The organism is Sphingobium cloacae, from assembly GCF_002355855.1.
GTDB lineage: Bacteria > Pseudomonadota > Alphaproteobacteria > Sphingomonadales > Sphingomonadaceae > Sphingobium > Sphingobium cloacae.
The window spans coordinates 3,229,399-3,285,647 of record NZ_AP017655.1; the positions used below are offsets into that span (position 1 = coordinate 3,229,399).

At 62.9% G+C, this 56,249-nt stretch carries 54 protein-coding genes and 2 pseudogenes (2 of these 56 only partly in view); 24 read left to right on the forward strand and 32 right to left on the reverse strand.

Annotated elements, in window-relative coordinates; all coding sequences use genetic code 11:
* From SCLO_RS15830 to SCLO_RS15845, 4 genes and pseudogenes are all read left to right on the forward strand, one after another.
* A protein-coding gene (locus tag SCLO_RS15830) for a glycosyltransferase family 4 protein (protein WP_066520528.1) crosses the window boundary here: on the forward strand, window positions 1–303 show its 3' portion. It extends 993 nt beyond the left edge of the window; only the last 303 of its 1,296 coding nucleotides appear in the window; its start codon lies beyond the left edge, outside the window; the stop codon is at window positions 301–303.
* 81 nt (window positions 304–384) lie between these two features.
* Window positions 385–2,030 (forward strand): annotated as a pseudogene (locus SCLO_RS15835) (capsular polysaccharide export protein, LipB/KpsS family).
* Complete coding sequence (locus tag SCLO_RS15840; protein WP_066520526.1) at window positions 2,014–3,288, forward strand: capsule biosynthesis protein; 1,275 nt, start codon at window positions 2,014–2,016, stop codon at window positions 3,286–3,288. Before SCLO_RS15835 ends, SCLO_RS15840 begins: the two are co-directional and overlap by 17 nt.
* Window positions 3,289–3,301: 13 nt before the next feature.
* Entirely contained in the window at window positions 3,302–4,408 is a 1,107-nt protein-coding gene (locus SCLO_RS15845; protein ID WP_231923262.1) for a mannose-1-phosphate guanylyltransferase/mannose-6-phosphate isomerase, read from the forward strand.
* 10 nt (window positions 4,409–4,418) lie between these two features.
* Here SCLO_RS15845 and SCLO_RS15850 read toward each other — a convergent pair whose 3' ends face one another.
* The gene (locus SCLO_RS15850; RefSeq protein ID WP_174521985.1) at window positions 4,419–5,231 is read right to left on the reverse strand and encodes a class I mannose-6-phosphate isomerase; all 813 of its coding nucleotides are present in this window, start codon (window positions 5,229–5,231) and stop codon (window positions 4,419–4,421) included.
* 261 nt (window positions 5,232–5,492) lie between these two features.
* Here SCLO_RS15850 and SCLO_RS15855 point away from each other — a divergent pair, with 261 nt between their 5' ends.
* Window positions 5,493–6,329: a phosphotransferase family protein gene (locus SCLO_RS15855; protein ID WP_066520522.1), complete on the forward strand. Its 837-nt coding sequence runs from the start codon at window positions 5,493–5,495 to the stop codon at window positions 6,327–6,329.
* Here SCLO_RS15855 and SCLO_RS15860 read toward each other — a convergent pair.
* Both SCLO_RS15860 and SCLO_RS15865 read right to left on the reverse strand, forming a co-directional pair.
* Window positions 6,308–7,480 carry a 6-hydroxymethylpterin diphosphokinase MptE-like protein gene (locus SCLO_RS15860; RefSeq protein WP_083949175.1) on the reverse strand — a complete coding sequence of 391 codons (1,173 nt, stop codon included), beginning with the start codon at window positions 7,478–7,480 and terminating at the stop codon, window positions 6,308–6,310. The two genes, SCLO_RS15855 and SCLO_RS15860, sit on opposite strands and share 22 nt — an antisense overlap.
* Before the next feature lie 15 nt (window positions 7,481–7,495).
* Entirely contained in the window at window positions 7,496–9,511 is a 2,016-nt protein-coding gene (locus tag SCLO_RS15865; protein WP_123905530.1) for a glycosyltransferase family protein, read from the reverse strand.
* A gap of 26 nt (window positions 9,512–9,537) precedes the next feature.
* On the opposite strand from SCLO_RS15865, the gene SCLO_RS15870 reads away from it, so the two are divergent.
* The 3 genes from SCLO_RS15870 to SCLO_RS15880 all read left to right on the forward strand — a co-directional run bounded on the left by SCLO_RS15870 (window position 9,538) and on the right by SCLO_RS15880 (window position 12,617).
* The gene (locus tag SCLO_RS15870) at window positions 9,538–10,248 is read left to right on the forward strand and encodes an acylneuraminate cytidylyltransferase family protein (RefSeq protein ID WP_083949174.1); all 711 of its coding nucleotides are present in this window, start codon (window positions 9,538–9,540) and stop codon (window positions 10,246–10,248) included.
* A 226-nt stretch (window positions 10,249–10,474) separates the two neighbouring features.
* On the forward strand, window positions 10,475–11,179 hold the full coding sequence (locus SCLO_RS15875) for an inositol monophosphatase family protein (protein WP_083949173.1): 705 nt from the start codon (window positions 10,475–10,477) through the stop codon (window positions 11,177–11,179).
* Window positions 11,118–12,617, forward strand: a complete 1,500-nt coding sequence (locus tag SCLO_RS15880; protein WP_066520515.1) for an N-acetylneuraminate synthase family protein — start codon at window positions 11,118–11,120, stop codon at window positions 12,615–12,617. The genes SCLO_RS15875 and SCLO_RS15880 overlap by 62 nt, the downstream gene beginning before the upstream one ends.
* Before the next feature lie 263 nt (window positions 12,618–12,880).
* Here the strand turns inward: SCLO_RS15880 and SCLO_RS15885 are convergent.
* Window positions 12,881–13,838 (reverse strand): IS630 family transposase gene (locus SCLO_RS15885; protein WP_096362173.1). Its coding sequence is split into 2 segments (ribosomal slippage): window positions 12,881–13,486 and window positions 13,488–13,838, totalling 957 coding nucleotides; the frame shifts between segments, so codons are not numbered across the junction.
* 140 nt (window positions 13,839–13,978) lie between these two features.
* Here SCLO_RS15885 and SCLO_RS15890 point away from each other — a divergent pair.
* Entirely contained in the window at window positions 13,979–15,049 is a 1,071-nt protein-coding gene (locus SCLO_RS15890) for an IS630 family transposase (RefSeq protein WP_066522499.1), read from the forward strand.
* A gap of 17 nt (window positions 15,050–15,066) precedes the next feature.
* On the opposite strand, the pseudogene SCLO_RS23015 reads toward SCLO_RS15890, so the two are convergent.
* The 9 genes and pseudogenes from SCLO_RS23015 to modB form a co-directional block, all read right to left on the reverse strand.
* Window positions 15,067–15,649, reverse strand: a pseudogene (locus tag SCLO_RS23015) (transposase); the annotation flags it as partial.
* 48 nt (window positions 15,650–15,697) lie between these two features.
* A complete protein-coding gene (locus SCLO_RS15900; RefSeq protein ID WP_066519462.1) occupies window positions 15,698–16,864 on the reverse strand; it encodes a polysaccharide biosynthesis/export family protein in 1,167 nt (388 codons plus the stop codon).
* Entirely contained in the window at window positions 16,837–18,714 is a 1,878-nt protein-coding gene (locus SCLO_RS15905) for a glycosyltransferase (protein WP_066519461.1), read from the reverse strand. Before SCLO_RS15905 ends, SCLO_RS15900 begins: the two co-directional genes overlap by 28 nt.
* 18 nt (window positions 18,715–18,732) lie before the next feature.
* Complete coding sequence (gene glf, locus SCLO_RS15910; protein ID WP_066519459.1) at window positions 18,733–19,848, reverse strand: UDP-galactopyranose mutase; 1,116 nt, start codon at window positions 19,846–19,848, stop codon at window positions 18,733–18,735.
* A 13-nt stretch (window positions 19,849–19,861) separates the two neighbouring features.
* Entirely contained in the window at window positions 19,862–20,518 is a 657-nt protein-coding gene (locus SCLO_RS15915; RefSeq protein WP_066519457.1) for an ABC transporter ATP-binding protein, read from the reverse strand.
* The gene (locus SCLO_RS15920) at window positions 20,518–21,327 is read right to left on the reverse strand and encodes an ABC transporter permease (protein ID WP_066519449.1); all 810 of its coding nucleotides are present in this window, start codon (window positions 21,325–21,327) and stop codon (window positions 20,518–20,520) included. The genes SCLO_RS15915 and SCLO_RS15920 overlap by 1 nt, the downstream gene beginning before the upstream one ends.
* Window positions 21,327–22,427, reverse strand: coding sequence for a hypothetical protein (locus tag SCLO_RS15925; RefSeq protein ID WP_066519446.1), 1,101 nt, complete (start codon window positions 22,425–22,427; stop codon window positions 21,327–21,329). The genes SCLO_RS15920 and SCLO_RS15925 overlap by 1 nt, the downstream gene beginning before the upstream one ends.
* A 108-nt stretch (window positions 22,428–22,535) precedes the next feature.
* On the reverse strand, window positions 22,536–23,147 hold the full coding sequence (locus SCLO_RS15930) for an ATP-binding cassette domain-containing protein (protein WP_066519444.1): 612 nt from the start codon (window positions 23,145–23,147) through the stop codon (window positions 22,536–22,538).
* Complete coding sequence (gene modB, locus SCLO_RS15935) at window positions 23,137–23,781, reverse strand: molybdate ABC transporter permease subunit (RefSeq protein WP_066519481.1); 645 nt, start codon at window positions 23,779–23,781, stop codon at window positions 23,137–23,139. The genes SCLO_RS15930 and modB overlap by 11 nt, the downstream gene beginning before the upstream one ends.
* Before the next feature lie 192 nt (window positions 23,782–23,973).
* On the opposite strand from modB, the gene SCLO_RS15940 reads away from it, so the two are divergent.
* Window positions 23,974–24,720, forward strand: coding sequence for an HAD-IIB family hydrolase (locus SCLO_RS15940; protein WP_066519437.1), 747 nt, complete (start codon window positions 23,974–23,976; stop codon window positions 24,718–24,720).
* Between the two features lie 6 nt (window positions 24,721–24,726).
* Here the strand turns inward: SCLO_RS15940 and modA are convergent, their stop codons facing one another.
* From modA to SCLO_RS15955, 3 genes are all read right to left on the reverse strand, one after another.
* A complete protein-coding gene (gene modA, locus SCLO_RS15945; RefSeq protein WP_066519435.1) occupies window positions 24,727–25,503 on the reverse strand; it encodes a molybdate ABC transporter substrate-binding protein in 777 nt (258 codons plus the stop codon).
* 45 nt (window positions 25,504–25,548) lie between these two features.
* A complete protein-coding gene (locus SCLO_RS15950; RefSeq protein WP_066519434.1) occupies window positions 25,549–26,727 on the reverse strand; it encodes a glycosyltransferase in 1,179 nt (392 codons plus the stop codon).
* Between the two features lie 146 nt (window positions 26,728–26,873).
* Window positions 26,874–27,437 (reverse strand): helix-turn-helix domain-containing protein, encoded by a 564-nt coding sequence (locus SCLO_RS15955; protein WP_066519432.1) that lies wholly within the window; start codon window positions 27,435–27,437, stop codon window positions 26,874–26,876.
* Window positions 27,438–27,526: 89 nt separating this feature from the next.
* Between SCLO_RS15955 and SCLO_RS15960 the strand changes: the two genes are divergently transcribed.
* A complete protein-coding gene (locus SCLO_RS15960; protein ID WP_066519425.1) occupies window positions 27,527–27,982 on the forward strand; it encodes a DUF6456 domain-containing protein in 456 nt (151 codons plus the stop codon).
* Window positions 27,983–28,181: 199 nt separating this feature from the next.
* Here SCLO_RS15960 and trpE read toward each other — a convergent pair whose 3' ends face one another.
* Window positions 28,182–29,684 (reverse strand): anthranilate synthase component I, encoded by a 1,503-nt coding sequence (trpE, locus tag SCLO_RS15965; protein ID WP_066519422.1) that lies wholly within the window; start codon window positions 29,682–29,684, stop codon window positions 28,182–28,184.
* A gap of 28 nt (window positions 29,685–29,712) precedes the next feature.
* Entirely contained in the window at window positions 29,713–31,668 is a 1,956-nt protein-coding gene (locus tag SCLO_RS15970) for a peptidylprolyl isomerase (protein WP_066519420.1), read from the reverse strand.
* Between the two features lie 158 nt (window positions 31,669–31,826).
* Between SCLO_RS15970 and tpiA the strand changes: the two genes are divergently transcribed.
* From tpiA to SCLO_RS15985, 3 genes are all read left to right on the forward strand, one after another.
* Window positions 31,827–32,579: a triose-phosphate isomerase gene (tpiA, locus tag SCLO_RS15975; protein WP_066519418.1), complete on the forward strand. Its 753-nt coding sequence runs from the start codon at window positions 31,827–31,829 to the stop codon at window positions 32,577–32,579.
* A 91-nt stretch (window positions 32,580–32,670) separates the two neighbouring features.
* Complete coding sequence (gene secG, locus SCLO_RS15980; RefSeq protein WP_066519478.1) at window positions 32,671–33,051, forward strand: preprotein translocase subunit SecG; 381 nt, start codon at window positions 32,671–32,673, stop codon at window positions 33,049–33,051.
* A gap of 90 nt (window positions 33,052–33,141) precedes the next feature.
* The gene (locus SCLO_RS15985; protein ID WP_066519416.1) at window positions 33,142–34,776 is read left to right on the forward strand and encodes a CTP synthase; all 1,635 of its coding nucleotides are present in this window, start codon (window positions 33,142–33,144) and stop codon (window positions 34,774–34,776) included.
* Between the two features lie 22 nt (window positions 34,777–34,798).
* Here SCLO_RS15985 and SCLO_RS15990 read toward each other — a convergent pair whose 3' ends face one another.
* Both SCLO_RS15990 and SCLO_RS15995 read right to left on the reverse strand, forming a co-directional pair.
* The gene (locus SCLO_RS15990) at window positions 34,799–35,524 is read right to left on the reverse strand and encodes an acyltransferase (protein WP_083949135.1); all 726 of its coding nucleotides are present in this window, start codon (window positions 35,522–35,524) and stop codon (window positions 34,799–34,801) included.
* A gap of 105 nt (window positions 35,525–35,629) precedes the next feature.
* On the reverse strand, window positions 35,630–36,811 hold the full coding sequence (locus tag SCLO_RS15995) for a PQQ-dependent sugar dehydrogenase (RefSeq protein ID WP_066519476.1): 1,182 nt from the start codon (window positions 36,809–36,811) through the stop codon (window positions 35,630–35,632).
* Between the two features lie 118 nt (window positions 36,812–36,929).
* On the opposite strand from SCLO_RS15995, the gene SCLO_RS16000 reads away from it, so the two are divergent.
* On the forward strand, window positions 36,930–38,114 hold the full coding sequence (locus SCLO_RS16000) for a thiolase family protein (protein WP_096362174.1): 1,185 nt from the start codon (window positions 36,930–36,932) through the stop codon (window positions 38,112–38,114).
* Window positions 38,115–38,156: 42 nt separating this feature from the next.
* Here SCLO_RS16000 and SCLO_RS16005 read toward each other — a convergent pair whose 3' ends face one another.
* The 8 genes from SCLO_RS16005 to SCLO_RS16040 all read right to left on the reverse strand — a co-directional run bounded on the left by SCLO_RS16005 (window position 38,157) and on the right by SCLO_RS16040 (window position 44,741).
* A complete protein-coding gene (locus SCLO_RS16005) occupies window positions 38,157–39,434 on the reverse strand; it encodes an MFS transporter (RefSeq protein WP_066519414.1) in 1,278 nt (425 codons plus the stop codon).
* A 19-nt stretch (window positions 39,435–39,453) separates the two neighbouring features.
* The gene (locus SCLO_RS16010; protein WP_066519412.1) at window positions 39,454–40,251 is read right to left on the reverse strand and encodes a TrmH family RNA methyltransferase; all 798 of its coding nucleotides are present in this window, start codon (window positions 40,249–40,251) and stop codon (window positions 39,454–39,456) included.
* Between the two features lie 69 nt (window positions 40,252–40,320).
* Complete coding sequence (locus SCLO_RS16015; protein WP_066519407.1) at window positions 40,321–40,593, reverse strand: HPr family phosphocarrier protein; 273 nt, start codon at window positions 40,591–40,593, stop codon at window positions 40,321–40,323.
* Window positions 40,590–40,994 carry a PTS sugar transporter subunit IIA gene (locus SCLO_RS16020; protein ID WP_066519405.1) on the reverse strand — a complete coding sequence of 135 codons (405 nt, stop codon included), beginning with the start codon at window positions 40,992–40,994 and terminating at the stop codon, window positions 40,590–40,592. The genes SCLO_RS16015 and SCLO_RS16020 overlap by 4 nt, the downstream gene beginning before the upstream one ends.
* Before the next feature lie 22 nt (window positions 40,995–41,016).
* A complete protein-coding gene (gene rapZ / locus SCLO_RS16025) occupies window positions 41,017–41,958 on the reverse strand; it encodes an RNase adapter RapZ (protein ID WP_066519404.1) in 942 nt (313 codons plus the stop codon).
* Complete coding sequence (locus SCLO_RS16030; RefSeq protein WP_066519401.1) at window positions 41,955–42,389, reverse strand: HPr kinase/phosphorylase; 435 nt, start codon at window positions 42,387–42,389, stop codon at window positions 41,955–41,957. Before SCLO_RS16030 ends, rapZ begins: the two co-directional genes overlap by 4 nt.
* Window positions 42,390–42,475: 86 nt before the next feature.
* Window positions 42,476–44,068, reverse strand: coding sequence for a sensor histidine kinase (locus SCLO_RS16035; RefSeq protein ID WP_066519398.1), 1,593 nt, complete (start codon window positions 44,066–44,068; stop codon window positions 42,476–42,478).
* Window positions 44,037–44,741 (reverse strand): response regulator transcription factor, encoded by a 705-nt coding sequence (locus SCLO_RS16040; protein ID WP_066519396.1) that lies wholly within the window; start codon window positions 44,739–44,741, stop codon window positions 44,037–44,039. The genes SCLO_RS16035 and SCLO_RS16040 overlap by 32 nt, the downstream gene beginning before the upstream one ends.
* Before the next feature lie 281 nt (window positions 44,742–45,022).
* On the opposite strand from SCLO_RS16040, the gene SCLO_RS16045 reads away from it, so the two are divergent.
* From SCLO_RS16045 to SCLO_RS16055, 3 genes are all read left to right on the forward strand, one after another.
* Window positions 45,023–46,621, forward strand: a complete 1,599-nt coding sequence (locus tag SCLO_RS16045; protein ID WP_066519394.1) for a phosphoenolpyruvate carboxykinase — start codon at window positions 45,023–45,025, stop codon at window positions 46,619–46,621.
* Between the two features lie 114 nt (window positions 46,622–46,735).
* The gene (locus SCLO_RS16050; protein WP_066519390.1) at window positions 46,736–47,053 is read left to right on the forward strand and encodes a hypothetical protein; all 318 of its coding nucleotides are present in this window, start codon (window positions 46,736–46,738) and stop codon (window positions 47,051–47,053) included.
* A 183-nt stretch (window positions 47,054–47,236) separates the two neighbouring features.
* The gene (locus SCLO_RS16055) at window positions 47,237–48,052 is read left to right on the forward strand and encodes a ferredoxin--NADP reductase (protein WP_066519388.1); all 816 of its coding nucleotides are present in this window, start codon (window positions 47,237–47,239) and stop codon (window positions 48,050–48,052) included.
* A gap of 132 nt (window positions 48,053–48,184) precedes the next feature.
* On the opposite strand, the gene SCLO_RS16060 is transcribed toward SCLO_RS16055, so the two are convergent.
* The 4 genes from SCLO_RS16060 to SCLO_RS16075 are packed head-to-tail and all read right to left on the reverse strand — an operon-like array spanning window position 48,185 to window position 50,826.
* Window positions 48,185–48,727 carry an NUDIX hydrolase gene (locus SCLO_RS16060; protein ID WP_066519386.1) on the reverse strand — a complete coding sequence of 181 codons (543 nt, stop codon included), beginning with the start codon at window positions 48,725–48,727 and terminating at the stop codon, window positions 48,185–48,187.
* Window positions 48,724–49,401, reverse strand: a complete 678-nt coding sequence (locus tag SCLO_RS16065; protein WP_066519383.1) for a TPM domain-containing protein — start codon at window positions 49,399–49,401, stop codon at window positions 48,724–48,726. Before SCLO_RS16065 ends, SCLO_RS16060 begins: the two co-directional genes overlap by 4 nt.
* Window positions 49,401–50,216, reverse strand: a complete 816-nt coding sequence (locus SCLO_RS16070; protein WP_066519382.1) for a TPM domain-containing protein — start codon at window positions 50,214–50,216, stop codon at window positions 49,401–49,403. The genes SCLO_RS16065 and SCLO_RS16070 overlap by 1 nt, the downstream gene beginning before the upstream one ends.
* A gap of 7 nt (window positions 50,217–50,223) precedes the next feature.
* Window positions 50,224–50,826, reverse strand: coding sequence for a LemA family protein (locus SCLO_RS16075; protein WP_066519467.1), 603 nt, complete (start codon window positions 50,824–50,826; stop codon window positions 50,224–50,226).
* A 103-nt stretch (window positions 50,827–50,929) separates the two neighbouring features.
* On the opposite strand from SCLO_RS16075, the gene mscL reads away from it, so the two are divergent.
* The 6 genes from mscL to SCLO_RS16105 all read left to right on the forward strand — a co-directional run.
* Window positions 50,930–51,358: a large conductance mechanosensitive channel protein MscL gene (gene mscL, locus SCLO_RS16080; protein ID WP_066519381.1), complete on the forward strand. Its 429-nt coding sequence runs from the start codon at window positions 50,930–50,932 to the stop codon at window positions 51,356–51,358.
* 146 nt (window positions 51,359–51,504) lie between these two features.
* Complete coding sequence (locus SCLO_RS16085; protein WP_066519465.1) at window positions 51,505–51,780, forward strand: hypothetical protein; 276 nt, start codon at window positions 51,505–51,507, stop codon at window positions 51,778–51,780.
* A gap of 123 nt (window positions 51,781–51,903) precedes the next feature.
* Window positions 51,904–54,270, forward strand: coding sequence for a chemotaxis protein CheA (locus SCLO_RS16090; RefSeq protein WP_066519379.1), 2,367 nt, complete (start codon window positions 51,904–51,906; stop codon window positions 54,268–54,270).
* Window positions 54,267–54,704 (forward strand): chemotaxis protein CheW, encoded by a 438-nt coding sequence (locus SCLO_RS16095; RefSeq protein WP_066519377.1) that lies wholly within the window; start codon window positions 54,267–54,269, stop codon window positions 54,702–54,704. Before SCLO_RS16090 ends, SCLO_RS16095 begins: the two co-directional genes overlap by 4 nt.
* Window positions 54,705–54,786: 82 nt before the next feature.
* Window positions 54,787–55,152 carry a response regulator gene (locus SCLO_RS16100; RefSeq protein WP_066519376.1) on the forward strand — a complete coding sequence of 122 codons (366 nt, stop codon included), beginning with the start codon at window positions 54,787–54,789 and terminating at the stop codon, window positions 55,150–55,152.
* Between the two features lie 55 nt (window positions 55,153–55,207).
* On the forward strand, window positions 55,208–56,249 hold the 5' portion of the coding sequence (locus SCLO_RS16105; protein WP_066519374.1) for a chemotaxis protein CheB. 44 nt of this gene lie beyond the right edge of the window; the window shows 1,042 of its 1,086 coding nt (coding positions 1–1,042); its start codon is at window positions 55,208–55,210; the stop codon falls past the right edge of the window.

Below are 56,249 nucleotides of genomic sequence, written 5' to 3' on the forward strand. Positions count from 1 at the left end.
ATGCTGATGCCGTCCTTCGTCGAGGGGTTCGGGATGCCGGTGGTGGAGGCGCTGACCGCCGGCGTTCCGGTCATATGCAGCGACATAGTGGCGCATCGGGAAGTGGGCGGAGACGCGCCGGACTATCTCGATCCGCTGGATGGCATGGGCTGGATGCGGGCGATCCGCGCCTATGGCCGGGAGGGATCGCCCGAGCGCGCCGTGCAGATGGAACGCATCGCCACCTGGTCGCCGCCGACATGGCGTGACTATTTCGACATAGTGGAGGACATTCTCGAAGAGGTGACGGCCTCGGTTCCTTGACCTTGACGACGCGCGCGCCCAAGGATGCGGCCAGGCCCGGAAGAGCGGCCGTTCAGGGGATGATGAGAACCGGGGAATGCTGTGATCTTGCCGCCTTTCCTGAGATCCCCGCCTTTTCCTTCCATCGCGCCCTGCGTCGCGGCGGTCAGCGCGCCCTTGCCCGAGGGCGGACCGGAAGAAGCCGTTTCCGACGCCCTTCTCGACAGCATCGCCGCCGCCCGGGTCGGAGGCGATTTCTGGGGCCACCATGTCCGGGGCGTGAAGCTGGTCGTGCAGGCGGGCATTGCGATCCCGCCCGAAAGATTGAGCGGCCTGGAGGCGGGGCAAGCGGTGGTCATGGGCGGCGCGCCGTCGGTGGAACTGGCCCCTTATGCCCGGGAATTGCCCGGACCTTGCGATCCCTGGGCGCTGGTGGAGGAAGCCGAGGCGGTTCAAGCCCGCGCGGATGATGATGTGGCGATTGTCGCGGTCCTGCTGGGCGTGCCCGTGCTCGGCCCTGATTTCCAGCCTATCGATCCGCGGCATCTGAAGGAAGTCGCCCGCAACCGGCTATCGCAAGCCTGCTATCGCGACTGCTTTACCGGCGAGGAGGCGGATATCGGCCAGGCCGTGCGCCAGCTGGCGGAGTGGCGCGCGCTTTTCAGCGCGAACCGGGGCATCAGCGCCGCGAGCGGCATGGCATGGTGGAAGCGCGATGTCATGCGGATATTCCTGTGGGACGGTTTGCGATCTCCTCCCTTTGTGAAGGCGCGGCAGGGGCTGGATCGGGCGTTGCGGGAAAAAGGGGCGCTCGCCGTCTGGCCGTCCCGCGTGCCGGCTTCGACAGCCGATGCGGCGGCGGAGCAGGGGACGCCGCTGATACGGGTCGAGGATGGCTTCCTCCGCTCGCGGGGACTGGGGGCGGCGCTGCATCCGCCCGGTTCGATCGTGGCGGATCATAGTGGCATCTATTATGATGCCCGTGTCGGCAGCGATCTTGAGACGATCCTTGCGACCCATGATTTTCCAGCGGAGCTGGTGGAACGGGCGGGACGGCTCCGGTCGCGGATTTGCGCCGCCGGGTCACGAAATATGGCGCGGGCCAGGGCGCGATGATAGCCTTGCCCAAGGGCAGGCGGACGGTGCTCGCGGTCGGCCAGGTGGACGACGACCTGTCGGTCCATCTGGGCGGGGCGGGCGTCGCCGGCAATCTCGATTTCCTGAAGCGCGTCCGTCAGGCCGAGCCCGACGCGTGGATCGTCTATCGTCCCCATCCCGATGTCCGGGCGGGGCACAGGGCCGGTCATCTGAGCGACGCCACCGTGCTCGAGCATGCCGACAGCATCGACAGCGGCTCGCCGCTCATGCAACTGGTGCAATGCGTCGATGAAGTGCATGTGCTCTCGTCCCTGACGGGGTTCGAGGCGTTGATGCGGGGCAGGCCGGTGACCGTGCATGGCATGCCCTTCTATGCAGGATGGGGGCTGACGCGTGATCTGGCCGCGCCCAATGGCCGTCGCGGGCGGCGGTTGGGCATAGATCAGCTTGTCGCGGGCGCCCTCATTCTCTATCCACATTATGTCGATCCAGTTACACGCCTGCCTTGCGGTCCCGAAATCATGGTGGACCGGCTGGCGGATGGATCGACGCCGTCTGTGAGCTGGCTCATCAGATTGCGGGTGTTGCAGGGGAAGCTACGTCGATTGATGACTTTATCCGCAGAGTTGCTTCATGGCCGCCCAGCCTAGGACCTTCCTGTTCCTCCAGGGGCCGCATGGACCTTATTTCTCCATGCTCGCCGATGCCTTGCGCGCGCGCGGGCATGCGGCGCTGCGCATCAACATCAACGGCGGCGACAAGATCGACTGGCCGGGGCCGGGCGCAACCGACTATCGCGGGACGTTCCGGGGCTGGCCGCTCTTCTTCGACGACTTCATCGTCAATCATGGCGTCACCGACCTGATCCTGTTCGGCGATTGCCGTCCCTATCATGCGTCCGCGCACAAGATGGCGCGGCTGCGCGGCATCAGGGTGCATGTGGTGGAGGAAGGCTATATCCGGCCCGACTTCCTGACATTGCAGAAGGATGGCGTGAACGGCAATTCCACCCTGCCGCTCGACCCGCGATGGTATCGGGAGCGGGCGCGCGACCTTCCTCCCGAAGAAGAGCAGGATCGGGCCATTCCCTCCACCTTCCGCCGCCGCGCGCAGCATACGATGCGCAACGGGCTGTCGGGTGCGCTGATGCGACCCCTTTTCCCCTTCTACCGCACGCACCGCCCCCACAGTTTCGCGCTGGAATCGGTAGGCTGGTTCAACAAGCTGCTGTGGCGGCAGGCGGACAGGCGCAAGGCTGCCGGAAATTGGGAGGAATTGCGCGACCGTCCCTATTTCACCCTGCCGCTTCAGCTCAATTCCGACTATCAGATCCGCATCCACTCTCCCTTTGGCGACATGCGCGCGGCCTTGCGCTTCGTGCTCAAGAGCTTTGCCCGCTATGCGCCGGAAAAGGTCGCGCTGGTGGTCAAGCGGCACCCGCTCGACCCTGGCCTGGTCGGTTGGGAAAGGCTGACTCGCAAGCTGGCGAAGCAATATGGCGTCGCCGACCGGGTGATCTATCTGGCCGACTGGGACATCGCCAAAGTCGTGCAGCGGTCTCTGGGCGTGGTGACGGTGAACAGCACGGTCGGCACGCTCGCGCTCAATACGGGCAAGCCCGTCATGGTGCTGGGCCACGCCGTCTACAAGGTGCCCGGTGTCGTGCATGAAGGGACGCTCGACGAATTCTGGAAGCGGCCGCAAGCGCCGGACAGGGAGCTTTATTCCGCCTTCCGCCGTGTCCTGATCGATCGCTGCCTGATCCGGGGCGGCTTGCTGAGCGACGAGGGCCTGCGGATGCTGGTCGATCATGCGGTCGAGCGGCTGGTCGGAGAGGATGCCGCCGACTCCCGACTGCTCTACCTGCCCGCTGCGCAGGATCGCCGCATCGGCGGCGGCGGCGGCTGACGCGGAAGGACGGATGAGCCAGAACGACGCCATGCAGGGTGCGGAGGCCCTGATCTATCCCGTCATCCTGTCGGGCGGAGCCGGAACGCGCCTCTGGCCCTTGTCGCGGCCCGACACGCCCAAGCAGTTTCTGACGCTGCTGGGCACCCGCACGATGATGCAGGAAACCGTGGCGCGCACGGCGGACCGCGCCGGCTTCGCCGCGCCGCTGGTGGTGTCGGGCGAGCGCCATGTCGCGCTGGTGGCCCGCCAGATCCGGGAAGCGGGAAGCGAAGCCGCCGCAATCTTCCTGGAACCGGAAGGGCGCAATACCGCCGGGGCAATCGCGCTGGCCGCTTATTGGCTGGCGGAGCGGGATGCCGAAGCCTTGATGCTCGTCATGCCATCCGATCATGCCATCGCCGATGTGGAGAGTTTCCATCGCGCCATCGCGGCGGCGCGTCCGGCAGCGGAGGCCGGGCGCCTGGTGACCTTCGGCATCCGCCCGACCCATGCGGAAACGGGCTATGGCTATATCGAGGTGGGCGGGGCGCTGCCCGATATGCGGGACGTGCATCATGTCGTGGCCTTCGTGGAAAAGCCGCCGCTGGAAAAGGCGCGTGCCCTGATCGGGACGGGACGGCATTGCTGGAATGGCGGCATCTTCCTCTTTTCCGCCCGCGCCTATGTGGCTGAACTGGAGCGTCTGGCGCCGGATGTGGCCGATGCCTGCCGGGCGGCGACGCGCGCCGCGCAGGACGATGGCGACTATATCCGGCCGGATGCCGCGGCCTTTGCCGCCTGCCCCAGCATCTCCATCGATTATGCGATCATGGAAAAGACGGATCGCGCGGCAGTGGTGCCGGTCGACATGGGATGGTCGGACGTCGGTTCCTGGCAGGCGCTCTGGGCGCTCAAGGAGCGCGACGGGCAGGACAGCATCTGCGAAGGCGCGGCCATCGACATGGACGGCCATGGCAATCTGGTGATCGTCGATGGAGGTCCGCCGGTGGGCACCATGGGGATGCGCGATTGCGTGATCGTATCGACGGCAAGCGGCGTGCTGGTCATGCCGCGCGAACGCTCCGGCGATATTCGCGCGCTGGCCGAAGCGATGCTGAAGCGCCTGGGCGAAAGCTGAACCCCTGAGTTCAGCCGCGTCCCGGCGTCGCAATCAGCGCCCGGCCCGCGCTCGAGGCATGAAGCGTCTCGCCTGCTTCGAGTATCCAGCACTCGCCGCTTTTCCATGGCGTGCCGGACAGGTCGCCGGTGCCCTCCAGCGGCAGGAACCAGAAAGCGCCCGTGCCGTTCAGGGTGATCCGCTCCCCGGCCCGGAAGGCCATATGACGCAGGCCGAACGGCGCGTCCTGCGCCTCCAGCAATTCTCGGTTCTCTTCGGCGGCAACACGTGGCACCGGCAGGCCATAGCGTTCCAGCCGGGCGCAGGCGAGCGCCTCTTCGACATGAAGCGGACGATCCCGGCCATAATCGTAAAGGCGATAGGTGATGTCGGCGTTGCGCTGAATCTCGACCAGCAGAATATCCGCGCCGATGGCATGGACGGTGCCCGCCGGGACCATGTAGAAATCCCCCGGCGAAACCGGTCGCCAGTCGATCAGCTCTTCCAGGGCTTCGCCGGCAACGGCGGCGCGGACATCGGCTTGCGTCACGGTTTCGGGAAAACCCAGGCCGATCGTCGCGCCGGGCTTGCAATCGAGAATGAACCACGCCTCGTCCTTGCCATGGGCATGGCCTGCGCGCCGCGCGGCGGCGTCATCGGGATGGACCTGAATGGACAGCCGCTCGCTCGTCAGGATATATTTGATGAGCAGGGCCTGATGATCGGCGGGTGCGCCCTCGAAGATCACTTCACCCACGCGGCCATCGCGCAAATTCCCCAGCCAGCCGGGAATGCAGTCCCTGCCCCATGGCTTCGTGACGGGACGGGGAAGAAGTTGATGCATCAATTCTGCCGGGTGCATGGCGCCAGTATAGCGCGCAATGATGAGCAAGCGGTTAAGTGATAAGCCCACGGCGCGCAATGGGCGTGAAGAGGGATGCTGCACGGAGTGCGGCTGGCAGGCCTGTGCGTTTTTGAAGGAATGATGCGGTTCCTATGCATGCATACAGTCGGGCGCATTGGTCCGAGGATGTCCAGAGATCGCGATGAAGATGTGCGATTCGAACCTTCGGTTTTTGCGCGCCTTGGTCTAGGGGGGATGGCGATGTCCGACGATCTTTTTCCGCGAGCGCTGGACCCGGCATTGCGTTTCCTGGCGCAGGGCGCGAGCGCGCGCCTCTACGTGCTGGGACAGGGAGAGGTGGTGAAGCTTTTCCACCCGGCGGTGTCGGACGAGATGATCGAACGCGAGGCTCACGCCTCCCGTCTGGCGGCGGAACTGGGGATGCCCGCCATCGCGACGGTGCGCCGGATCACCATGGAGGGCACACGTGGGCTGGTTTATCCCCGCGTGGCGGGTGTCACGCTGCTCAAGGCCATGCGGCGACGGCCATGGTCGTCAGGCGCAATGATGCCCGCCATGGCGCGCTTGCAGGCGCGCATGCACCAAAGCCCGGAAATAGAAGGGGTGCGGTCCCTCAAGGACGTGCTGCGAACCGACATTCTCCACGGTCCCGCATCCGATGTTCTCAAGGAATGGGCGCTGGTGCGGTTGAAGACGATGCCGGACGGCCGACGGTTATTGCATGGCGACTTCCATGTGGAAAATATCATGGTTGCGGAGGGCGGCTTCAAGGTCATCGACTGGTCCAAGGCCGCCTTGGGCGACCCGGCGGCGGATGCCGCGCGGACGGAAATGCTGATGCGGTTCGGAGCCGGGCCGCAAGACAGGCTGACTGTCCTGGCACGCGAATGGGCAACGCGGCGTTGGCGGGCAGCCTATCTGCGGGAAAGCGGAATGGCGGCGGAACGGCTGGATTCCTGGCGCGCCGTGGTGGCGGTAGCGTGGCTGCGCGCGCGAAAGCCCGTCCGAGAACGGGCTTTCAGGGAATATTTGCATGATGCGCTAAAAGAATCGAATTATGATCGGGCATCTGCATAGTTGAGTTGATGCCCGACCATTTGCTTCATCTTTTCTATATCCATAAGCATCGCATTCTTCTCGGCTCTTTCTTCTGCATGTTGCCTAAGCGTATACGGCTGAAAGGACGAAAAATATGTATTATATATACCTTCAAATCTATTAAGCTTAAAGTTGGATAGATGATCTATAGATGTCACATAATGAGTAGGTACATTGTAAGAAATGAAAGAAACCCATTTTTTGTCATAGAACGATGGCTCTATTTTCCAAAGAAAGTCCTCTTTCTGATCGTTACCATCCATTTTTTCAAAGAAAAGAACGCCCCTCCTGTGTCGAAGATGGAAATTATCTTTCAATCTTTTAATCAGATAAATGGGTTTTTCAGGATATGGTTTTTCACAAACGCAACTATCACGACCGAGCGCGAAGAATTTTCCTTTAATTTCATGATTATAAGATCGCCGAACTGCCGATATCCCAAAGTTCCCAGGATTGACTTTGTCAAAGCCACCGCTCAGGCATCCCGCGGAAATATTGTATATTTTTGCACCATGTTCCGTAGCAAGAGATTTGATCTTCTGTTGATATCGTAGATATTCGGTCGGCGGAAGAACCTCTAAAACATGGCTGGCATTTCCCGCGTGGCTATTAGGGAAAGCATCAAATCCATCTAGGCCGGCAATGAATATTTTTTTTATGCCAAGATAAACAGCTAGCGGGATAGAAAGGTCTGTAATAACAGATCCACCAAAATATACTGTTTCTAAATTTTTATCAAATTCAGAAACGTTAAACCATGATTTGCTAAAAGGCATGTGATACTTAATACTAAAATCAAATTTTTCATGATCAATATCTTTGAAGAGGTGACTTTTCTCTCTCAAGACATGTTCTAGAGCAAAAATTTTCTTTGCTTTTTTGAAGTTATCTTTGTCGACTCTTTGTCTGTCTACAATACATAGAATGTCAGGACGAAATTCGGTTTTATATATAAAATTAACTCCAATACAGAGTTCATTTTGCAGCTGTTCGGGATCTAGTTTATTAATGCTAGGTCCCATTCCTAAAATAAAACAGCGATCTGTATCCAATATTTTCTTTTTCAAATCAGCCGAAAATTTGAATCGATCGATCCTGTTCTTTCTTTCATCTTGTATAGAAATAGACATGGAAAATCCGTTTATTCATTCAGATGTCGGGGAAGCAAACCGCTTTTCCCAAGCGGAACGGTTCGCCATTTCATTTCTGGATTGGTGATAAAGGGCTGTCAGTTCCTCATATCTCTCCATAAGCCTTTTGACATTCCGTTCGAATTCCGTCCGGTTGGCAAAATAGCGATCCCGATCCATTTCGCATATATAGCCAAGCCCCGACGCGGGGTCGAACGTGATCGTGCGCTTGCGGCGATAGGAATCCTGCATGATGGCGCGGACTTCCAGCGGGAAGACGACGGCCTTGCTGTAAAGCATTTTCCGGGGCAGCCTATGTCCGTTGTGGCTCCATTTCCGCATCAGCCTGGCCCAGCGGCTCCCGTGCCGGTGGGGGGAATGGGGCGTCGTTTCATCATGGCTGAAATGGATGGGCCGGATTTTCTCGTTCACCGTCAATGCGCCGATCTCCTTCCGACGCGCGCTCATGTCGAGATTGCTCTCCCAGAAATCGGGGCCCCGCATGACGTCGGCGATCGCCATGTTGATCGCCTGCGCGGTTTCATAATGGAAACTCTTGTTATAGCGATGGAAGAACGATCCCAGCATCTTGCGCATGTCGTCCTTGCTGATGGCGAGGTCGTCGAAGGTCAGATGCTGGACGATATGGTTGCGGACATCGAGATACAGCGTCAGCGGCGATTGCTTGACGGAGAAATCGTCCTGATGGCTGACGATGCCGGGGGCGGTCAGGATAGAGAAGTCATTGGCCAGCGAAAAATAGATGTCGTCCCCTCTGACGAAGAAGGGGAAGGCCCATGTCTGCACGGCCCTGACCGGGAAGCAGAAATACCACCACCCGCCATAGCGGTTCTTCATGGAAAAGGGTTGCGCCAGCGCCATGGACACGACTTCGTGAAAAAGCCGCAGGTCCCGCCGGTTGTCGATGGGGCGGCAATGCCGGTCGAATATGGCGCTGTTTTCCCACATCTGCCATTTATGGGCTTCGGTTATCATCGCGCCGCTGATGGCCAGCCGTGGATTGGCGGAATAGCGAAGGATGGAAATGGTGCGGCGCAGGGATTCCGGAAAGAAGCTGGCGTCGTCATCCATGAAGAGGGCATGAGTGACATTCTCGTGCTGCATGACTTCGAGCAGGCCCCGCGAAAAGCCGCCCGCGCCACCATAATTCGGGTTCTTGATGACCCGGCCTTTGGAAAAACCGATGTTGTCGGTCTCCCCGCCATTGTCGATCACCAGCAGGCTGAAATGGTCGCGCAGGTCGGGATTGCGATCAAAATAGGCCTGAAGCCGGTTGGATGTGCTCTGAACCGCCGCATCCCGCTTGAAGGTGGTGATGACGCCCGTCAGGTTGACGGCGTTGCGTTCCGGGCCCGTCACGACATAATCGAGAGACTGGATCGTCAAATCTTCGATGGCGATGAAGCGGGCATAGATCAATCCATCGAACGGAATGTCCGGCAGTTCGATGATCTGTGTCGCCCCGTCTGCGTCCAGGATCATGTGAACCAGATTTTCCCAACTCTTGTGATGCCTGGCGAGCATCACCTCCAGGACGCATTTCCCCTGAGCCTTGAGATGGAGTTCGACGCGATTCTCCGGTTGGAGATCGAAAAACCGTGCCGGGAAGACATTATAATAGCTATCGAACCGTATTTCCGATCTCTTCAGGGCATAGAAATGGCCGCTCTGGCTATCGTAACCCGCATGGCCATCGCGATGGAAAAACAGATCCGCCTCTGAATTGACGGTGGGATCGGGTGTGATCAGTCTTTGAACGACAGTGCGGTTTCTGGGGACGGAGAAATTTTCTTCCGGTTCCGAAACGATATCTTGTATCAAGTTCTGCTCCGCCGATGAATATCTGAGGCGGGGACGGGCTTTAACGGGTTGGTGGCGGCTTGGGTATCGATTTCTCATATTGTTTTTGGCTAATCCTCGCGAAGCTATCATGCTCAATGATGATAGAGATTGTTGCGATCCCGTTCCGATGGAGCCTCTTGCGCAACATAAGGATAGATGTTTAACCATCTGGGAGATTTGCCTTGGAGGGATGATTGGGCTACATAGGATTTATTCCCGCACGAGCGGGCAGTGAACGTGTGGAGAACAAGAATACACGCCCGTTTGCCGGATTTGAAGGTGGCCTACTGGAACTGAAGCTGCGTCAATTAGTGAATGTATCCAGGTTGGATGAAATCATAATATCTTCAAATGATCCGATCATTTTGGAATATGCCGAACGTTTCGCTCACGAAGTGGACGAGCGCATAGTGCCGCTTGAACGGCCTGACGAGTTTGGCAACAGCGCTACCTCTATGGAACGCTTTATTGCAGATTATATAGCGTATTTGAGAAGCAGCGGGATCATCATGTGGACCCATGTAACTCATCCGTTCGTGACAAGTCGCATCTATAACGAAGCTATCGATGCCTATGAGCGAGCCATTCTGGAAGGGTGCGATAGTCTGGTCGGTGCTACTAGGATACAAAAATTCCTATGGTCGAATGGTAAGCCGTTTAACTATGATAATTCGACAGAGAAGTGGCCCCGCAGTCAAGATTTGCCTGTCCTTTGGGAAATAAATCACGCCATTTATATGATGCCATTTGAGGTAATGCAGGTTTCCGGAGACAGAATCACCAAAAATTCTTTCTTCATGCAAATGGAAGAGGGGGTCGCGATGGATATAGATTGGGAAGGTCAATTTCAGTTGATGGAAGAAATTGCCTTGGCAAGGGTCGCTCGCGGGAAATCATTAATATAATATTATTTATTGATACGAAAGATTATATTTTGTTTTTGCGTTCAGCGGACGAAATTCTATAATCTAAATATTTGAGCCAGTATTGGTAGGCGGTGCTGCATTACTGCCTCGGGATTGTAATAAGTGGAAGTGAGTGTGCTGAGGTTTGGAGTCGTAATATTTTCATGGAGCGCCAGAATACGATTGAAGATGTATTTTCGTGTAATATGAACCGAAAAGAACCATTATGAATATCGACAATCTACTCAGGGAATGCCTGACAACAATAGACTCCATGATGCCGCAGATCATGGAGCGGCGTTTCCAGATTCAATATAAACCGGATGGAAGTCCCGTTACCGACGCGGATCGATTCATCGAAGACCGTCTTCATGCCTTGCTGCAAACGCGCCTGCCCGGGCTTCATTTCGTGGGCGAGGAAAGTTTCGATTTCCAGTCAGGTGGGCAGAGCGGCTATTTCGCCTTGCTGGACCCCATAGACGGCACGGAGAATTTTTGTTCGGGCCTCAAGGAATGGGGTGTATCGCTTGGCATATGGAAGGATGGCATCCATCAAGGCAGCCTGCTTATGATGCCGGAACTGGGCGAACATCTGATGACCGGCGATTCCACGTCTGCGTTACGGTCGCGCATCACCGGCTTTTCCTCATCCTACCATGATGATATCGCCGTCGGTATCCGGGATGCGATTGAGTATCGCGTTACTGGTTGTGCTGTCTATAATATCTATAATGTAGTTCGAGGAAGCTTCGCGCGTTTCGTCAATCCGAAAGGCGCTTATGCGTGGGATTTGTTGCCAGGCGTGATGCTGGCGTTGGAACATGGTTGTTTGGTTAGGGTGAATGATGCAGACTATCACGGGCAATTTCTTGAGCCTGATCGAAAATATCGCGTCGACATACGCAACCGACACAATCTACATCCTGGGTAAGGGGCCGTCGGTCGACCTTGTCGATCCCCAAATCTATGCCAATTCATTGGTCATCGGCTTGAACGACGCTGAGCGTATCGCGCCTGCCGACATCACCATATTCCATGGAAGCTGGGTTAAGGGGGGGCTTCGGGAATCGGGCTATCGTTCACGTCTCTATCTGACGGCGCAGCCGGGATTCAAGGCGGGCGACAAGGCCGTCGTGGAAGCGCCCTTGGTTCATTTGAATCAGGAAACCTCAGAACTGCTGATGCAGCGGATGATGACCGACAGTCTGGAGATTGAAGAGGTTCTCTTCGTAACGGCGCTCAAACTGTCGCGCATGATCGCGGGAATCCGCGGGCGGTCGCAGACCGTCTATATGCTTGGTTTTGATTTCAGCGCCGAAAAGGGTCATAGCCGGGCGCTTGTCCATGACTATGCGGACGATAGTGAAGATGAACGCCTGCTGAAGATCTCGGCGCAGGAATTTTATTTCCTCAACGCACTATATGCGCTGCGTGACAGTCCGCTGGACATCCGTCACGTCGGTTATCGTTCCTTCAGCGGGATCACGCCGGAGGAGTTGAACGGTCACGCCGGAGCTCGGTTCGCTACACCGGAATCCCGAGTGGATGTCGTCGCGGAATTGACGACCAATCATTTTGGCGATCGTTTTCGGCTGGAAAAGATGATCCGCGCCAGCAAGGCGGCAGGTGCCAATTACATTAAGTTGCAAAAGCGCGACGTTGAGAGCTTCTACAGCCGAGAGCAGCTATCCTCGCCCTATAATTCTCCATTTGGCAGGACGTTTGGTGACTATCGACATCAGCTTGAACTAAGCCAGGAAGACTTCCTGTTCGTGGATGCGCTGTGTCGCGATTTGTCCATGGGCTGGTTCGCATCCGTTCTGGATGAACCCTCCTTCCATGTCATGGTGGATATCGGAGTTCCGATGGTCAAACTGCCATCCACCATTTCAGAACATAAGAACTATCTGAAGTTCGTGGCGGAAAATTACCGGGGTTCAGTAGTGCTTTCTACGGGCATGACAGATGAAAGCTATGAACGCTTCGTGACGGAGGCTTTCGTCGAATGCGAAAAAATCTATTTGCTGCAATGCAATTCAGCCTATCCTACGCCGCTTGAACATTGCAATATCGGTGTGGTCCGTCATTATCATGGCCTGTCGCGGCAAAATCCTCGCATCGTTCCCGGTTATTCCAGCCATGACCACGGATGGAAAGCTTCGGCTCTTGCTGTCGCGGCCGGCGCGCGGATGCTGGAAAAGCATGTCAAGCTTGGAAACACGGAATGGGCCCATTTCGATGCCGTGGCGGTGGACCTGACTACTTCCGATTTTCGGGAGTATGTCGATCATATTCGGGAAGCCGAACTCATCATGGGTTCGGACCAGAAAAGGGTGAACGAAAGTGAGCACCATAAATATCGGAAATAGATACGGTTATGCGGTTGGTCATGGTGCTTGGGATGAGTGTTGACGAGTAAACGGATGTGACGGCTAACTGAATGTGGCATTCTTGATCCACGTTCCACATCCCTTGCGCTTCTGCTGCGTCATTTTGGGCTGACGCGGCATAAGCGCAAGGGATGGGAGGGTATCCCGGTGGAGGTGGACTCTAGGGTCTGTGGGGATTCATCGTGAGTTGATGATGGTGGCTGCGAGGTGGATGATGGCCTTGAAGCTAGAGCATCGAGCGTTTAATCGTACCCATAGCCTGCGGCATTGAAGTAGTTGCGACATTCCTCGGTCGGGTAGAGGTCGCAGATGCTGCCGACCGCGCGCCAGAGGTCATCGATCGTCCTTGCCCCGATGCGCCTGAGGTGCGCTTTGAGTTTTGAAAAGGCCATCTCGATCGGGTTGAGATTAGGGCTGTATGGCGGGAGGAAGAGGAACCAAGCGCCGCGCTGCTTGAGGATCATCTTGGCCTTTTCGCTCTTGTGGCTCGGCAAGTTGTCGAGGATCACGACGTCCCCCGGATCGAGCGTCGGCGCGAGCTGGGTTTCCACGTAGATTTCGAAGATCTCTTTGGTCATCGGCCGGTCGATGATCCACGGAGCGGTCAGGCCGTCGCACCGTAATCCTGCTATGAAGGTCTGCGTCTTCCAATGACCGAACGGGACGCGCCCCTTCAGGCGCTGGCCATGACGCACCCGGCCCCGTAGGCGCGTCATTTTCGTCGTGGTCGCCGTCTCGTCGATAAAGACCAGCCGGTGCGTCTGCTCCCGCATGCGCGGCTGGCGATGCAGCCGCCATCGCCGTCGAGCCTCGCAGACATCATCGCGTCCGCACTCCGATGCCAGCAGCTGTTTTTTTATATCGGAAGCCCGCTCCGAGAAGGGCCCGCGACAACGAGGCGGGATGCGCACGCATCTTTGTTTCAGCCTCAAGCTTGGCAGCAAGCTCGGGCATGCTGATGTCCGATTGCGCCTCCACCCAGCGGATCAGCATCGCCATATACGGCGCAAGCTTTCCTGCGCCCGGCGGGCGCCCCTGGCGTGCCGGAGATGCCGAACCAGTCTTCGCCACACGCTGCACAAGCTTGATCGCGCAACTTACGCTCACACCAAACCGCCGCGCCGCATCACGACGCGAATGTCCCGCCGCCACATGGTCCGATATGCGATCCCGCAAGTCGCTCGAAAATGCTTTCCCCATGATCCACCTCCGACAAAGATGAATCATATTTTCCGGCTTCTGGGAATCCCTGGCCCGATTCCTATTTCAGGCCCGATGCTCTAGTGCAATGACGCAGACGGGAGATTCACAAATCGTCTAGGACATGCGACTCTCCCGTCATGGCCCAGACCGTCAACATCCTCTTGAACGCCGCCGACCGTGCTCGGCTTGAACAAATCGTCGGCGACCGCAACTGCCCGCTCAAGCATGTGCTGCGCGCCAGGATCGTGCTGCTCTCCAGCGACCGCTTGCCGGTGCTCGAAGTGGCCCGCCGCGCCGGCGTCAGCCGACCTGCGGTCTGGCGCTGGCAACAGCGCTTCGCTGAGGAAGGCGTCGATGGTCTTCTCCGCGACAAGACGCGCAAGCCCGGTACGGCGCCGATCGCCGCGCCCGTCGTCGCACGGATCGTTGCGTTGACCTGCTCCGAACCGCCCGGTGCCGTGACCCATTGGACCGGCCGCGCAATGGCCAAAGCCTTCGGCGTCTCGCTCCGAACCGTCCAGCGCATCTGGCAGGTCCATCACCTCCAACCCCACCGTCTGCGAACCTTCAAGAGATCGAGCGACCCCGCCTTCGCCGCCAAGGTCGAAGACATCGTCGGTCTCTACATGGCCCCGCCGGCTCACGCCGTCGTCATCTCGATCGACGAGAAGAGCCAGATCCAGGCCCTCGACCGAACCCAACCCGGTCTGCCGTTGAAGCCGGGCAAATGCGGAACAATGACGCACGACTACAAACGCAATGGCACGACCACCCTGTTCGCCGCGCTCGACGTCCTCCACGGCACAGTCGTCGGTCGCTGCATGCCCAAGCACAGGCACCAGGAGTTCATCAAGTTCCTCAACGCCGTCGAGCGCGCCGTTCCTGCCGGCAAGGTGATCCACGCCGTCCTCGACAACTACGCCACCCACAAGCATCCGAAGGTCCTGGAGTGGCTCGCCGATCATCCACGCTGGGTGTTCCATTTCACCCCGACCTCGGGCTCATGGCTCAACGCCGTCGAGAACTTCTTCTCGGCGCTCACCCGAAGGGTCATCCGGCGCGGCGTCTTCACCTCCGTCGTCGACCTCCAGGACACCATTAGCGCTTACATCCGAAAGCAGAACGCCGACCCTAAGCCCTTCGTCTGGACCAAGCCGGCCGAGACCATTCTCGCCAAACTCAGGCGGCTGCCTGTACCAACCGACTGAGTCAGTGCACTAGGATAGGTTTTGCAGGCACGCATGGCGATGCGCTTGAACTCCTTGAGCTTGCAGAAGAAGGTCTCGATCAGGTGCCGCCACGTATAGATTACGGCGTCGATCCTGAATTTTGCGCGCGAGCCGGATGTTGCGAGATGATGATGCAGGGCTGCGCTCGTTGAGTTCGGCGACGGGTGCATTGATGTCGAACGCCTTGTCGGCGAAGCGCATCGGTGAGCGCGAGAATTTTGGTCGTCATGCCGTCTTTGGAACGACCAATGGCCTGGCCCTGAGTCTCCCTTTTGCGCCCTGCCCATGGCGGTGAACCTTCACGATCGTGGCATCGATCATTGCGTATTCCATGTCCGGTTTGGCTGATAGCGCATCGGGATATGCGTTTGAAAACATCCTCTTCACGCAATCGCGAAAGCGCCGGAAGGCCGTGCTCCAGTTACCGAACCGCTCCGGCAGGGCCCATGCGCGCGATCCATAGAACTGCCTCCATGAACAGTCCGTTGTTCCTACCGTTCCGCCTGGGATCAGACAGCTTAACCAGGCAATGCGGCTCGATCTTCGTCCACTGGGGTCTGTCAGAATGTCGCGATCCATCCCGAGCTTGAATCACATTCCATCCCACCTCGCGAATCCCCACAGGCCCTAGAACGCCCGCCCGACCGCAACGGCAGGCAGGACCGTCGAGGCAATGATTCCGAAGAAGCGCTGGAATTCCGCGACGGGCGAGTTGGAGATATAAACCACATCGCGGTTCTTCATCGCGAAATTCTGCATCGCGAAATAGGTGGCGGGGTCCTTCATGTCGATGCGGTAGATGACCGGGATGCGCCCCTTGTCGTCCTGCGCTGCTCCCATGGAACCGCCGGGCACTGCTTGCGGGTCTTCCCAGCGGAACAGGAACACGCCCTTGGGGTCGGCCCGCCGGTCCTGTAGCCCCGCCATGCGGCCCATCGCCTGCGCCAGGGTGATGCCCCGCGCTTCGAAATTTACTTCCTCGTTACGGCCCGCCGCGCCCAGAACGGTGAAGCTGTATGGTTGGAAGACGGCGGTCACGATATCGCCTGGGCGCAGAATGACATTCTGGCGCGGATCGGCGATCACATCGGCCAGCGCCATGCTTTCGACCTGATCGCCCCGCGTGATTTGGACCGTCATCTTGTCGACCGGCTGCTTCGTGCCGCCCGCTGCGGCGATTGCGTCCAGCAACCTTTCTCCCTTGGGAGAAAGCGGCATGCGCGAACTGGTGGCGACTTCCCCCACGACCGTGACGAGCGATGTCGTATATTGGGCGAGGCGCACCGTGACCTGCGGCATATGCGCCTTGCCCGACAGACGCGCCACGATGTCGCGCTCGACCTCCCCCAGAGTGCGGCCTTCCGCGCGGATATGTCCCGCATAGGGCACCACGATGTCGCCTGCCGGGCCCACCTGCATTTCCGGCAGCGGCGTGGCGGTAGCGGTGTCGAGCGCCGTCATCCGTCCCAGCGTGGACCCGCCGAACAAAGCGGCGGGCGGCGCTTCCCAAATGGTGACGGCCAAGATATCGCCCCGTCCGATAACCTGTCCTGTCGGCTGCGCAGGGGGGAGGGTGTCGGCAAAGCTGGTACGGACTTGCTGCGCTTGGATTTGCCGCGCGATCTGGTCGGTGATGGTGATAACGCGCACACCTTCAATCGTCCCATCGGCAGCCGACTTCTTCGTGATCTGCCCTCGGTTCGGCCCCACGGACGTGTCGAACCCCGCACAGCCCGGCAGCAGGAGCAGCAGCGACGATGCGGGGATCAGGGCTTGGGCAAGGGAGGATCGCATGGTTCTGAACTCGTTGCTTCAATGTGTCGGTAGTGAGCAATGCCGTCATCGGCCTCGCTTGCAAAGCCTTTATCGCATGAAGCGCTGATGGACCGCGCAAGATAGGTCCCCCAGGAAGCGGGGCTGGAGAGGCGCAGGATGCTTTCCGGTGTCAACTGCCTCCGCCAGCGAAGGAAGGCGATGGCGCACAACGCTCGTGCTGTGAGGGTGATGGCGCTCCTCCAGCGATAGGTGCGGAGACGACCCGGCTCTTCCGGTCGCTCGCGGACCACGAGTCTGGCGGGGCGGCGCATGACATGGGGATGCCAGTCCCGTGCCTCGACAGCATAAGGACCGTTCGACCTCCCGAACGGAAGGAAGAGATCGCGCAGAAAATGTCGGTAGACGATAGCGCTATCGGCAGATGGCGGGTTTCCGCATGGAAGGGGCGGAAGCGGTGCGGGATGCGGCGGCGAAGGATCGCGCGTTCGCAGAAGCAGCGCCGCATGATCTTTTCCGGTCCAGCCCAGCAGATCGTCTGATCCCCTGTTGAAGGCGCTGATACCCTCGATGGCGGCGGCAGCGCGGGCATAATCGTAGGTGACGATGGCGTTGATGACGCCGCCCCATGCTGATCGCGCCAGCCGCCGCCGCGAAAACCGGCCATGGGCTTCGCACAGGAACAGCATGTTACGGCGGTCGTAGAAGGCGTGCCAGGGCTGGGCCTTGAGCGCGAAAGGCATGTGCCATACGGCGATGCCCGCCCAGCTGATCGTGCGGAAACCGGAGCGCGACAGGCGGTAGCCGAACTCCACATCGTCGCCGCGGATGAACAGGGGCAGCGGCAGGCCGCATTGCCGGACGGCTTCCATCGGAAAGGCGAAGCACCACCAACCGTTGAAGTCCGGCTGGTGATGGAGGGCGACGAAATCGCGCCCGGCATCGGTCGTCACGTCGCACGGCTCCGCGGGCGCGATATTGACGATGGCGGGGCGCGAGGGATGCAGGCGGTCGCCGCAGGTGAAGAGCTTGCTGGGATCGTAAAGGTCCAGCATCGCGCCGCCGATGCAATCCTGCTTCCCCACATAACCCAGCACCGTGGCGATTCGGGCCAATAATAGCGGATGCGCTTCTATGTCGTCGTCCATCAGCAGGACATGGGTGATGTCCGGCTGGTCGAGGCTTTCGAGGATGCCCCGCGTGAAGCCGCCCGCGCCGCCCAGATTGGGCTGGTCGATCATGGTGACAGTGGGAAGCGCGCCCGAAAGCGTTTCCATCCGCCGCGCGATGCCGGGTTTACCCTGATTGACGATGAACAGTTGTTGGAAAGGGCTGCCCGCTCCGGTGAGGAGGGGAAGGTTGCGCGCCAGCATGTCCTCCCGCTCGAAGGTGCAGATGATCCCGGCCAGCCGCACGTCTCGTTGGGGAGGCGTGGTTGCATGCCAGCAAAGGTCGCGGATTTGCGCCCCCTCGGACAGATGAATCCGCGGGATCAGATAGCTGGCATTTTCTCCCTCCGGCAGCGCCACCGGCAGTTCGACAATGCCATCCTCTTCCGCATGGTCCGACGCCGCGACGATTTCCTCTTCGCCTTTCTCAGCCCATCGCCGCAATATTTCGACCCGCGCGGTGCCCGAAAGGCGAAAGCGCAACGCGATTTCGGTCAGGCCGGCATGGCGGCGCCAATAGCTTTCGAAGAACAGATCGAACAGCCGGTCGAGGCGGATCGTCAGGGCGCTGCGCGCCTCGATCCGTCCGGCTTCGAACGCCGCCGCATCGCTGAGCATGCCGCCGGGAAACTGCTCCAGCGCCTCCAGCAGGGCGAAGAGGGGAAAGGCGAAACGGTCGCGCTGTGCTGGCGATCCAGTCATCTTTCCCTTAAGCGGCCTTCAGGCGACGCGTTGCTGGAGATAGGCGGCCGCGGCGTCCAGCGCGCGGTCGATGGTCACGTCCATGTCGAGATATTGATAGGTGCCCAGCCGTCCGGCGAACGTTACCTGCTTTTCCTGCGCGGCCCGCTCCTGATAGGCTTTCAGCAGATCCATGCCGCCCACGAGGTTGATCGGATAATAGGGAATGTCGTCCGGCCCGCAGGCACGGCTATATTCGCGGAAGGCGACAGTCTTTTCGAGACGGCCTGCTTCCCATGGCGCGAAATGCTTGTGCTCGGCGATGCGGGTGAAGGGGACGTCGCTGTCCGGGTAGTTCATGACCGCCGTCCCCTGATAGTCGCCCGTCGCCCGGATCATCTCGAAATCCAGCGTGCGGTAGCTGAGGCGCCCCAGATCATAATGGAAATAGCGGTCTATGGGGCCGGAATAGAAGAGATGCTCGAAATCCTCGGTCAGGTCCTCATGACGGCATCCGGTGCGAAGCTCGATCAGCGGGTGGTCGAGGATCGCCGCGACGATGGGCGTGTAACCGTCGCGCGGCATCCCCTGGAAGCGATGGTTGAAATAATTGTCGTCATAGTTGAAGCGCAGCGGTAGGCGCTTGAGGATCGAGGCGGGCAGCATGGACGGCTCCATGCCCCATTGCTTGCGCGTATAGCCCGCGAAGAACGCTTCATACAGCTCCTCGCCGACGAATTTCATCGCCTGCTCCTCGAAGGTCTGCGGGTCTTCTATGTCCGTGCGGGATTTGGACGCCACGAACGCGCGGGCCTCGTCGGGCGACATCGCCTTGTCGAAGAACTGGTTGATGGTGTGCAGGTTGACCGGCATGGAATAGACCTTGCCGCGCACCGTCGTCTTGACCCGGTTCACATAGGGTTCGAACGTGCCGAAACGGCGCACATAGTCCCAGACGCGCTCGCTGTCGGTATGGAAGATATGCGGGCCGTAACGGTGGACCATCACGCCGGATTCCGCATCGCGCTCCGTATGGCAATTGCCCGCGACATGGGGCCGCTCGTCCACGATCAGCGAGGGGATGCCTGCTTCCGCCAACTCGCGGCCGATGACCGCGCCGGTAAAGCCCGCGCCCACGATGCACACTCTCGCCACGTTCGTTCTCCGTTCAGTTCGCCATCATGCTATTGTGCATGGCGATGCCCTCGTGCACATCCTCGAAATGTTCAAGGCGGCCGTCGTTCATGACATAGAGCCGGGTGCAGTTGGTTTTGATATAATTCATATTGTGCGAAACGATGATCATCGCCTTGTGCGCGCGCTTGACGAACAACTCTTCCTTGCTCTTCGCGTTGAACTTCGCGTCGCCTACTGCCATCACCTCGTCGATAAGCAGGCAATCGAAGTCGATCGCCATGGAAATGGCGAAGGCGAGCCGCGCCCGCATGCCTGACGAATAGATCTTGATCGGTTGGTCCAGAAAATCGCCCAGCTCCGAAAATTCCTGCACGAACGGCAGCTTTTCCGCGGCATCCTGACCATAGATGCGGCAGATGAAGCGCAGATTGTCGCGTCCCGTCAGTCCGGACTGGAACCCGCTGGCGAAAGCGATCGGCCATGAAATGCTCATCGACCGGCTGATGGTGCCGCTGGTAGGCTTCTCTCCACCGGAAATCAGACGGATGAGCGTGGATTTCCCCGCGCCGTTGCGCCCGATGATGCCGACCTTCTCTCCCATGGAAACCGTCATGTCGACGCCCTTGAGAACCTGGATCGGTCCCCGGATCGAATGATATCTCTTGGTCACCTGTTCGAGGACGATCATCAGCTCAGCCTGTGCTCCACCGTCAGGCGGCTAATCCCCAGGCCGATAATGCTCAATCCCATGCACCAGGCGATGAGATAGGACAGATCATATTGCGCGACGAAATGCGATCCGAAGAAGCCGTCCCGCAGCATTTCATTGGCATGGACCAGCGGAATGTATAGGACGATCTCATGCATGCCGTGCGGCAGGCCCGACACCAGGAACATCGCTCCGGACAGCGGATAGAGAATATAGATTGCGGGAGGCCAGAATTTTTCCACCAGCGACGACAGTTCGGACAGCGCGCCCAGCGTGATGGACAAGCCCATCGAAAACCAGGCCAGCAGAAACCAGGCGAACGCCACCTTAAGAATATCTTCCGGCGGCGAAATCTGCTCTGAGAAGAGGGAGAACACCACGCTCAGGACAACGAACGATGTGGTCGTCCCCGCGATCTCCAGGAACATGCGGGCCAGATAGATATCCAGCATCTTCACGGGGCGATGCTGGAGCAAGGCCTGATTGGGTTCGATGGCGTTGATGCAGCGTCGCGACATGTTGCGCCAAAGCTGGATCGCGGAATAGCCCGTGATGGCGAACGCGACGATGGGGATGCCCGAAAACTGGTTCAGGCCGCGCGCCGTCCATATCCCGGCAACGAGCAGGGTCACGATCGTCGGTTCGATGAACAGCCAGAGGAAGCCTATATTCTGCCGTCCGTAACGGGTCAGCATCTCGCGCATCAGGAGTGCGCCGATCACGCGGCGCTGCACGGCCCATTGCTCGCGGAAATTGCCGCCGAGGCCCGGCGGCACCGGCTTATCCATCAGTTCTGATGCTCCCTGATGCCGGCGATCAGCAGCGACAGGATGCCCCAGGCGACCATCCCGACGATGAAGGTCGCGATGATGCCGCGCAGCCGCCGCGGTTCCAGCGCGCTGTCGGGTTTGTTGGGGTTGACGATGCGCTCCACATAGACCTGCTTGCGGCGCGCTTCGTTCTGCGCCTCCTGAAGCGAAGCCATCGCTCCGGCGAGCTGCCGTTCGGCAAAGCTGTTTTCCAGTTGCAGCCGTTGATATTCGACGGCGGCGGCGGCCAGCGACTTGTTCTTGTCGCCCGCCACGCGGCCTGCCTGGTCGTAGATTTCGTCGCTCAGAATGCGCGCGCGCTTTTCCAGCACGGGGATTTGCGGGTTCTGCGGCGTGAAGGCGCGAAGCTGGATCAACTGGCTCCTGACGGTGATGAGTTCGTCCTGGAGCTTCGACACCATCTGAAGCTGGATCGCGGCCTGCTGCTGGGGGTCCACGACGCCCTGCTGGTTGCGATAGGCCGCCAGCGCCAGCGCGGCTTCGCGCGACTGTTTCTTCGCCTGCTCCACCTCTGTTTCGGCATATTTGATGAGGTCGTCCCGTCCCCGCGTATTGAGGCGGTTGACCATGTCTTCGGCCAGCTCGAGCAGGCGCGCGTTCAGTCTGTAGGCGTCCTCGCTGCTATAGGCACGGACTACCAGCGTGCTGATCGCCGTGCGGGCGTCGGCTGAGACATGGACGCGGCTGGTATAATATTTGAACAGCTTCTCGAACGACCCGTTCAGGCCCAGGGGGTTGAAGCGGTCGAAGATGGAAACGCCCGAATTGGTATAGGCTTCGGTGACGGCGCCGTCCTTGTTCAATTGCTGGAGGGCGGTGCGGGACAGGATATATTCGGACGTTGCGTAAATCTCGTCATTGGCGTTGTTGAAGCCGGCCGATTGCAGCAGCAGGCCCACGCCGTCGCTGGCGGCCTGCTTGGGCGCCTTCACCACGAAACGGGATTCGGAAATATAGATGTCCGACGCAAATATACCGAAATAGAGGATCGATAACAGTGTCGGGAAGATAACCACCGCAAGAAACAGGTTGCTCTTCTTGCGCAAGATGTCTGTCATGATATTCCGTTAGCTTGCGGCGATGATAAGGCTTCTGCACCTAGAGCGGGGCCATGGGCATGTCCACCGATTTTTCCGTGGAACGTCCGCGGCTGGACGGATCTGCCGTTACCCGACGATGACAACTTCCGCTTCCAGCCGACGGGCCTCGCCAAGATCGTGCGTGACATAGAGGATCGGCACCTGGCTGATGTCGGGGATGTGCCGGATCATGTCCAATATCTCCTCTTTCCGGCGCGAGTCGACGGAGGAGAGCGGCTCGTCCATCAGGAGCGCGCGCGGATAGGACAGGAGCGCGCGCCCGATCGCCACGCGCTGCGCCTCGCCGCCCGACAGCGTGTTGGGCCAGCGATCCAGCAGGTGTGCGATCCCCAGGAAATGCGCCAGATCGTCCAGAGAGAGAGGCGATGAGGGTTTGCGGCCATAAAGCAGATTGTCGCGTACCCGCATGTGCGGAAAGAGGCGGCGGTCCTGAAAGACATAGCCCAGCCGGCGCCGGGCGGGCGACAGGTCGAGGCGTCGGTCGCTGTCGAAAAGCGGCGCTTCCGACACGCGGACGTGTCCGTGATCGGGCCTGAGCAATCCCGCGACCATATTGAGGATGCTGGTCTTGCCGATGCCGGACGGGCCGATCAGCGCCACGATGCGCGCCTGCGTCCGGTGGCATAGCGCGATCCGGCGCTTGCCGCGCTGGAGGGTGACGTCGATGTCAAAGGACATGGCTGTTGGTTCCCGCCCCCGCCCTGCGCGCCAGCAGTTCGGACAGGATCAGCGCGCCCAGCGACAGCAGCACCGACATGATCGCAAGGCGGCTGACGGCGGCCTCGGCGCCCGGTATTTGCAGGGCGGAATAAATGGCGATGGGCAGGGTTCGCGTTTCGCCCGGTATGTCGGACACGAAGGTGATGGTCGCCCCGAACTCCCCGATGGCGCGGGCAAAGCCCAGCACTGCCCCCGCCAAAAGGCCCGGCAGCGAAAGGGGGAGGGCAATGGTGTAGAAGACCCGGAAGCGGCTCGCACCCAATGTCCGGGCGGCCTCTTCCAGCCTCCGGTCGACCGCTTCGATGGACAGGCGGATCGCGCGCGTCATCAGCGGCAGCGCCATGATCCCCGCCGCCAGCGCCGCCCCCGTCCATCGGAAGAGCAGGGTGATGCCGAACCAGTCGAGCAGCCAGCGGCCCACCGGCCCATTGGCGCCGAACAGCAGCAGCAACAGCCATCCCGTCACCACGGGCGGAACGACCAGCGGCAGATGAACCAGCGTGTCGAGCAGCAACTTCCCTGGAAAGCGCCACCGCGCCAATATCCAGGCGAAGGCGAAGGAGATGGGCAGCATCAGCGCCACCGCGGCCATGCTGACCTTGAGCGACAGGCCGATGACGGTCCATTCTTCAGGACTGATGTGCCAATCTGCCACGAACTGGAGGGACCTTTAAGGAAATATTCGAAATGATTGCCGATAGCGCCTTGCCGCCCTATCGGCCTTTCAGCCTGTTTCCTGCAAGAGGGCAATCGTCTTCATGACCTTTACCGGAGCCTCCCCGAAATGAAGGAACTGATCGCCTTCGACCTTGACGGCACTTTGGCGGAAAGCAAGCAGCCCCTGGACGATGCGATGGGGCAGGCGCTCGCGAGGTTGCTCGCCGCCGCCCATGTCGCGGTGATTTCCGGCGGCGACTGGCCGCAATTCGACAAGCAGGTCGCAAGCCGCCTTCCGGCCCATGCCGACCTGTCGCGCCTTTGGCTGATGCCGACGACGGGGACAAAGCTCTACACGCATCGGGGCGGCCAATGGTCGCCGGTCTATGCCGAATTGTTCGACGAATCGCGGAAGCAGACCATATTTGCCGCCTTCGACGCTGCGCTGGAGGCGACCGGCTTCGTCCCCGAACGAACATGGGGCGAGCGGATCGAGGATCGCGGCAGCCAGATCACCTTCTCCGCCTTGGGCCAGCAAGCCCCGATCCATGCCAAGGAGCAATGGGACCCCGATTTCGCCAAGCGCAAGATCATCCAGGCGGACCTGCGCCAGCGTCTCCCCGGACTGTCGATCAATATGGGTGGGGCGACCTCCATCGACATCACGCGCGAAGGGGTGGACAAGGGCTATGGTCTCCAGAAACTGCGGGACGCGAGCGGGATCGCGCTGGATGCGATGCTGTTCGTCGGCGATGCCATCTTTCCGGGCGGCAATGACTATCCGGCCAAGGCACTGGGCCTCGACACGGTGCGCGTGCGCGATCCGCTCGAAACGCTGGCGGTGATCGAAACCATCATCGCCTGCCAAAAATAGGCCGGTTCAGGGCGCGGTGAAGCCATAACGGCCAAGGATCGCGCGGCCCGTCCCCGACAGCAGGAATTGGCGGAAACCCTCGCCATCGCGGTGCGTGCTGGCCTTGAGCCGCGCCAGCGGATAGCGGATCGGCGCATGACTGCCAGCGGGAAACGCGCCCACGACGCGCACCTGCTTGGATGCGCGGGCGTCCGTCTCATAGACGACGCCCAGCCGCGCCGCGCCCCTTTCGACCAGCGCCAGGGCACCACGCACATTGTCCGCGCGCGCGACTTTTCCCGAAATGGCGGGCCAGACTCCCAGGGTGGTCAGCGCGGCCTTGCCATATTTTCCGGCGGGCACGCTGTCAGGATCGGCCATCGCCAGCCGCGAATCGCCGAGCGCGCGGGCAATCGGCATGCCGCGTCCGATGCGCAGCCGGACGGGTTGGCCAGCGGGCGCGACCAGCACCAGGCGGTTGCCCGCCAGATCGGCGCGGCTCCCCCGCCACAGCAAGCCCGCCCTCTCGACATCGTTCATCCAGTCCTCGTCCGCGGATATGAAGAGGTCGGCGGGCGCACCTGCCTTGATCTGCCGCGCCAGCGCAGAAGAACCGGCGAAGGACAGAATCGGGCGCGCATGGCCGTTGGCCGCCCATGCGTCGGCGGCGGCGTTCATCGATTCCTGAAGGCTGGCAGCGGCCAGAACCAGCGGCCCTTTCCCCGATGCCGCCATGGCGGAGGGAAGCAGGGCGGCGAACAGCAGAGAAAGCCATGCCGCCGCGAACGATAATCTGCGGCTCATGCCTTTCTTGTGCGCCACCCGCTGCGGCGAGACAAGCAGCCTCGATCAGTCCGCCCCGTGCTGTGCGATGGTTTGCAGATGCGTCAGCAGGGCATCGCCATTGGTAGCCCATGTGAAGCGCAAAGCGGTTTCGCGCACGGCTTCGCGATCGGGAGGGTTGTCGAGCAGGGCTTGTATGGCCGCCGCAATCGCTTCCGGTTCGCGTTCCACGATCCGACCTGCCTCGGGCCGGTCCACCAGTTCGCGCGCCCCGCCCACATCGCTGATGACGATGGGCGTGCCGCAGGCCAGCGCCTCCACCCATGCGTTCGCCAGTCCTTCCGATGCCGATACCAGCGCCATGACATCGGCGGCGGCATAGATGCGGGGAAGGCGGTCATGCGGGACCGAGCCGAGATAGCCTATCCGGCGGTCGACCCCCAATTCTTCCGCCAGCTTCTCCAAAGTACGCCGATATTGCCCCTGTCCCGCGAACAGCAGGGTGACATCGGGCAGGTGAGGCAGCGCGCGCACCAGCAAATCCTGCCCCTTGCGCGGGATCAGCGCGCCGACGCACAGCACCACCGGCCCTTCGAAGCCCAGCGCTTCCTTGGCGGCCGCGCGATCCGCTATTTCGAAGCGTTCCAGATCGACGCCGGTATAATGCACCCGGATCTTGTCGTCATCGATCCCCATTTTCGCCATGGAGCGCTTCATCGCAGCCGACACGGCGAGCAGTCCGCCCGCTCGATCCGCCGCGCGTTTCACCATCTTGCGGGTGCCCGGACGAGTGCCCCAATAATGGATGTCCGCGCCCCGCGCCTTGACCGAATAAGGAATGCCCAGCGCCCGTGACAGCCGCTGCGCCACCGGCCCGTCGGGAAAGAAGAAGCTGGCGTCGATCACGTCGAAGGGCTTTTCGGCATGGAGCCGCCGGATCAGCGGCAATATCGCGCGGGTCATGCCGTAGACGTTGGTCCGCCCGCCGAACTTCGGGATGATCCGGAAAATGGGGCGATAGACCGTCATGTCCTGCCATCGTTCCCGGCGCGGCAATGCCAGCAGCGGTGCGTAGCGCGCCGCTTTGGACAGCGGCCATGGCGGCAAGCCGATGGGCGCGACGACGGTGACATGGACGTCCGGACGCCCCGCCAGTTCGCGCGCCTGCCGTTCGACGAACACGCCGAAATTGGGACGGCTGATGTCCGGGAAAAGGGTGGAGAGCATGAGGACGTTCAGCGTCATGACCTTCTTCCTTACACCTCCATGGTTACTGGATGGTTAGGGAGAAAATCCACTTTTGCCTAGGAAGGATCGTCATTCCGTTCCGATGGCGGGCAAGGGTGGTCATCCCCTCCATCCAGAGCGCGCATAGCGGGTGATGGCGCCTGTCATAGCTGGCGGATGAGCTGCACCGCCACGGCCCCCCAGGGCGGATCGGTCAGCACCAGTTGGCGGGCATTGGCGCCCAGCGGCAGGATGTGCAGCCGGTCGCCTTCCCGCCCGATCAGCCGTCCGAACAGGAAACGTCCCGCCGGGCGGGGCAGCAATATGTCGCGATTGAGGGCGCTCGCGAAGGCATCGGGCGTGATCTGGCGGCACCAGATGGCGTCCCCGCTGCGATAATCCCCGATGCTGGCGCTGACATGGACGCCGATCAACCCTTCGATCGCCAGCGGCAGCGGAAGCGTCATGGGGCGCGTCGGCGCGCGCGCGCCTTCCGGACCCAGCAGCGCCGCGACCGGCGCGGCGCTTTGGCCTGGCAGCGCGACCAGTTCGGCGGAGCTGACATCCAGCGCCTTGGCGATCCGGTTCAGCCATTTCACCGAAACGGTGCGGGTGCCGGTTTCCAGCCGCCCGATGGTCTGCGCGGTCGTCGGCGGATCGCAAAGCGCCCCAACCTGTTCCAATGTCAGGCCCTTGGCCTTGCGGACGGCGCGGATGCGGGTGATCATTGGAACCTCATATTTACCTATTTGGTTTTCTCTTTCCTACATTCCCTTCCTCATGGCAAGCCGTCTTTCCCGAAAGCCAAGGAGGAGACATGACCGCCATGCATGTGGAACGGACGATCGAAGACCCTGCGGGACGCCCCCGGCAGGTCATAGTCCATCTGGGCGAATCGCCGCTCGCCTGGCTCCATGCGCGGGGGCATCTGAAGGAACGTCATTATGTGGCGGGCGACATGCTGCGCACCGATTGGGAGAAGGCGGGTCTGGGCGCGCGTGTCACGATGCGCTGGGACGGCGCGCCCCGGCAAGGACGGACGGGCGCGGGACGGCCCGACCCCTCCATGGCCCAGCTTTCTGCGCGCGAGCGGTTCGACGGCGCGATCCGTGCGGCGGGGCCGGGGCTGGCCGACATATTGTGGCGTGTCGCCTGCGCGGGGGAAGGGATCGTCGCGGCGGAGCGCGCGCTGGGCTGGCCCAGCCGCGCGGGGAAACTCGTCCTGACGCTGGCGCTGGACCGGGTGGCGGACTGGTATCGGGTTCCGGGGTGATGGCGTGTGTGCGATCATGGGCGGGAAGGCGGATCGTCGGTTTCTCACCTGACATGCTCTGCGAAGGCAGGAGAGGAGTCTCGATCAAATGGCGGAATTGAGATCCTGTTGCGTCTCAAACAGCCATAAGGTTCCGCCTTTCCACGCGAGAAGATGGATATGACGAAGCGCGCCGGACGATCCAGCGGAAGGCGGGATTCTACTGCCCGAAGCGCGATTCTCTGGCGATGGATACGGCTTCGCGCGCGGCGGCGAAGAGCGCCCCGCTCTTCGCCTCGCATTCGCGCTGCTCATAGGCCGGGTCGCTATCCGCGACGATGCCCGCGCCCGCCTGCACATGCATCACGCCGTCCTTGAGCAGGGCGGTACGCAGCACGATGCAGCTGTCCATATTCCCGTCCGGCGCGAAATAGCCGACGCATCCGGCATAGGCCCCGCGCGTTTCCGGCTCCAGTTCCGCGATGATCTCGCAGGCCCGCACTTTGGGCGCGCCCGAAACCGTGCCCGCCGGAAAGCCCGCGAAGAGCGCGTCGAGCGCGTCCTTGCCCGCCGCCATCTGCCCGACCACGTTCGACACGATATGCATGACGTGGCTGTAGAATTCGACGGTATAGCTGTCCGTCACGGTGACGCTGCCCGCCGCCGCGACCCGGCCCACATCGTTGCGGCCCAGATCCAGCAGCATCAGATGCTCCGCCCGTTCCTTGGGATCGGCGAGCAGGCTTTCGCGATTGGCCGCATCTTCGACCGCATTCCGGCCGCGCGGGCGCGTGCCCGCGATGGGGCGGATGGTGACTTCGCCGTCCCGCGCCCGGACCAGTATTTCCGGGCTGGACCCGATGATCGCGAAGCCCGGCAGGTCCAGATAATAGAGGAAGGGCGAAGGATTGATCCGCCGCAACGCCCGGTAAAGCGCGATCGGGGGCAGAGTGAAGGGGCTGGTGAACCGCTGCGCCAGCACCACCTGGAAGATGTCGCCCGCGACGATATAGTCCTTCGCCCTGGCGACCATCCCGGCATAATGCTCCGGCGTCATCACCGGCGCCAGCGCGATGTCGGCCACCTCGCCGGACGCACTCTGTGGCGGGATCGGCCCGGCGAGCCGTGCGGCCACCGCGTCGATCCGGTCGAGCGCTTCGATGATCGCGCGATCGGGATCGCCGGCATTTTCCTTCCACACCGGCGCAACCAGATAGAGCGCATCGGCCAGCCGGTCGAACACCATCACCACCGTCGGCCGCACGAACAGCATGTCGGGAATGGCGATGGGATTGGGGGCAGGGCGGGGCAGCTTTTCCACCAGCCCGATCGTCTCATAACCGAAATAGCCGACGAGGCAGGCGAGCGCGGGCGGCAGCGCCGGGTCCATCTCCGCCCGGCATTCCGCCACCAGATCGCGCAGCGCGTCGAGCGCGCCCTTTTCCTGCGTGACAAAGGCGTTCCGGTCGGTCGCCCATTGCCGGTTGATCTGCGCCTCTTGGCCTTGCGCCCGGAAAACGAGGTCAGGGGCAAGGCCGATCAGGCTGTATCGGCCCCGCACCGCGCCGCCTTCGACCGATTCCAGCAGGAAGTCGCCCCGGTCCGCCTCGAACAGCTTCAATGCGGCGGAGATCGGCGTGTCGGTGTCGGCGATCTGCCGCCGCCACACCAGAGCGGACCTGCCCTGCGCCAGCGCCTCTCGCGCGGTCGCGATGCCGTCCATCCCTGCCGATCCCGCCCCTGCCGCCATGCTATTGCGCGCCGCTGTTGGTCGCGGTCAAAGCGCGCTGCACGTTCGCGACGGCATTGGCGTTGCGCCTGACGCCCATTTCCTTCTCCAGGGCGCGTTCGAACTGCTGGCCATATTCCTCGCCCACGACATTGCCCAGCTGGTCGCGCACCTGGCCCAGCAATTCCGGCTGATCCTTCGCGTCGCCGCTCTTGATCGCGTTCAGCTGCACGACGAAATAGCCGCGATCCTGCCCGATGGGCAGCGTCTTCACGCTCCCCTGCGCCATGGAAAAGAGGATGGCGACTTCGGCCGGGGGGCGCTGCTCCCCGCGCATGATGTCGGCGCGGCGGCCGCCCAGCACCTGCGGCGCGGGCAGCTTCACGCCCGCCTGGGCGATGGCGTCGGCCAGTTTCGCGCCCTTGGCGACCTTGGCCTGGATGTCCTCCGCCAGCTTCTTCGCCTTCTGATTGCCCTGATGGAGCTTGTACTGGATGGCCACCAGCGCCTTGACCTTGGCGAGCGGCGGCGGCGCGGCGGCGACGATCTCGCCCGGCGCGGCCAGCGCATAGCGGCGGTCCGGCTTGATCGGCACCAGCTGCGCGTCGTCGTCCGCGCTCATCGCGAAAACGGGCGCCAGCAACGCCTTCACATCGGCGGTCGGCTCATGAAGCTGGTCCTCGGCCTGCTTGCCGTCCGCCAGCAGCAGCGGCGTCGTCTCCAGCTTCAAGCCATTATCCTTCGCCACTTCCTCGAACGTGCCGCCATCGGCGATCTGGTCCTCGATCTTGCCGGTGAAGTCGGTGAGAAGCTGCTTTTCCTTCTGGGCCTTCAGCGTCTCGACGATCTCGCCCCGCACGGCGGCCAGCGCCTTGGCCGGAATAGCCTGCACCCCCGTGACGCGCAGCAGCACCCAGCCCAGCGACCCACGCACCGGCCCGACCAGTTCACCCTGCTTCGCAGCGAATACGGCGTCCGCCACCGCCTTCGACGCCGAAGCGGTCAGCGCCTCGCGGCTCTGGTCCTTGAGCGTCGAAACCGCCAGTCCCGCGCCCTGCGCGGCTGCGCTCAGCGATTTGCCGCCCTTCACCTGTTCGGCCATTGCCTTGGCCGCCGCTTCGGTGGGCAGCACAAGCTGCTCGACGCTGCGATTCTCCTTCGCGGCATAGGCGGCCTTGTTCCTGTTATAGGCGTCGGCGATCTCCGCGTCGCTCGGCTGCGCGGCCTGCGCGAAGCGTTCCGCATCGATCACGGCAAAGCGGACGCGGCGCTGTTCGGGAATGGTGAAGCGCGCCGCATTGGCCTTGTAGAAGGCATCGAGTTGCGCGTCGGTCGGTTCCTTCTCCTCAAGGAACGCCTGTGCCGGGATCGCCGCGACCGTGCCCTGCCGCGCCTCCAGCAGCAGCGAGGCATAGGGCAGCACCATGCTGTCGGGCAGCTTCACGCCCAGCCCCAGCGGCGCGAGCATCTGCTTTTCCAGTATCTCCCGGCCGATATCCTCGCGCAGCATCTGTTCGGTGATGCGCTGCGTGGAGAGAAGCTGGCGGAACTGGTCCTGGCTGAAATTGCCCGCCGCGTCCTGAAAGGCGGGAATCTGCGCGATCTGCGCGTCGACCAGCCGCTTGCTGATATGGACGCCCTGATCCCTCGCATATTCCCGGATGGTGAGCGCGGAAACCAACTGGTCGTAAATCTGCGCCGCGCCGCCCTGGGCGAAGAAATCGGCGATCTGCATCCCCGGATTGGACCGGCGCGCATTTTCGAACACGCGCTGCACCCGGTCCTGATATTCCGTCATGGTCAGGCGCGATCCCCCGGCCTTGGCCACGGTTTCTCCCGCCCCCAGCATGCTGCCGGTGCCGAACTTGCCGCTGGTGACGTCGCCCAGGATGAAGGCGGCGGCGATCAGGCCCAGGAACAGAATGGCGAAGACCGCACCGAACTTGGAATGGATGAGACGGCGAAAAGTCGTGAGCATGAATAAAGGCTTCCGAACAGCGGCGGTGAGGCGGCCCGCTTTAAGGGCGGATCGGCGCGGCGGCAAGCTCTGGCAGGATGGGGCGGGCTGGACAAATGCCGCCGCGCCGTCCATCGCCCCCGCCGATGTGCAGCAAGTCATTCAAGGGGAAATGATCGATGGGCAGGCGCAAGCTGGTAGTCGGCAACTGGAAGATGAACGGCCTCAAGGCGCAATTGGGCGAAGTGGAGGCCATCGGCGCTCTGGCCGTGCGCTGTCCGGCGGTGGAGGTGGGCCTGTGCCTTCCCGCCACGCTGATCGCGCCTGCGCGGGCCGTGAACGGCGCGGCCTTCATCGGCGCGCAGGACTGCCACATGAACCAAAGCGGCGCGCATACCGGCTGCCTTTCCGCCGCGATGCTGGCCGAAGCGGGTGCAAGCTGGACCATCGTGGGCCATAGCGAGCGGCGGCAGGATCAGGGCGAAACCGACGCCGATGTCGCCGCCAAGGCTGTCGCGGGAAAGGCAGCGGGCCTCAAGGTCATCCTCTGCGTCGGCGAAAGCCTCGACGTGCGGGACGCGGGCGACGCGGAATCGGTCGTCGCCGCGCAGCTTCTCGCCTCTCTTCCCGAAGGTGCGGCGGCGGACTGGCTCGCCATCGCCTATGAGCCGATCTGGGCCATCGGCACCGGCCGCATTCCCACCATGGAAGCCGTCGAAGCCATGCACCGCGCCCTGCGCGCCGCCCTCACCACGAAGATCGGGGCGCAGGCGGAAGGGATGCGGATCCTCTATGGCGGCTCCATGAACGGCGACAATGCGGCCGAACTCATGGCCATAGCGGATGTCGACGGCGGTCTTGTCGGCGGCGCCAGCCTCACCGCCGAGAAATTCGCGCCGGTGATCGAAGCGGCGGCGGGCCAGGCGGCCTGAGAATCGGGTTGGGCGCTCTCCGGTTGCCCAACCGCCCCATCATCGCTATGTGCGCGACAACGCACCCTTCACCGGACAGAAACGCAACCGCATGTTCACTTTCCTCCTCGTCGTGCAGGCCATCGTCGCCGCCTGCCTCGTCACCGTCATCCTGATGCAGAAGTCGGAGGGCGGCGGTCTGGGTGTCGGCGGTTCGCCGGCGGGGTTCATGTCGGCGCGGGGCGCGGCGGATTTCCTGACGCGTTCGACCACGATCCTGGCAACGGTCTTCGTCGGCCTGTCCATCACGCTGGCGGTGATCGCCTCCGTCCGGCATGCGCCCAGCAGCATCGACACCTCGCTGGTGAAGCAGGCCCCCGCCGCGCAGCAGCAGGCACCGGCCGCCGGAAACACCGCCGATCCGCTCGCGGGCGCGGCCGGTGCGGCCGGCAATGGTGCCTCCTCCAACGGCGCGGTTCCGCTCGCCAACTGATCCTTTCGCCGATCTGACGATCTTTTTTTGCTCGCGCGTGGATTCGCGCGCTTGCCCAACTCGTTCTTAAAAGGCTAAGCCTCCTCTCCCATGGCGCGGTATATTTTCATCACCGGCGGCGTGGTCTCCTCGCTTGGCAAGGGCCTGATGGCCGCTTCGCTTGCAGCCCTGTTGCAGGCGCGAGGTTTCCGTGTGCGAATCCGGAAGTTCGATCCCTATCTCAACGTCGATCCGGGCACGATGAGCCCGTATCAGCATGGCGAGGTCTATGTGACCGACGACGGGGCGGAAACCGACCTCGACCTTGGCCATTATGAGCGGTTTACGGGCGTATCCGCGCGCCAGAGCGACAATGTGACGCAGGGCCGGGTTTATCAGACGATCATCGCCCGCGAACGGCGCGGCGACTATCTGGGCGCGACGGTGCAGGTGATCCCGCACGTCACGGATGAGATCAAGGCGTTCGCCACCGCCGATATCGAAGACCTCGACTTCGTGCTGTGCGAGATCGGCGGCACGGTGGGCGACATCGAATCGCTCCCTTTCATGGAAGCGATTCGCCAGCTCCACAACGATCTGGGCCGCGGCCAGTCGATCTTCGTCCATGTGACGCTGGTTCCCTACATCGCGGCGGCGGGCGAACTGAAGACCAAGCCGACGCAGCACAGCGTCCGCGAACTCACCTCGCTCGGCATCCAGCCCGACATCCTGCTGTGCCGTTGTGAACAGCCGCTGCCCGACAGCGAGCGCAAGAAGATCGCGCTCTTCTGCAACGTCCGCCCGGAAGCGGTCATCCCCGCGCTCGACGCCAGCAGCATCTATGCGGTCCCGACCCAATATCATGCCGAGGGACTGGATGAGGAAGTGCTCCGCGCCTTCGGCATCGACGGCGCGCCGCAGCCCGCGCTCGAACGCTGGCACGACATCATGGACCGCCAGCAGAACCCCGAAGGCGAAGTCACGATCGGCGTGGTCGGCAAATATGTCGGCCTGCCCGATGCCTACAAGTCGCTGCACGAGGCGCTGCATCATGGCGGCCTCGCCAACCGGGTGAAGGTCAACATCAAGTGGCTGGATGCCGAATTGTTCGAGGAGGAGGGCGCGGACATCGCCGCCCGCCTGGAACCCATGCACGGCATCCTCGTTCCCGGCGGCTTCGGCGTGCGCGGCAGCGAAGGCAAGATCGCCAGCGTCAAATTCGCGCGCGAACGAGGGGTGCCCTTCTTCGGCATCTGCCTCGGCATGCAGATGGCTTGCATCGAAGGCGCGCGCAACACGGCGGGCATCGAGAAGGCCTCCACCACCGAATTCGGCGAAACCAGCGAGCCGGTCGTCGGACTCATCACCGAATGGATGAGCAAGGAGGGCCTGCAAAAGCGCACCGCCGAAACCGATCTCGGCGGCACCATGCGCCTGGGCGCCTATCCCGCGAAACTCACGGGCAACAGCGTGGTAGCGGGCATCTACAACGCCACCGACATCAGTGAACGCCACCGCCACCGCTACGAAGTCAATGCGGGCTATCGTGAGCCGCTGGAAAAGGGCGGGCTGATCTTCTCCGGCATGTCGCCCGACGGGACGCTGCCCGAAATCGTCGAGCGGCCCGACCATCCCTGGTTCGTGGGCGTGCAGTTCCACCCGGAACTCAAGTCCAAGCCCTTCGACCCGCACCCCCTCTTCGCGGGCTTTATCGCGGCGGCGGTCAAGCAGAGCCGCTTGGTATGATTTTGCTCGAAGCAGGCAATAATTATTTGCGACGCGGCGCTTCGCGATTCCAACCTACATTCCGCCGAACAACTTTAGCAGAGACACCTGCGATGATGGTGTTTTCCTCGGCAACAGATTTGGCAACCAGCGATCTGGCTGCCACAATAGTGCCATTTGCCAACGTCACACCTTTCAGGATCATGGCATCCTGGCCGATCCAGCAATGATTGCCGATCATAACATCGGCGCCAAAATTGACCACATTACCAGTCGATAAGTCCAATATCTGGTGACCATCAGTCGTACGGATGGTAATGCCATAGGAGAGCATGCAATCTTGGCCGAACGTTACTGTAGTAGATGGCTCTTCTAACTTCAGAGACACCCCCCATGACGAAAAGTCCTTACCAATCTTCAGTCTTCCAAATGCAAAGGTGACGTGGGCGACGACATTTCTGATCGTATATTTTGACGACTCGATTTCGATAGAGCATTCCGTGCCTAGAAAGAATTTGCATCCAATGAGCTTTGCACCTTTGGAGATTCTGACGACCGAATCCTTTCCTCTGAACTCGATCAATGCGCCGGCAATAGAAGCTGCTAACTCTTCGGTTCCGTCACTATTTATTGCAATTATCTTATTGCCATTGTTAGGCATCTGAGCTGGAGCTGGAGCTGGAGCTGGAGCTGGAGCTGTTTCAATGAGGGTTTGGGAAAGCGTTTGTTTACGGCGCAGTCGCAAAGAAATGCGTTTCAAAATATCCATTGATTAGGCAGCCCCAAGATTTCAGCCGTGAGAACCTGCCTCCCAGCATCTAAATAATCAATATTTTCATGAAATTCGTGTAGCACGACCACGAAGCGCGATTGATCAACCCGCAGGCGTTAGCTTCAACAACCGCCCCTGCGATCCCTGCTCGCCATCCTCCAGCAGCCAGAGCGCGCCTTCCGGCCCTTGCTCGACCTCGCGGATGCGCGCGCCCATGTCCCACTGGTCGGCCTTGGCGGCATTCTCGTCGTCCAGCTTCACCCGGATCAGCGCTTGCGCCGAAAGTCCGCCCAGAAACAGCGACCCCTTCCACTCCGGAAACAGATCGCCTGAATAATAGATCAGCCCCGCGGGCGAAATCGAAGGATTCCACCAGACCTTGGGTGCCTCGAACCCGTCATGCGGCTGATGGTCGGGAATGTCGCGCCCGTCATAATGGCTGCCGTTCGACGCCTTGGGATAGCCGTAGTTCATTCCCGGCTTGATGAGGTTCACCTCGTCCCCGCCCTGCGGTCCCATCTCCTGTTCCCAAAGCCGCCCGTCCTTGTCGAAGGCCAGCCCCAGCAGATTGCGGTGCCCATAGGACCACACCGCCGGGTGGAAGCCCTTGTCCGCCAGCGGATTGCCCGCCGCAGGGCTTCCATCGGGATTGAGCCGCAGCACCTTGCCCAAGGTCGCCTTCGGGTCCTGCGCCGGGTCGAATTTCTGCCGCTCGCCATTGGTGAAGAACAGATATTTGCCGTCCGGCGAAAAAGCGATTCGCCCGGAATAATGGCCGTTCCCGTCCACATAGGGCGTCGCACGGAAGATCGTCTTGAAGCCGTTCACCATTGCTTGCGGAGAGCAGGGCGCGCGTACACACTGCACCTGCCTTTCGACCAGTTGTCCCATGCCCAGCGCCACGCCCTTGCCGCCCGCGCCCTGTTCCGACCAGCTGAGATAAACGATCCCGTTCTTCGCGAAATCGGGATGCAGCACCACGTCCATCAGCGCGCCCTGGCCCGCGCTGTCCACGCGCGGCCCGCCGTCGATCCCGACCCGTACCTTGCCGTCCCAGCCCTTCTCCTTGTTGCGCGGATCGAACAGGATCAACTCGCCCGCCTTCTCCGTCACCAGCATCCGGCCGTCCGGCAGGAAGGTCATCGCCCATGGCGCATCGAAATCGGCGACCACCGCGGTTTCGAACGGCTTGCCTGCCTTCTCCGCCCGGTTATGCCCCGTCGCATTGTCGGCGGAACAGGCAAGCAGGACCAGCGGCAGGGCGGCTAAAGAAAAATGGCGCATCATGAGTCTCTCCCTTTGCTTGCCCAACCCGTAGGCAGCCTGCGCGTTCCGCATTGCATTCGGCGGCGTGGAGCTTAGATAGTGCTTGTAATATTATATCGCGAAAAGGAAAGTGGGCGTGAGCAGTGATCCGGTCGTCATAATAGGTTATGCGCGCACGCCGATGGGCGGGTTCCAGGGCGCGCTGTCTTCGCTCAAGGCCACCGACCTTGGCGCCGCGGCCGTCAAGGCGGCGGTCGAGCGGGGGGGCGTCCCCGCCGACGCCATCGACCGCCTCTATATGGGCTGCGTCCTCCCCGCCGGGCTGGGACAGGCGCCCGCGCGGCAGGCCGCGCTGGGGGCGGGCCTTCCCCGCTCGGTCGAGGCCACCACCGTCAACAAGATGTGCGGATCGGGGATGCAGGCCGCGATCATGGCGCATGAGGCGCTTACGGCCGGGACCGCCGACATCATCGTCGCGGGCGGCATGGAGAGCATGACGAACGCCCCATATGCGCTTCCCAAGCACCGCTCCGGCGCGCGCATCGGCCATGACCGCATCATCGACACGATGATGATGGACGGGCTGGAGGACGCCTATGAACCCGGCAAGGCGATGGGCGTCTTCGCCGAGGACGCCGTGCGCGACTATCAGTTCACGCGCGAGGATCAGGACGCCTATGCCATCCGGTCGCTCGAACGCGCCAATGCCGCCATCGCCAGTGGCGCCTTCGCCAAGGAAATTACCCCCGTCACCGTCAAGGGCAGGGGCGGCGAGACGGCTGTCGACACCGACGAACAGCCCGGCAAGGCCAAGCCCGACAAGATTCCCTCCCTGAAACCCGCTTTCGTGAAGGACGGAACCATCACCGCCGCCAATGCTTCCTCCATCTCGGACGGGGCGGCGGCTCTGGTGATGACGCGCCGGAGCGTCGCGGAAAAGCTCGGCCTTCCTATCGTCGCGAAGGTCGTCGCCACCGCGGCTCACGCCCATGAGCCGTCGCAATTCACCACCGCGCCCGTGCCAGCCATGCGCAAGGCGCTGGAGAAGGCGGGCTGGTCGGTGGCCGATGTCGACCTGTTCGAAGTCAACGAAGCCTTCGCCGTCGTCGCGATGATCGCCGCGAAGGAACTCGCCATCCCGCCCGAAAAGCTCAATGTTCATGGGGGCGCGACCGCGCTCGGCCATCCCATCGGCGCCAGCGGCGCGCGCATCCTGGCCACCCTGATCGCCGCGCTCCAGGGGCAGGGCGGCAAGCGCGGCCTGGCGTCTCTCTGCATTGGTGGCGGCGAGGCGACCGCGATGGCAATCGAACTGGCGTAGCGGGAGGGACCGGCCGGGCGGGTGCCTTTTACCCGAAGGGCATCATTTCCCGCTGCGGCTGGTCCACCAAAGTCCCATGATGCTGATCGCGGCGGCCGCCGTCATGTAAAGGCCGACCCATTCCACCCCGCGCACCGCGATCAGCCATGTCGCGACGATGGGCGCCAGCGCCCCGCCGATGATGCCGCCGAGGTTGAAGGAGAAGGACGCGCCCGTATAGCGCAACTGCACCGGGAACAGCGCGGGCAGATAGGCGCCCAGCGGTCCATAAACGAAGCCCATCATGAAAAGCGCCAGGCTGAGGATCAGGAAGATCGGCAGCAATTCCCCCGTCGCCATCGCCGGGCCAAAGGCGATTCCCATCAGGATCGTGCCGAAACAGCCCGCGACAAGGACGCGCGTCGGGCTGCTCTTGTCGGCCCACCATCCGGCCAGGACGATGCTCGAAGCCATGAACATGATCGCGCCCAGCTGCACCGCCAGAAAGGTTTCGCGATCGATCTTCAGCATGGTGGTGCCATATCCCAGCGCGAAAGCGGTGGTGATGTAATAGATGGCGAAGCAGGCCACGACCGCGAAAGTGCCCGCGACCGCCGATCCCAGATGGTTCTGGAACAGCGTGGCGAGCGGCACGGCGGGCGGCGGCGCTTCGGCCTGTGCCGCGGCGAACTCAGGCGTTTCGGTGAGCTTCAGCCGCACCCACAGGCCCAGGAGCACGAGCACCGCGCTGCCCAGGAAAGGCAGGCGCCATCCCCATGCGAAGAAATCCTCGTCACTCAGCCACAGGCCCAGCAGCAGGAACAGCCCGTTGGCGGCGATGAAGCCGACCGGCGCGCCCAGTTGCGGGAACATGCCGAAGCGCGCGCGCCATCCGGGCGGGGCGTTCTCCACCGCCAGCAGCGCCGCGCCGCCCCATTCGCCGCCCAGCCCCAGCCCCTGCCCGAAACGCAGGATGCACAGGATCAGCGGCGCCCACCATCCGATCGTCTGGTAGGTGGGCAGAAACCCGATGGCGAGCGTCGATCCTCCCATCAGCATCAGCGATATGACCAGCGTGGCCTTGCGCCCGATCCGGTCCCCATAATGGCCGAAGATCGCCGCGCCCAAGGGCCGCGCGAAGAAGGCGAGCGCCAGACTGCCATAGGAGGCCATCAACTGCGCCGTGGGCGAGGAGGCGGGGAAGAAGAGCGCCGGAAAGATCAGGCTGGCGGCCGTGGCGTAGATATAGAAGTCGTAAAATTCGACCGCCGTGCCGATCAGGCTGGCCCCCAGCACCCGCCGTTGGCGCCAGATCGCGCCCATCCCGCCTTCACCGTCCATCTTCTTCCCCCCGCCTTCTCTATCTTTTCCGCTTCTGGTTCAGCAGTTCATAGGCCATCACCGCGCAGGCGACCGCGGCGTTCAGGCTGTCCGCCTTGCCCAGCATCGGCATCTTCACCAGCAGGTCGCATTCCGCCTCATAGCTCTCCGGCAGGCCCTGCGCCTCATTGCCGACCAGCAGGAAGGAAGGGCTTTGATAGCACAGTTCCTGATAATCCTGCGTGGCCTTGAGGCTGGTGCCGATCAGTTCGCCGGGGCCGGAGCGCAGCCACGCCATGAACTCGCCCCAGCGCGCCTGCGTGATCGATTGGGTGAAGAGCGCGCCCATGCTCGCCCGCACCGATTCGACGGAGAAGGGGTCGACGCAATCGTCGATCAGGATCAGGCCGCCCGCGCCCACCGCGTCGCCCGTCCGCAGGATGGTGCCCAGATTGCCCGGATCGCGCAGCGACTGCGCGACGATCCAGATGTCGGCCTTGCTCCGGTCGAGCTTCGCCAGCGGCACCAGCCGGTCGCGATAGACGCCGACGACGGCCTGCGGATTGTCCTTGCCCGAAATCTTGGAGAGGATGTCCGGCGTGGTTTCGATGACGTCGCCGCCCGCCGCCTCCATCGCCGCGATCAGGTCCACGGCCAGCGGATGCGCGGACCCGGCATGGAACAGCATGTCCGGCAGCACGCCTTCCTCGCGCGCTTCGGTCAGGATACGCAGCCCTTCGGCCAGGAACAGTCCTTCGGCCTTGCGGAACTTCTTTTCGCGCAGGGATCGGACGCGCTTGACCAGAGGGTTGGAAAATCCGGTAATCTCGCGTGCCACGCCGTGTGGGTTCCTCAAAAGCGATGAAGCCGCCTCTCTATAGGCGTGGCCCGGAAAAGGGTAGGGGCTCTATTCTTCCCCGAACTTGTCCTCCACCAGCGTGACGAGCTGGATCAACGCATCCTGCGCTTCGGGGCCCGCGGCGCTGATGGTGATCGAATCGCCCATCGCCGCGCCCAGCATCATCAGCCCCATGATCGACGTGCCGGTGACTTCATTGCCGTCCTTCCTGACGGTGATCTGCGCGGGAAGGCCGCTGGCCAGGGTGACGAACTTGGCGCTGGCGCGGGCATGAAGGCCGCGCTTGTTGCTGATCCGGACTTCCTGGCTGATTTCGTTCATGTAGTGCTACCCAATAGTTCCGACGCGACGCTGATATATTTCTGGCCCGCCTCCCGCGCGGCGGCCACGGCGGACCTGACGTCCATCACCTTGCGCGCGCTTTCCAGGCGGATGAGCATGGGCAGGTTGATGCCCGCGATCACCTCGATCTCGCCCGCGCGCAGCAGCGATATGGCAAGGTTGGACGGCGTGCCCCCGAACAGGTCCGTCAGCAGGATCACGCCCGAACCATCGTTCACGCGCTCGACCGCGGCGGTGATGTCCGCGCGGCGCAATTCCATGTCGTCCTCCGGCCCGATGCAGATCGTCTCGATCTGCTGCTGCGGCCCGACGACATGCTCCATCGCCACAACGAATTCCGTCGCGAGCGCCCCATGGGTGACAAGTACGAGTCCAATCATCTGCTCTAACGGCCCACCTGTTTCATGATTGTGCTTTCGGGCCTCCCGGTCTGCGCTTCTCCAGGGCGTCCTGGGGCGCTGATTCCATGTTTCTGTGGCTGACCGTGGGCGAAAAGCCCGCGTCTTGCAAGTATCTGGCGACGCGCTCGGCCACGTGCACCGACCGGTGCCGTCCGCCGGTGCAGCCGAAAGCGACCGTGATGTAGCTTTTCCCGCCCTCCGCATAGCGGGGCAGCAGAGTGGCCAGCAGTTCCTCGATCCGCCGGATGCTGTCCTCATAGGCCGGGTCCTGCGCGATATAGGCGGCGACCTCCGCGTCCTGCCCGGTCCTGGGCCGCAGCGCGTCCTCCCAATGCGGGTTGCGCAGATAGCGCATGTCGAACATCAGGTCGGCATTGCGGGGCACGCCGCGCGAAAAGCCGAAGGACAGGATCGTCAGCACCGGATCGGACAGCCGCTCGCGCGCATAGCGGTTGCGGATTTCCTGTTGCAGCGCATTGCTGCTGAACGTGGTCGTATCGATGACCTGCGCGGCCCAGCGGCGCAGCGGCGCGGTCAGCTCCCGCTCGCGCGCGATGCCGTCGGCGGCGGGCCGGTCGAGCGCCAGGGGATGCCGCCGCCGCGTTTCGGCGAAGCGCCGCTCCAGTTCGCTGCCCGAACAGTCGAGGAACAGCGTCTCGACATCGTGGCCATGTTTTTCGCGCAGCGCCTTGATCCGGCGGACGATGGCATTGGCGTCGAACCCCCGGGTGCGCGCGTCGATGCCGATGGCGAGCGGGCGCTCGTCCGCCTCGCTGTGCCCGGCCGCCAGCGGAGTGTCCAGCAGCCGGTCGAGCAGGACCAGCGGCAGATTGTCCACCACTTCCCAGCCCATGTCCTCCAGCGTCTTGAGCGCGGTCGTCTTGCCCGCGCCGGAAAGCCCGGACACCAGCAATATCGTCTTGGGCGCAGGCGTCTCCGTCATGCCCGGCCCATCGCTTTCAGCGCCAGTTCGACCTTGACCGGCGCGGACGCTTCCAGCGCCGCGATGTGCACCAGCGGAATGTCGATGCCCGCGAGCCGGCGGCTTTCGCCCTCGACCGGAAGCCGTTCCGTCCCCTCGCCCAGATGCGCGATCAGCGCGACCGGCGCGCCGTCCCGATGCGGCATGTCGACCACGCCGATGCCGCGCACCTCCATCCTGCCCGCGATGGTGGCGGGCGCGCTGGCGATCAGCCGCCCGCCTTCCGCCGTCAGGATCGTGTAATCGTCGCTCACCAGCACCGCTCCCCGATCGATCAGGCGCAGCGCCAGATCCGATTTCCCCGCGCCGCTCGGCCCCTGAAGCAGCACGGCGCGCCCGCCGATGGCGACGCTTGTCGCATGCAATGTCTGAGAAGCCGCGCCCGTCATGATCCGCCCTCTTCTAGCCCCGGTCGCACGGGGAAGATATGGGGGAAAGCGCCGGGACCATAAATACTGTTCCGGTGGGGGACGAAACCCTATTCCGACACCAATCCGGGGTCGCGCTCGACCGCCATGGGCAGGCGCACGATGAAGCGGGCGCCGCTCTGTTCGTCCTCGCGGTCGGCGATGCTGACCTTGCCCTGATGTCCCTCCACGATGGAGCGGGCGATGGCGAGGCCGAGGCCGGAATGCTTCCCGAACGCCTCGCTTTCGGGCCGCACGCTGTGGAAGCGGCGGAAGACATGCTCGCGCTCCGATTCCGGGACGCCCGGCCCTTCATCCTCGACGCTGACCAGCACTTCATTGTCGGCCACCGTGGCGATGATCTGCACCAGCCCGCCGTCGGGCGAGAAGGATACGGCATTGTCGATCAGATTGTCGAGCACGCGGATCAGCCGCTGCTCCTCGCCCAGCACCACCGCCACATCCTTGCGCGGACGGGCGAAGGCGAGGCGGACGCCCCTCGGCACGCCGCGCGCCTCGCGGGCGATCACCATCTTTTCGATGAGCAGGCCCAGGTCGATCGGCTCGAAACGGGTGCGCGAAAGCTGCGCATCGATACGGGAAGCCTCGGCGATGTCGGTCACCAGCCGGTCCAGCCGCCGCACATCCTCCTTGCAGATGTCCATGAGCTGCGTTCGCAAATCGGGCTGCTCCACCCGGTCCAGCGCATCCAGCGCTGATCGCAACGAGGCGATGGGGTTCTTGAGTTCATGACTGACATCGGCGGCGAAGGCGTCGGTGGCGTCGATCCGCTGGCGCAGCGCATGGCTCATGTCGGAAAGGGCGCGGGCCAGCATCCCGATCTCGTCCCGCCGTTCGGGCAGGCGCGGCACCGTCACCTCGCGCGCGCGGCCCAGCCGGACGCGCACGGCGGCGCGCGCGAGGCTCTGGATCGGCTGCGCGATGGTCCGGGCGAGGAACAGCGACAGCAGCACCGAAGCCAGCACGGCCGCCGCCAGCACGATCCCCAGCCGCAGCCGCTCCGCCCGGACGATGCGGGTGATGTCGCGGGCGTTTTCGGTGGACAGCAGGCTGGTGCCGTCCTTCATCTTCACGGCGGCGGAGATCATGAACGTCCGGTCGGGCGCATAGCGGTTGGCGGCTTGCGGCCTGCCGGTCTTGTCCGCCAGCATGATTTCCGGCCATGCCTGCGCGCGGTCAACGGCGGGTTCCTCGAAATTGGGCGGCCGGTCCGCGAAGACGACGCGATCCATCATCTTGTCCAGGAAGCGCGCGACATGCCGTTTCAACTCCTCTTCGGACGGCAGGCGCAGGCGGTAACGCGGCGCGTCCAGTGTGAAGCTGTCCGCGATCAGCCGCCCGTCCGGCGCATAGCGGCGCACCCGGTCGTCCGTCTGCCGTGCATAGGCGGCGACCAGCTTGTCATGCAGTTCCGGCGGCGCGTTCTCCAGCCCTATGGCGAGCAGCTTGAGTTCGCGCGCCGACTGTTCCAGCCGGTCGTCGACGATCCGCGTGCGATAGCTGTCGAGATAGAAAAAACCGCCCGCCAGCAGGGCCAGCGCGAATACGTTCACCGCCAGGATGCGCAGCGTCAGGCTGATGCGGCCCGACCAGCGCACGGCGAGCGGCGCGTCATTCCTCGGAGAATCGGTATCCGGCGCCATATAATGTGTCGATCGCGTTGAAATCGGAATCCACCTCGCGGAACTTGCGGCGCAGCCGCTTGATATGGCTGTCGATGGTGCGGTCGTCGACATAGACATCGTCCTGATAGGCCGCGTCCATCAACTGATTGCGGTTCTTGACCACGCCGGGCCGCTGGGCAAGCGTTTCGAGGATCAGGAATTCCGTGACGGTCAGCGTCACGTCCTTGCCGTCCCATTTCACCCGATGGCGGGCCGGGTCCATCTCCAGCCGTCCGCGCACGATGGGTTCCACCACCGGGTCGTCGGGCGCCGCGGGCGTGCGGCTGACCTCCGCGCGGCGCAGGATCGCCCGGATGCGCGCGATCAGCAGCCGCTGGGAAAAGGGCTTGGCGATATAATCGTCCGCTCCCATGGCGAGGCCGAGCGCCTCGTCCAGTTCGTCCGCCTTGGACGTGAGGAAGATGACCGGCATGTGGCTTTTCTCGCGCAGCCGCCGCAACAGTTCGAGACCGTCCATGCGCGGCATCTTGATGTCGAACACCGCCAGATCCGCCGGATTGTCGAGCAGGGCCTTGAGCGCGACATCCGGGTCCGCATAGACGCGCGTCACGAAGCCTTCGGCCTGGAGCGCGATGGACACGGACGTCAGGATATTCTTGTCATCATCCACAAGGGCGATGGTGGCTGTCATGCATCATCCCGCCATGGTGCAAAGGGCAATGGAAGCAATCGTTAGACGATGGCTGCTCCTCCCGCAAGGAAGTCGCATCTCCGCTTATTATGCGGTCCGACCGTCGATTTTCGGGATAAGCTCAGCCTTTCGGGGATTTGACGGCACCTGTTCGACCGCCTAATGCCGATTCCATCCACCGCGAAGGACGTTCCCCGGCCATGGACCGGCACGCCTGAGAGGAGAGGATTGGCCGCCTCCCAGGATGACGGCGGCATGGACTATTATTCAGGAGCAAAGGCGTGCAGGCCAAATCCGCTATCACCCTCGACCGGCAGGGCATCTCAACCAACGCGACCCAGTTCTGGAACCTCGGCACCGCGCCGTTGGTGGAGGCCGCCATCCGCAATGGCGAGGGCCTATTGTCGAAGGACGGCCCGCTGGTCGTCAAGACCGGCAAGCACACCGGCCGCAGCGCGAACGACAAGTTCATCGTCAGGGACGCGGAAACCGAAAACACCGTCTGGTGGGGCAAGACCAACGTCCCCATGACGCCGGAGCATTTCGCCGCGCTGAAGGAAGACTTCTTCAAGGCGCTGGGCCAGAAGGACACGCTCTATGTCGCTGACCTCTATGGCGGTTCGCAGCCTGAGCATCGCGTCAATGTCCGCGTCATCAACGAACGCGCCTGGCACAACCTGTTCATCCGCACCCTGCTGGTCCGCCCGCAGCCGGAGGAACTGGCCGGGTTCGAGCCGGAATACACCATCATCGACCTGCCGACCTTCCGCGCAGACCCGGCCCGCCATGGCTGCCGCGGCGAAACCGTGATCGCGGTCAACTTCACCGAAAAGCTGATCCTGATCGGCGGCACATCCTATGCGGGCGAAATGAAGAAGTCGGTCTTCGGCATCCTCAATTACCTGCTGCCCGTGAAGGGCGTGATGCCGATGCACTGTTCCGCCAATATCGGCCCCAATGGCGACACCGCCGTCTTCTTCGGCCTGTCGGGCACCGGCAAGACAACCCTCTCCGCCGACGCCAGCCGCACCCTCATCGGCGATGACGAACATGGCTGGTCGGATACCGCCGTCTTCAATTTCGAGGGCGGCTGCTATGCCAAGATGATCAACCTGTCGGCCGAAGCCGAACCGGAAATCTACGCCACCACCAAGCGTTTCGGCACGGTGCTGGAAAATGTCGTGATCGACGAGGAAACGCGCGTCATCGACCTCGACGACAACAGCCTCGCGGAAAACAGCCGCGGCTCCTATCCCATCGACTTCATCCCCAATGCGTCGAAGGACAATCTGGGCCCGGTGCCCAAGAACATCATCTTCCTGACCGCCGATGCCTATGGCGTCCTGCCGCCGATCGCGCGGCTGACCCCGGATCAGGCGATGTATCACTTCCTGTCCGGCTACACCGCGCGCGTCGCGGGGACCGAAATCGGCGTGACGGAACCCTCCGCCACCTTCTCGACCTGCTTCGGCGCGCCCTTCATGCCGCGCCATCCTTCGGTCTACGGCAATCTGCTGAAGGAACGGATCAACAAGGGCGGCGTCACCTGCTGGCTGGTCAACACCGGCTGGACGGGCGGCAAATATGGCGTGGGCAAGCGCATGCCGATCAAGGTCACGCGCGCATTGCTCAACGCCGCGCTCGACGGCAGTCTCAACAATGTCGAGTTCCGCATCGACCCGAATTTCGGCTTCGAAGTGCCCGTCGCCGTGCCGGGCGTGGAAACCGCGATCCTCGATCCGCGCGAAACCTGGGACGACAAGGCGGCTTATGACGAAACGGCGGGCAAGCTGGTCAAGCAGTTCGTCGATAATTTCGCCCAGTTCGAGGATCATGTGGACGCGTCCGTTCGCGGCGCCGCGCTGACCGCCGCCGTCTGACGCGCTGGTTCTTTGGAAGAGCCGGGGAGGGGGGCGCCCCTCCCCGGCTCTTTTGCTTTCTGTGGCCGCGCGCAACTGCTAATCTGGGTTGCATCAAATCGAGGGAGTCGCCGCATGGGCATGTTTGATGATCTTCTGGGAAATATGGGCGGGCTGGAAGCGGTCGCGGCGAAAATCGGCGTGTCGCCCGAACAGATGCAGGCGCTGATGACCGAGATCGGCGGCAAGATCGGCGGCGGCGAAACCAGCGTGTCCGCGCTGGCCGAAACGGCGGCGGAGCATGGCGTGTCGGCCGACAAGCTGCAGGATCTGCTCAGCCATTTCGGCGGGCCCGAAGCCATTCTGGGCAAGCTGGGCGGCATGTTCGACCGGGATGGCGACGGCAATCCGCTCAATGAACTGGGCAGCATCGCCAAGGGCCTTTTCGGATAAGACGGCAAGGGGGGAGGGCATGTTTCCCGCGCCCCCTTTTCCCCAGCTTTCGGGCCGACAAGTTTTTTTGGCCTTGCCATCGGTGCTGACAAGCGCCATTTCGGCGCATCATTATTGCGAACGATATGCAACTAGCGCCGTCCGGGCACTGGCTTCTCGCATGAATTGGCAAGGATAAAGGTCTTGAGCGAAGTGACGATCGAAAAGCCGGTGCTGGAACCGACGGGCGCGCTGAGCGTGGAAACGGTGCTGTCGGTGCGCCACTGGAACGAACATCTTTTCAGTTTCCGCATCACGCGGCCCGCCAGCTTCCGCTTCCGGTCGGGCGAGTTCGTGATGATCGGCTTGCAGGGCGACAATGGCAAGCCGCTGCTGCGCGCCTACTCGGTCGCCAGCCCGTCCTGGGACGAGGAGATCGAGTTCCTGTCGATCAAGGTGCAGGACGGCCCGCTGACTTCCAAACTCCAGCTGATCCAGCCGGGCGACCAGATCTATCTTGGCCGCAAGCCGACGGGCACGCTCGTCACCGACGCGCTGCTGCCGGGCAAGCGGTTGTTCATGCTCTCGACCGGCACGGGCCTTGCGCCTTTCCTCAGCCTGTCGCGCGACCCGGATGTCTATGAATTTTATGATGAGGTCGTGATCGTCCATTCGGTGCGCCGCGTCAGCGACCTGGCCTTCTACGACGAATTGACCGGCAAATGGCCGGAAGACCCGCTGGTCGCCGAACAGGCGGGGCGGCAGTTCCACTATGTGCCGACCGTCACGCGCGAACCCTTCCGCAACAATGTCCGCATCGACGCCCTGATCGAGAATGGCAAGCTGTTCGAAGGCATTTCCGGTGCGCCGAAGTTCGACCCGGAAACCGACCGGGTCATGATGTGCGGCAGCATGGAGATGATCAAGCAGTTCGGCGCCTGGTTCGAGGAGAATGGCTTTGCCGAAGGCTCCAACGCCGCGCCCGGCGCCTATGTGATCGAGCGCGCTTTCGTCGGCTGATCGCGGGCGACACGTCATGTCAGGAAAGGGCTGCCCTGCGCGGCCCTTTTTTGGCTATGGTCTGCCGGTGGGCGTGCTGAATGACGGTTGAGGCAAGGTTGGGTTTCCTCCACTCAATCCGAAACCCATCGCCTATCCAACCAACCCCGCGCCCAGCAGAAGCAAGAGCTTCACGTCCAGCGCATAGCCTTGCTCCCGCCATGCACCGATCTGCGCCGTCAGTCTGGCGAGCGGCACGCGATGGACGTGGATGTCCTCCCCATCGACGCCGCCGCCATTTCCTGTTCTTTGCAGGTCGTGCGCCCGGAACAGCGTGAAGCTCTCCGACACCATGCCGGGCGAGCTGTAAAATTCCCCCAGCGATTCCATCCGGCCCGCGCCATAGCCAGTCTCTTCCTCCAGTTCGCGCATGGCGGCGTCGGCGGCGTCTTCATCCACCGCTCCGTCGCCGACGAGGCCGGCGGGCAGCTCGATGCACCGCCTGCCCAGCGGGACGCGGAACTGATCCACCAGAATGACGTGGCGGCCCTCCGCATCCTCGTCGATGGCGAGGATGACGGCCGCCCTGATGTTCCGCGCCCGGCTGACATATTCCCACCGCCCGCGCTTCTTCGCGGTGATGAAGCGGCCGGCCCACATCGTCTCTTCGGCCGTCGCCATATCCTGTTCGCTCATAATTCGATCAGCCTGTCGGGCAGTTCATTGGGATTGTCCGCGCTCTGGGGGAAATGGGCGGCGAGCACCGCGCCCACCTGCGTCACCGCCGCGGCCATGCCCTCGCCGGGACGCCCGTCGCGCACCGCGTCGATTATCGCGGCCATGGCCGCGCCCCATGTTTCGGTGGCCACTCTTTCATTGATGGCGCTGTCCGCGACGATTTCCGCCCTATGCTCGTCCAGAGAGAGATAGATGAGGACGCCCGTGCGCCCCTTCGTCCGGCCCTGGGCTACGGCGCGGAACAGCGCCATGGCCCGTCGGTGGACGCGCCGCGTCTTGGTCGCCGCGGGCGTCAGCGCCATCCGCAGCGGCATCCACGCCAGTGCATAGCGGACGGCGAGGAATATCAGGATCAGCAGGCCCAGCAGCACCGTCAGCATCTGCCAGTCGGGCAGTTCATGGTCCCAACTTCCCAGCAGCCATGAACCGAAGGCGCGCAGACGGGCGGGAAAGGCGGCCGCCAGCGACAGGCCCAGAAAAGTCGCGCCGATGGCCCAATGCAGCCCCGCGTCATGATAGGCGTCGGACCGGCGCGCGACGATGGTGACGATCTCGCCATCGGTGTCCCGCTCCGCCTCCGCCACGGCTGCGGTCACGCGGTCATGGTCGGCTTCGCTCAGGTGAAGGCGCATCACCATCCCCCCGACGCGCCGCCGCCGCCGAAGCTGCCGCCGCCGCCCGAAAAGCCGCCTCCGCCACCCCAGCCGCCGCCACCGCCCCAGCCGGAGCCGCTGTCATGCCAGCTATGATCGGAAGGGCCCCAGAGGATCACCGGCCCCGCGCCGCCCCGATAGCGGCGACCGCCCTTGCTCCGTCCGGCGATCATCGCGGCGAAGACGATGACGAGCACGACGATCCAGAAGATCGCCATCACCGTGCCGCCATCGCCGCCGCTCTGCCGCTCCTGCGCCGCCGCGGCCTGCGCGCGGGCTTGCGCTTCTTCGGGGGGCAGGGCGAGCAGCGTGCCGATCTCCTCCGCGCCCGCCGCGATGCCGCCCGCCATGTCGCCGGCCTTGAAGCGCGGCGTGATCGTGTTGCGGATGATCTGGGAGGAAAGGGCGTCGGTCAACAGGCCCTCCAGCCCATAGCCCACCTCTATGCGGACGCGGCGCTCATTGGGCGCGACGATCAGCAGCGCGCCGTCATTCTTCTCCTTGTCGCCGATCCCCCATTCCCGGCCCAACCGATAGCCGAAGTCGGAAATGTCATAGCCCTGAAGGTCCGGGATGGTCGCGACCACCACCTGCCGCCCGCTCTGCTGCTCCAGCGCGGCGAGCCGCTGGTCGAGCGCCTGTTCCTGCGCGGGAGCGAGCAGCCCGGCCTCATCCACCACCCGGCCGGTCAGCTTGGGGAAAGTCTGCGCCTGGGCTACCGGCGCGAAAACCGGAACGCCCGCCGCTGGCGCGAACGCCAGCAACATCAGGATCAGGAGAAGACGGCGGAGCATCGTTGGATCAGTTGCCGAAATCGACCTTCGGCGCTTCTTCCGCGCCCGGCGTCGTCGCCTGGAACGGCGTCATGGGCTTGGCGCCATGGATCAGCTTTGCGCCGATCGCGTCCGGGAAGGTGCGGATGCGCGTATTATAGGCGCGCACGGCCTCATTATAGTCGCGGATCGCCACGGCGATGCGGTTTTCGGTCCCCTCCAGTTGCGATTGCAGGTCGAGGAAATTCTGGTTGGTCTTGAGGTCGGGATAGGCTTCGACCGTGGCGAGCAGGCGGCCAAGGCCCTGCGACAATTGCGCCTGTGCCTGCTGGAACTGCTGCACCTTGGCGGGATCGGACAGGTCGTTGGCGCTGACCTGGACGGAGGTCGCCTTGGCGCGGGCTTCCGTCACGCGGACCAGCGTGTCCTGCTCCTGCTTGCCCGCGGCCTTCACCGTGGCGACGAGGTTGCCGACCAGGTTCGACCGGCGCTGATATTGCGCCTGCACGTCGGCCCATTTGGCCTTGGCGACTTCCTCGGCGGCGGGAACGCTGTTGATCCCGCAGGCCGACAGCGCAAGCGCGCCCAGCACGGGCAGGAAAATGGCACGAAGGCGGGAGAAGCTAGGCATGGAATATCCTCTGCTCATGTTTCGTCCGTTGAAATAGGCGGTTGTCCCATCGCGCGCAACGGCGCATGTGTGCGACATCGAAAGGAAATTGAGGGGTTTGACCATGGGTCTTGTTTCCGAGTTCAAGGCTTTCATCAATCGCGGCAATGTGATGGACCTGGCCGTCGGCGTCATCATCGGCGGCGCGTTCGCGACCATCACCAAGTCGCTGACCGATGATCTGATCATGCCGGTGATCGGTTATCTGTTCGGCGGGGCGGACTTTTCCGGATACTTCCTCCGGCTGGGCGCGATCCCGGCCGGTTTCAAGGGCAATCCGGAAAGCTATGCCGATCTGAAGGCGGCGGGCGTCGCCATGTTCGGATGGGGCGAGTTCCTGACGGTCCTCGTCAACTTCCTGATCCTGGCCTTCATCATCTTCCTGCTGATGAAGTTCGTCAACCGCGTGATGGCGAAGCCCGAAGAGGCCGCCGCAGGGCCGTCCGAGGAGGTTCTGCTGCTGCGGGAAATCCGGGATTCGCTGAAAAAATAAGAGAGAATGCGATGAACCGAGCGGCGGAGGGGAACCATCCGCCGCCCGGCCTGTTGATCGCGATCAGGGTAGGGGACGGCCTGGCGTCGCTTTCCACCCGTGCCGAAAGACGTCAGCCCAAAGGGGGCGCAACAGGAGAATACGCCGTGAAAACCATCGTTACAGTCCTTGGCCTTGCCAGCATGATCGCGCTTGCGGCATGCGATTCCAAGCAGGAAAACACGGTCGAGAACGCATACGAGAATCAGGCGGACGCACTCGACAACCAGGCGGCGAACATGGAATCGCTGGCCGACAATCTGTCCGGCAGCGCCGAAAATGCGGCGGAAAACGCCGCCGACGTGCTGGAGAACAAGGCCGACGCGACCCGCAACGCCGGCGAGGCAGCCGCCGAAGCGGTGGAAAAGAACGAAAAGAAGTAATTCTTCGTTCGCGGCCGTGGCCGCACGGGCGTCGCGATCGGATCGCGGCGCCCTTTTTCTTGTCTTTAACGCCCTCTTAACCACGCATGGCCATGGTATCGCCCGCATATATGGGGCGTGGGAATGGACGAACTCCTTCAGGAATTCATATCGGAAACGCAAGAAACCCTGGAGGCGCTTGCGGGAGAGGTCGTCGCCTGGGAAGCCGACCCGTCCGATCGCGACCGGCTGGACGCGATCTTCCGATTCTTCCATACCGTGAAGGGCAGTTGCGGTTTCCTGCACCTGCCCCGTTTCGAACGCCTGAGCCATGCGGCCGAAGACGTGCTGTCCGACATCCGCGCGGGAAAACGCCAGCCCGACGCGGACACGGTGACCGCCGTTCTGGGCATCATGGACCGCATCGCCGAACTGACGCACGCCATCGCGGTCGGCGCGCCGCTCGCGCAGGAGGATGACGATTATCTCGTCGCCGCCCTGGCCGCGCGGGATGCCGGACCCGTTCAGCCCGATGCCCCAGCCGTCGCGATCCATCAGGGCGCAGGCCCGCAAGGCGCCGCGACACAGGCGCCGCCCCGCACGATCCGCCTGCCGCTGACGCTGATCGACCAACTGATGAACGGCGTGTCGGACATGGTGCTGGCCCGCAACGAACTGGCCCGCCAGTTGCGCGACAGGGCCAGCGATCCCGCGCTGGAGGGGGCGTTCGAGCGGCTGTCCGCCTGCGTCGCCGACATGCGCGATGCGATTTCGCGCACGCGCATGCAGCGGATCGAGCGGCTGTTCGCGGCCATTCCCCGCACCGTGCGCGACCTCAGCCGCGATCTCGGCAAGCGGATCGACCTGGGCCTTGAAGGGGGCGATGTCGAGATGGATCGGGAAATGGTCGAGATGGTGGTGGACCCGCTCGTCCATATCGTCCGCAACAGCATCGACCATGGAATAGAAACCCCCGAACGCCGCCGCGCGCTGGGCAAGCCGGAAACCGGCCGGCTGCGGCTGGAAGCGCGCCAGTCCGGCAACCAGATCGTCATAGAGATCAGCGACGACGGCGCGGGCATCGACACGGGGCGTCTGGTCGAGAAGGCCCTTGCCGCCGGGAGGCTGACGCCGGACGCCGCCGCGCGCATGAGCGAGGCGGAGAAACTGGACCTCATTTTCCAGCCGGGCCTTTCGACTGCGCAGGCGGTGACGGCCATTTCCGGCCGCGGGGTGGGGATGGACGTGGTCCGCGCCAATATCGAGCGCATCGGCGGCACCATCGGGCTGGACAATCATCCGGGGCAGGGCCTGCGCATCACCCTGCGCGTACCGCTGACCCTGACGATCATCCCCGGCCTCGTCCTGCGTGCGGGCGGCCTCGATTTCGCGATTCCCCGGGCGTCCGTGGTCGAAATCCTCCACGATACCAGCAACATGCTTCGGATCGACGAGGTGGGCGGGGCGAAGATCGCGACGATCCGCGATGTCCGCCACTCGATGATCGATCTGGAGGATATTCTGGCCCTTCCCGTTCCCGCCCAGCCGGAACCGCGCGCGCTGATGGTCGTCCGCTCGGCCAGCGGCTTTCCCTTCGCGCTCGGCGTATCGGCGGTGGAAAATCATGAGGAACTGGTGATCCGACCCGCGTCCCCGCTCGTGATGGCGAGTGGCATCTATGCCGGGATGACGCTGCCCGACAATGGCAGGCCGATGCTGCTGCTGGACGCCACCGGCCTTGCCCGCAAGGCGTCCCTGCCGGAGACCGCGGAACAGCCCGTCGCCGCCAGCGACGACGAAAAGACGGACGTCAGCGATGGCGTGGAAATGGTCGCGGCGCTGCGGTTCGAGGCGCTTTCCGGCGAGCGCCGCCTGCTCCAGCTATCCCTGATCGATCGGGTGGAGGAACTGGAGGCGAATCTGTTCGGCCGCTCGGGCGGCCACGGCTTTGTGCGGCTGGAAGGCCGGATCGTCCCTGTCATCAACGATTGCCATGGCCTTGGGCGGGATCGCATTTCGGTCCTCCGCCTGCGCGATGGCGCGCGGGAAGCCTATTATGCGGTCGGCGCGGTGCTGGATATCGTCAGGATGCCCGCCGTCCCCGACATGATCGCCATGCATGGCCATCTGAGCGGCGTAAGCGTGGTGGAGGGAGAGCATCTGGAAGTCGTGAATCCCTTCGCCCTGTTCGCATCGCTGCCGGGCGAAGCGCCAGCCCGCAGCCGTTGCGTGCTGGCCGATGCGGAGGATGGATGGGCGCGTGAGATCCTCGCCCCGCTGCTCCGCCATGCGGGGTATGACGTCCTCATGGGCCTGCCCGATGGCGAGGCGGTCGATCCGTCCGATATCGTGCTGTGCACCACGTCCGATGCGGCGCAGGCGGCGGATCTGCTGGGATGCCGGACCGTTCGGTTGCGCGCCGCTCCGCAGCCTTCGGGGCCGCAGGACGCCAGCATCTATCGCTATGATCAGGACGCCCTGATGGCGGCCATCGCGGGAGCACGCCGATGAAACAACTCTATCTCTTCGCGACCCTTGCGGGCGCGCGGGTGGCGATCGCGGCGGACGAAATGGAGGCCGTGGTCCGCCTGGCCGATATTGCGCCGGTGCCCGGCCTTGGCGCTCATGTCGCCGGACTGTCCGCCCTGCGCAGCCGCGTCCTGACGGTTCTCGACATTGCCGCGCTGATATATGGAACGCCCTCCTCTTCGGAACGGCGGCCTTTGGCCGTCATCGCCGAGATCGGCGGGCATGGCTATGCGCTGATGGTCGAGGGGGTGTCCGACATCTGCCGCGCGCCCGGCGGGGAACTGCCCTTGCGCGGCCAGCTCGATCCGGCATGGCGGCCCTATGCCCGCGCCATCGTGGAGCATGACGGGGTTCCCTGGCTGCTGGTTTCGCCCGCCGCTTTGCTCGAAAACAGCGCCGTGGATCAGGCGGCATGAAGAAATTACCCATGTTTACCATTTACTTGGCTTTCGATCCTAGGGTCGCGCGCTCGACACGGGAAAATGCAAGGGACGCTTCATGAAAAACTGTCTGGTGGTCGATGACTCCAAGGTCATCCGCAAGGTGGCTCGCCACATACTCGAATCGCTCGACCTCACGGTCCGCGAAGCGGTGGACGGGCGCGATGCGCTGGCCCAGTGCGAAGACCATGCTCCGGACGTGGTCCTGCTCGACTGGAACATGCCGGTGATGAGCGGCATGGAATTTCTCCAGGCCCTTCCCAACGCCAATATCGCGACGCGGCCCAAGGTCATATTCTGCACCACCGAAAACGGCATCGGCCATATCAAGGCGGCGGTGGAGGCGGGGGCCGACGAATATGTGATGAAGCCCTTCGACCGCGAAACCCTGGAAAGCAAGCTGGCCATCGTCGGCGTGATCTGAAGGGCCGGCGGCCGCCCTTCTTCCCCCCTTGTCCTTGTCCGAAAGCCCTTCGTTCATGAACGCCATCGTCCCGGTCCATCATTGCATCGATGCCGCCACTCCGGTCGCGCGCGTGCTGGTGGTGGATGATTCGGTGGTCGTGCGCACCGTCATCACGCGAATATTGGACAGCGATCCCGCCTTCGACGTGGTCCAGCGGTTCAACAATGCCGAGCAGGCCCTGCGTTATCTGGAGGGGCATCCGGTCGACCTGGTGCTGCTGGACATCGAATTGCCCGGCCAGAGCGGCCTTGCCGCGCTTCCCGCCATTCTCAAGGCCTGCCCGCGCGCGCGGGTGGCGATCCTCTCGGGAAATTGCGAAGCGGGCAGCGCCATCGCCGTCCAGGCGCTGGCCCTGGGCGCGAGCGACATCCTGTCCAAGCCCTTCAGCGGCAGTTTCGGCCAGCAATTCCCGCAGGCGTTGATCGAGCGGCTCAAGCGGCTGCTCCATGGCGATCCGCCGCCCTTGCCGGAACCGCAGGCACCCGCGCCGCTGACGGTGACGGCTTGTGCGGAACTTCCTCTCGCCTGTCTCGGAATCGGCGCCTCGACAGGCGGCATCCATGCGCTGGGCCTGTTGTTCGGCGGTCTTTCCGTGCCGCTCGGCGTGCCCATCCTGCTGACCCAGCATTTGCCCGCCAGCTTCACCCTCTATTTCGCGCAGCAACTGGCGCTGATGACCAGCCTCAGGGTCAAGGTCGCGGAGCAGGGCGATCTGCTGGAGCCGGACACGATCTTTGTCGCGCCGGGCGACGCCAATCTGCGGCTGCGGCGCGATTTCCGGAAACGCCCATGCGTCCAGCTCACATCCGAAGCCACGCCGTCGGGCAATCTGCCGGGCGTCGATCCGATGTTTTCGAGCATCGCGGACATCTATGGCGCGGGCGGGGCGGGGATCGTCCTCACCGGCATGGGGCGCGATGGCGCGGCGGGCGCGCGGGATATCGTGGCCGCGGGCGGCTGGATCGTCGCGCAGGATGAAGCGAGCAGCGTCGTATGGGGCATGCCCGGGGCGGTCGCGGCGGCGGGTTTGAGCTGCGCGGTTCTGGAGCCGAGCA

Bases quoted from the DNA above. Each gene is read 5' to 3' on its own strand.
- SCLO_RS15840 (WP_066520526.1), top strand. From the start codon at position 2,014: ATGGCCGCCCAGCCTAGGACCTTCCTGTTCCTCCAGGGGCCGCATGGA.
- SCLO_RS15845 (WP_231923262.1), top strand. From the start codon at position 3,302: ATGAGCCAGAACGACGCCATGCAGGGTGCGGAGGCCCTGATCTATCCC.
- SCLO_RS15850 (WP_174521985.1), bottom strand. From the start codon at position 5,231: ATGCATCAACTTCTTCCCCGTCCCGTCACGAAGCCATGGGGCAGGGAC.
- SCLO_RS15855 (WP_066520522.1), top strand. From the start codon at position 5,493: ATGTCCGACGATCTTTTTCCGCGAGCGCTGGACCCGGCATTGCGTTTC.
- SCLO_RS15860 (WP_083949175.1), bottom strand. From the start codon at position 7,480: ATGTCTATTTCTATACAAGATGAAAGAAAGAACAGGATCGATCGATTC.
- SCLO_RS15865 (WP_123905530.1), bottom strand. From the start codon at position 9,511: ATGGTTAAACATCTATCCTTATGTTGCGCAAGAGGCTCCATCGGAACG.
- SCLO_RS15875 (WP_083949173.1), top strand. From the start codon at position 10,475: ATGAATATCGACAATCTACTCAGGGAATGCCTGACAACAATAGACTCC.
- SCLO_RS15890 (WP_066522499.1), top strand. From the start codon at position 13,979: ATGGCCCAGACCGTCAACATCCTCTTGAACGCCGCCGACCGTGCTCGG.
- SCLO_RS15900 (WP_066519462.1), bottom strand. From the start codon at position 16,864: ATGCGATCCTCCCTTGCCCAAGCCCTGATCCCCGCATCGTCGCTGCTG.
- SCLO_RS15905 (WP_066519461.1), bottom strand. From the start codon at position 18,714: ATGACTGGATCGCCAGCACAGCGCGACCGTTTCGCCTTTCCCCTCTTC.
- SCLO_RS15915 (WP_066519457.1), bottom strand. From the start codon at position 20,518: ATGATCGTCCTCGAACAGGTGACCAAGAGATATCATTCGATCCGGGGA.
- SCLO_RS15920 (WP_066519449.1), bottom strand. From the start codon at position 21,327: ATGGATAAGCCGGTGCCGCCGGGCCTCGGCGGCAATTTCCGCGAGCAA.
- SCLO_RS15925 (WP_066519446.1), bottom strand. From the start codon at position 22,427: ATGACAGACATCTTGCGCAAGAAGAGCAACCTGTTTCTTGCGGTGGTT.
- SCLO_RS15930 (WP_066519444.1), bottom strand. From the start codon at position 23,147: ATGTCCTTTGACATCGACGTCACCCTCCAGCGCGGCAAGCGCCGGATC.
- modB (WP_066519481.1), bottom strand. From the start codon at position 23,781: ATGGCCGCGGTGGCGCTGATGCTGCCCATCTCCTTCGCCTTCGCCTGG.
- SCLO_RS15940 (WP_066519437.1), top strand. From the start codon at position 23,974: ATGAAGGAACTGATCGCCTTCGACCTTGACGGCACTTTGGCGGAAAGC.
- modA (WP_066519435.1), bottom strand. From the start codon at position 25,503: ATGAGCCGCAGATTATCGTTCGCGGCGGCATGGCTTTCTCTGCTGTTC.
- SCLO_RS15950 (WP_066519434.1), bottom strand. From the start codon at position 26,727: ATGACGCTGAACGTCCTCATGCTCTCCACCCTTTTCCCGGACATCAGC.
- SCLO_RS15955 (WP_066519432.1), bottom strand. From the start codon at position 27,437: ATGATCACCCGCATCCGCGCCGTCCGCAAGGCCAAGGGCCTGACATTG.
- SCLO_RS15960 (WP_066519425.1), top strand. From the start codon at position 27,527: ATGACCGCCATGCATGTGGAACGGACGATCGAAGACCCTGCGGGACGC.
- trpE (WP_066519422.1), bottom strand. From the start codon at position 29,684: ATGGACGGCATCGCGACCGCGCGAGAGGCGCTGGCGCAGGGCAGGTCC.
- SCLO_RS15970 (WP_066519420.1), bottom strand. From the start codon at position 31,668: ATGCTCACGACTTTTCGCCGTCTCATCCATTCCAAGTTCGGTGCGGTC.
- tpiA (WP_066519418.1), top strand. From the start codon at position 31,827: ATGGGCAGGCGCAAGCTGGTAGTCGGCAACTGGAAGATGAACGGCCTC.
- secG (WP_066519478.1), top strand. From the start codon at position 32,671: ATGTTCACTTTCCTCCTCGTCGTGCAGGCCATCGTCGCCGCCTGCCTC.
- SCLO_RS15985 (WP_066519416.1), top strand. From the start codon at position 33,142: ATGGCGCGGTATATTTTCATCACCGGCGGCGTGGTCTCCTCGCTTGGC.
- SCLO_RS15990 (WP_083949135.1), bottom strand. From the start codon at position 35,524: ATGGATATTTTGAAACGCATTTCTTTGCGACTGCGCCGTAAACAAACG.
- SCLO_RS15995 (WP_066519476.1), bottom strand. From the start codon at position 36,811: ATGCGCCATTTTTCTTTAGCCGCCCTGCCGCTGGTCCTGCTTGCCTGT.
- SCLO_RS16005 (WP_066519414.1), bottom strand. From the start codon at position 39,434: ATGGACGGTGAAGGCGGGATGGGCGCGATCTGGCGCCAACGGCGGGTG.
- SCLO_RS16015 (WP_066519407.1), bottom strand. From the start codon at position 40,593: ATGAACGAAATCAGCCAGGAAGTCCGGATCAGCAACAAGCGCGGCCTT.
- SCLO_RS16020 (WP_066519405.1), bottom strand. From the start codon at position 40,994: ATGATTGGACTCGTACTTGTCACCCATGGGGCGCTCGCGACGGAATTC.
- rapZ (WP_066519404.1), bottom strand. From the start codon at position 41,958: ATGACGGAGACGCCTGCGCCCAAGACGATATTGCTGGTGTCCGGGCTT.
- SCLO_RS16035 (WP_066519398.1), bottom strand. From the start codon at position 44,068: ATGGCGCCGGATACCGATTCTCCGAGGAATGACGCGCCGCTCGCCGTG.
- SCLO_RS16040 (WP_066519396.1), bottom strand. From the start codon at position 44,741: ATGACAGCCACCATCGCCCTTGTGGATGATGACAAGAATATCCTGACG.
- SCLO_RS16050 (WP_066519390.1), top strand. From the start codon at position 46,736: ATGGGCATGTTTGATGATCTTCTGGGAAATATGGGCGGGCTGGAAGCG.
- SCLO_RS16060 (WP_066519386.1), bottom strand. From the start codon at position 48,727: ATGAGCGAACAGGATATGGCGACGGCCGAAGAGACGATGTGGGCCGGC.
- SCLO_RS16065 (WP_066519383.1), bottom strand. From the start codon at position 49,401: ATGCGCCTTCACCTGAGCGAAGCCGACCATGACCGCGTGACCGCAGCC.
- SCLO_RS16070 (WP_066519382.1), bottom strand. From the start codon at position 50,216: ATGCTCCGCCGTCTTCTCCTGATCCTGATGTTGCTGGCGTTCGCGCCA.
- SCLO_RS16075 (WP_066519467.1), bottom strand. From the start codon at position 50,826: ATGCCTAGCTTCTCCCGCCTTCGTGCCATTTTCCTGCCCGTGCTGGGC.
- mscL (WP_066519381.1), top strand. From the start codon at position 50,930: ATGGGTCTTGTTTCCGAGTTCAAGGCTTTCATCAATCGCGGCAATGTG.
- SCLO_RS16090 (WP_066519379.1), top strand. From the start codon at position 51,904: ATGGACGAACTCCTTCAGGAATTCATATCGGAAACGCAAGAAACCCTG.
- SCLO_RS16095 (WP_066519377.1), top strand. From the start codon at position 54,267: ATGAAACAACTCTATCTCTTCGCGACCCTTGCGGGCGCGCGGGTGGCG.
- SCLO_RS16100 (WP_066519376.1), top strand. From the start codon at position 54,787: ATGAAAAACTGTCTGGTGGTCGATGACTCCAAGGTCATCCGCAAGGTG.